We start from the raw sequence: 55,821 nt of genomic DNA on the forward strand, positions 1-55,821 counted from the left end.
GAATTTCTCGCGGATCTCGGCTTCGGGCAGCGCTGCGGTGACTTCCTTGTCGGCCAACAATTCCTCAAGGAAATCAGCGCCATGTCCCCATACCTTCATGGCGTTGCGCTGCACCAGGCGGTAGGCGTCCTCGCGGCTGACGCCGGCTTGCGTCAGCGCCAAAAGCACGCGCTGCGAATGCACAAGGCCACGGAACTTGTTCATGTTCTTCAGCATGTTGTCGGGATAGACCAGCAATTTGTCGATGACGCCGGTCAACCGCGACAGCGCGAAATCGAGTGTTATCGTGGCGTCCGGGCCGATCATGCGCTCGACCGAGGAATGCGAAATGTCGCGCTCGTGCCAGAGCGCGACATTCTCCATCGCCGGCAAGGCCATGGAGCGCACCATGCGGGCAAGGCCGGTGAGGTTTTCGGTCAGCACCGGGTTGCGCTTGTGCGGCATTGCCGACGAGCCCTTCTGGCCCGGCGAAAAATACTCTTCCGCTTCCAGCACCTCGGTGCGCTGCAGATGGCGGATCTCGGTCGCCAGCCGCTCGACCGACGAGGCGATGACGCCGAGCGTGGCAAAGAACATGGCATGGCGGTCGCGAGGGATGACCTGCGTCGACACCGGCTCCGGCTTCAGCCCAAGCTTTTTCGCCACATGTTCTTCCACATAGGGATCGATGTTGGCGAAGGTGCCGATCGCGCCCGATATGGCGCAGGTGGCAATATCCTCCCGTGCGTGCACCAGCCGCTCGCGGCAGCGTGAGAACTCGGCAAAGGCCTGCGCCAGCTTGACGCCGAACGTGGTCGGCTCGGCATGAATGCCGTGGCTGCGGCCGATGGTGACGGTGTCCTTGTGCTCGAAGGCCCGGCGCTTCAGCGCGGCGAGCAGGCCGTCGAGGTCGGCCAGCAGGATATCGCTGGCGCGGCCGAGCTGCACCGCAAGGCAGGTGTCGAGAACATCCGATGAGGTCATGCCCTGGTGGATGAAACGCGCATCCGGCCCGACGAATTCGGCGAGATGGGTGAGGAAGGCGATGACGTCGTGCTTGGTGACGGCCTCGATCTCGTCGATCTTGCCGACGTCGAATTGGGCGGCGCCGCCTTTTTCCCAGATGGTCTTGGCGGCTTCTCTGGGGATGACGCCGAGCTCGGCCAGCGCATCGCAGGCATGGGCCTCGATCTCGAACCAGATGCGGAAGCGGGTTTCCGGCGACCAGATGGCGACCATTTCCGGCCGGGAATAGCGAGGGATCATCCGTCAGTCCTGATGTGTCGGTGGTTAAGTGCGCCTCCTATCAGAGGCGGACCGAATGCTCAACGCTGCCGGCGTGCAAACCACACGCTGGCGGCGGCAAGCGCGATGAATCCGAGCGGAAAATAGAGCCTGATACCCAGCACCACGAACTGGTAGAGCGCCGTCAGCGAGGTGAAGACCAGTTCGAACGCCCACCGGGCGGTGAAGGCCTCCGCGTGCCATTCGGCATAGTAGGAGCGGTATTGCAGCGCAAACAACCCGCCGGTGAAGGCGAGCGTCGTGGCAAGCAGGCAGACGAAGGCGGCGGCGAACGCCACCTCCCAATGCCGGTCGAGCGAGACCAGCCGCGCCGCGAACAACCCGACGGGAAAGGCCAATGCCGCGCCGGTCGCAAACAGCAGGACGACGAAGCGGATCTTTTCCGGGGTCTCCCAATTGTCGAGCCAAAGACCGGTCAGCGCGCTGGCGCCCATGGCCATCGCCCACAGCAAGGCGCCGACAAGCGCCGCGCCCGTCGATGGTATGGCGCGGCTGACGCGATTTCCGGCGCGCTTGCGCCAACTGGATTGATCGAGCGATGTCACAGGCGTCCGGTCACGGCGATCCAGCGAAAATCCGGTCCTTCGAAGCCGTATTGGCGCACTGCGATCAGCACCGCATAGGCGCTGATGCTGTCCATCGAGAACGTCTGCACCGCGCCGATCCTGTAGCCGTTCGGGCAGCCACGGCTTTTCGGGATCGATTTATCCTCATGCAGCAGATGGGTCTGGCCGCCATCCCTGGCCTCGATCCGCAGCAGGCGAAAACCGTTGACCTCGCCCTGGCTCTGGCAGCTTTCGGTGTCATTCATGCCGATCTCGTCCAGCCGGAATTCCAGCGGCGGGTCGACCGGCGAAAAGATCGGCCGTGGGTTCACCACCATGCGGAACGGGTCGGCCGACAATTCGGTCACCGGGTTGAAGCCGGCGGTGATGCCGCGGTTTGCGGTGAGTTCGGCCTGCACAACGACGGCTTCGCCCTTCTGCCTGGCCTGCTGACGGGCCGTATCGAGCGAGGCGGTCTCATCCTCCAGCCGGACCCGGATTGGCGTGCCCTTCAGGAACGTGTCGTCGGCGGTGTTGATGTAGTAGCGATTGGCATAGGGAAAGCCCGAACCGTCTGCCACACCATATTCCTCGAAGGCGAAGACGCTGCCATCCTTGCTGAAGCCGAGGATTTCAAGCTCGGCGACATCGCCCGCTCGGGCGGCCATGGCGGATGCCAGATGGACCAGCAGGCAAACGCCAATCAGGACGAGATTTCGCATCGGGGTTCCGCTCCGCCTGCCGTGGTTCGATCGTTCCATATCACGAGACAGTCAAAACATCGTGCTATTCGAAAGGCGATGCATCCAATTTCGCCTCTGTTTGTTATCGTCGATCGTTTTCAAAAGGAGAACACCCCATGACTGAGGCCAGCAAGATTCGCGAGCATATGGAAGTGGTCGGCGCCGACGGCGTTCACATCGGCACCGTCGACAGGGTCGATGGCGAGCGGATCAAGTTGACCAAGGCCGACAGCGGCGAGGGCGCCCATCAGGGGCATCACCACTACATTCCCTTGAGCCTGCTTGCCGAGGTCGAGGGCCAGAAAGTCTGGCTGTCGGCAAATTCGGATGTCGCGGTCAGCTTCGAGGAAGAAGAGTCCGACCCGACCTGACTGAAAATCAGCGCGACGACCACACCGCAAACAGGTCGCCTTCGGCCGGCGTCGCGGCATGGATGCCGCGGCTGATTGCGCGCGCCATGGTGGCGCCGGCAGTGGCAAAGAAATCGACGGCATCGTCGGCGCTGAGTTCTATGCCGCTCTTCCCCGTCGCCAGCGCGAACACCAGATCGCCGTCGGCCGGCGTGTGCACCGGCCAGATGGCGCGCACGAAGCCGTCATGCGCTGAAATGGCCAGCCGCTTGGCTGCCGCCTTGGTCAGCACAGCATCGGTGGCGATGACGGCGATGGTGGTGTTGCCACCGGCCTCCACTTGTCCACCGACACGCTTGTCGCGGTATTTCAACAGGATCCGCCTGGCGTCGTCCGGCATCGGCGAGGGATAGCCGAGGCCTCCGAACTCATCGCCGATCTCGAAGGGTGCCGCCCAGAAATAGCGTGTACGCGCAATCGTCACCGAGCCGGTCGGGTTGGCGGCGGCGAGCGCGCCGATGGTGATGCCGCTGTCGAGCGCGGTCGAGGCCGAGCCGAGGCCGCCCTTCAGCCCGGAGCTTAGCGCGCCGGTGCCGGCGCCGATTGTGCCGAGCGGAAAGTCGACTGTTGCCGCCTGGGCGGCTTCGTAGCCGAGGTCGCGGTAGGGAGGATAACGGCCCCAATCCTTGTCGCCGCCATTGCGCAGGTCAAACAGGATCGCCGCCGGCACGATCGGCACCCGAAAGCCGCCGACATCGACGCCAATGCCTTTTTCACGCAACGCCGCCTGCACGCCCGACGCGGCGTCGAGGCCGAAGGCCGAACCGCCCGAAAGCACGACGGCATGAACCGCCTCGATGGAATGGTGCGGTTCGAGCAAATCGGTCTCGCGCGTGCCCGGCGCGCCGCCGAGGATCTGCACGCCACCGACCGCCGGTTCGTCGCACAATACGGTGGTGACGCCCGATTTCAGCGTGGCATCCGACGCGTTGCCGACGCGCAAGCCGGCGACATCGGTGATCAGATTGCGCGGCCCGGTGCGAAACATCAGTTCGTCTCCGCCGGCACGAAACGCGTCCCGTCGAAGCGGAAGGCGCGATAGAGGTTTTGGCTCAGATCGCCTTTGTCGTCGAACCGCAGCGGGCCGATCGCGGTGGTGAAATCATGCCCGGTTAGCGCGTCGGCCAGCCCCTTGCCCGAGGTCTCGGGCGCGGCCGAGGCCGCCTTGGCAATCTCCACCGCCGCGTAGGCCGGCAAGGCATAGCCATCCGGCGCGATGTTTTTGGCCGTAAACGCCGCCAGCACCTTGGGATCGGCGACATCGGCCCATTCCGGCGGCGCGATCATCAGCGTGCCGATGGCGTAAGGCACATCGCCGGGTGGCGTGCGCAAATTCTCGCCGCCGGCAAAGACGATGCCGGCCTCGAGCTGGCCGGCGTCGCGGCCCATAATGGCGATGTCGTCGCCGTCGCCACCGGCAAAGACATGCGTCGCGCCTGATTTCTTCAGCCGGCCGATCAGCCCGATCTGGTTGTCGAGCTGGGGCCGGAACGTGTCTGTGAAGACCGGCTTCAGCGCCGCCTGTTCGGCCGCTGCGCGCAGCGTCTCGGCGATTTCGCGGCCATAGATGGTCCCGTCATCGACGATGGCGAACAATTCGCTCTGCCACAGCCGGGTCAGGATGCCGGCCACCGCATTGCGCTCGTCGTCGCCGCGTGGCCCCAGCCGGTAGACCGGCCAGCCGGTTTTGGCGCGGCGATCGGTCAGGCTTTCGGTGCGCACGCCAACGGTGATGACCGGTATGTTGGCGTCCTTGAGGATCGGCAGCGCCGCCTGGATCGCCTCGGTGCAGAGGAAGCCGACGACGATATCGACCTTCGCAGCGGCGAATTCCCTGGCGGCGGCAGCCCCGCCATCGGCGGTGCAGGCATCGTCGACCGTCCTGATCTCGGCGCCGCTGGCTTCTGCTGCCAGGGCAGCACCCGCCTCGATCTGCTTGCCCAGGATCGCCGACGGACCGGACAGGGGTGCGGCGACGCCGACAAGCAAAGTCTGCGCGCCGGCGCTTGCCGGCAGCAGCCAGAGCAGTGCCGCTATTACAGCTGTTAGGGGTCGCATTCTGACGACGAATTCCTCCGTGCCGGTCGCATGCTTCCAGCGTCTCTTCCGCCAAGACCTAAAGGCTGCCCGCCCCAGGCGCAACACGGGAATTTGCGGATTGGCGTCAACCACTTCGCTTGTGGCCTATTGTGTGCCGCCATATATAACGCTTGGATTCCCGCTTATGGAAAATCATCGGTGTTGAAGTTGAACGACATAGGGCCTCAGGCCTATCGCGACGCGATGGCGCATTTTGCCGGCCACGTCCATGTGGTGACCACCGACGGGCCCGCCGGCAAACGCGGCACCACGGTGATTGCCGCCTGTTCGGTGTCGGACACGCCGCCGACGGTTCTCGTCTGTCTCAACCGCGAGAATGCCAAGAACGAGCTGTTCGTGCAAAACGGCCGGTTTGCGCTGAACACGCTGGCTTCGCACCAGCAGCCGCTATCGGTGGCGTTTTCAGGCCTAACCGGGCTGTCGGCCGATGAGCGTTTCGCGCTTGGCGAGTGGGATGTCATATCGACGGGCGCGCCTACCCTGAAGGGCGCTCTTGCGGTTTTCGACTGCGCTTTGATGGACACCAAGGATCTCGCCACCCATCGTGTGCTTTTTGGCAAGGTGACAGGCCTGCGCATGGGCGATAATTTGCGGCCGCTGATCTACCACGCCCGCGACTACCACGTGCTGCAGAGCGGAGCAGAGGCGGCAACGGAGAAAGAATGACCGAGCTGAAACCGCGCCCCGCGCCGCGGACGATCGACGAAACGCTCGATCTCCTGACCGGCGCGGACTATGTCGCGGACCGCTCGCTCGCAACGGTGCTGTTCCTGTCCCTGCGCATGCAGCGGCCGCTCTTCCTCGAGGGCGAGGCCGGCGTCGGCAAGACCGAGATCGCCAAGGTGCTGGCGCAGGCACTCGGCCGCCGGCTGATCCGCCTGCAATGCTATGAAGGGCTCGACGTCTCGTCCGCTGTCTATGAGTGGAATTACGCCGCGCAGATGATAGAGATCCGCATGGAGGAGGCGGCAGGCTCGGTCGACCGCTCCGACATGGAGCGCAATGTCTTTTCCGAAAAATACCTGATCCGCCGGCCGGTGCTCGATGCGCTGACCGGCAAGGCGGGTGCGGCCCCGGTGTTCCTGATCGACGAGCTCGACCGCACCGACGAAGCCTTCGAGGCGTTCCTGCTCGAAATCCTGTCCGATTTCCAGGTGACGGTGCCCGAGCTTGGCACGATCAAGGCGGAGGAGCCGCCGATCGTCATCATCACCACCAACCGCACCCGCGAAATCCACGACGCGCTGAAGCGGCGCTGCCTCTATCACTGGGTCGACTATCCCAATGCCGAGCGCGAGCTGGAGATCGTGCGCCGCAAGGTGCCGCAGGCCAACAGCCGACTTTCCGCGGAAGTGGTGTCGTTCATCCAGAAGCTGCGCCGGGTCGAGCTGTTCAAGGCGCCGGGTGTCGCCGAAACCATCGACTGGGCCGGCGCGCTGACCGAACTCGACAAGGTGGCGCTCGATCCCGAAACCGTCTCCGACACGATCGGCGTTTTGTTGAAATACCAGGACGACATTGCCCGCATCGGCGCGGGCGAGGGCCGGCGCATCCTCGATGAGGTCAAGGCCGAACTGGCGGCGGCGGAGTAGGGCAGTGAAGGCGCCGGGTGCTTACCCCAAAGAGACCGACCCCAGAGAGGCGACGGAAGACGGGCGCATCGCCGACAACATCGTCTATTTCGCCCGCACCTTGCGCAAATCCGGCATGCGGGTCGGGCCGGCTTCGGTCAAGGATGGGATCGAGGCGGTCCTGGCAGCCGGCATCGGTTCGCGCGACGATTTCTACTGGACGCTGCATGCCGTGCTGGTGTCGCGGCACGAGGATCACCCTGTTTTCGACGAAGCCTTCCGGCTGTTCTGGAAATCGCGCGAGCTGATCGAGAAACTTCTGGCGATGTTCTCGCCGGTGGCGCCCGACACCAGGGAGAAGCAAAAGCCGCGCACGGCAGAAAACCGCGTCAGCCAGGCCATGTTCGAAGGCCACGAGAAGAATCGGCCGGTCAGGGAAATCCCGGAGATTGAAGTCGACGCCCGGCTAACCTTCTCTGGGAATGAAGTGCTGCGCGGCAAGGACTTTGCCCAGATGAATGCCGACGAGATGGCAGACGCCAAGAAGGCGATTGCCCGGCTGCGGCTGCCGTTCGACATGGTCCGTACCCGACGCTTCAAGGCAGACCTGCATGGCCGCCGTATCGATCCACGCGCCATGATGCGCTCGGCCGCGCGCACCGGCGGCGAACTGATCCTGCCGAAATTCCGCTCAGCCCGCGAAGTGCATCCGCCGCTGGTGGTTCTCGCCGATATCTCCGGTTCGATGAGCCAGTACACGCGCATCTTCCTGCACTTTCTGCATGCGCTGACCGAAAAACGGCGGCGCGTGCACACCTTCGTCTTCGGCACGCGGCTGACCAATCTCACGCGGCAGATGCGCCATCGCGACCCCGATGCCGCCCTTGCCGACTGCTCGGCGGCGGTGAAGGACTGGTCGGGCGGCACCCGCATCGGCGATACGCTGGCGGAGTTCAACAAGCACTGGTCACGCCGCGTGCTCGGGCAGGGTGCGGTGGTGCTGCTGATCACCGACGGGCTGGAGCGCGACGATGTCGCCGGCCTGTCGGAGGAGATGGATCGCCTGCACAAATCCTGCCGGCGGCTGATCTGGCTGAATCCCCTATTGCGCTTCGACGGTTTCGAGGCCCGCGCCCGCGGCGTCAGAGCGATGCTGCCTCATGTCGACGAGTTCCGCTCGGTACACAATCTCGATGCGCTGGCCGACCTCTGCGCCTCGCTGGACAAGAAATCCGCCGCTTCGGTCGATCCGCGTCGCTGGCTGGACGCTGGTGTCAGGCGCGCCGCATAGCCATATTGGATTCCGAAAACAGGCTCCAGAGAAAAACAGACTTTGAGGCAAGCGATCATGGACAACAGCATCTATCTCGATGAGGCCCGCGACCCCTTGATCATCGCGGAAGGCTGGATGAAGGACGGCAAGGATGTCGCCATCGCCACTGTGGTCGAGACCTGGGGTTCGGCGCCGAGGCCGGTCGGCAGTCATCTGGTCATCGACGCCGAAGGCAATTTCCACGGCTCGGTCTCGGGCGGCTGCGTCGAGGGCGCCGTGGTAAGCGAGGCGATCGACGTCATCGATAGCGGCAAGGCCAAAATGCTGGAGTTCGGCGTTGCCGACGAAACCGCCTGGCAGGTCGGCCTGTCCTGCGGCGGCCGCATCAAGGTCTATGTGGAGCGGCTTGGTTAGGCATGGATCCCTACGCTCTCAAAACGCTCAATGCCGAACGCCGGGCCCGCCGCGCCGCGATCCTGGTCACCGATCTCGGCGACGGCCGCGACCGCATCGTGCGCGAAGGCGACCAGGTTGCCGGCGATCTCGGGCAAGCGATCGCCAAGGCATTTCGCACCGGCAATTCCGGTGCGGTCGAGGCTGAAGGGCGCACCTTCTTCCTCAACGCGCATTTGCCGCAGCCGCGCCTGGTGGTAGTCGGCGCCGTCCATATCAGTCAGGCGCTGGCGCCGATGGCCAGGATCGCCGGCTATCCCCTGGAGATCGTCGATCCGCGCACCGCCTTCGCCACCCCGGACCGTTTTCCCGATGTAGCACTCCATGCCGAATGGCCGGAGGATGTGCTGAAACGCCAGCCGCTCGACAGCTATACGGCGCTCGCCGCCGTAACCCATGATCCGAAGATCGACGATTTCGCACTGAAGGCCGCGCTCGACGCCAACTGTTTCTATGTCGGCGCACTCGGCAGCCGCAAAACACACGCCAGGCGCGTCGAGCGCCTGCTGGCGCTCGGCGCGACCGCCGACCAGATCTCTCGCATCCACGCCCCGATCGGCCTCGACATTGGCGCGGCGAGCCCGGCCGAGATCGCCGTCGCCGTCCTGGCGCAGACGATCCACGCCTTCCGCTCGCGCGGGCTGGAATCGAAAGGCGCTGCGGCGTGAGATTCGGTCCGGTTCCAATCGACCAGGCGCAAGGCGCGGTGCTGGCGCATGCCACGACGGCCGGCGAGCGGCGTTTCCGCAAGGCGCACAGGCTAAGCACGCAGGACGTGGCCGTGCTGAAGGCGGCCGGCATTACCGAGATCGTCGTGGCGGTGCTTGCCGCCGATGACCTCAGCGAGGATGCGGCGGCCGAAAAGATTGCTGCCAGCATGGCCCACCGCAACATCGAGGCAAAACCTGCCGCGACCGGCCGCGTCAACCTCCATGCCAAGGCCGCCGGTCTCTTCACCGTCGATGCCGCCATGATCGACGCCATCAATGCGGTCGACCCGACCATCACCATCGCCACGCTGGCGCAGCACGCGCCGGTCGAGACGGGGCAAATGGTGGCGACGGTCAAGATCATCCCCTTCGCCGTCGCCTCAGCTTTGGTCGACAAGGTGGTGAAAATCTGCGCCGGTGGCGAGATCTTCGCCGTCAACGCTTATCAGCCGGTGCGCATCGGCGTCATCCAGACGATGCTGCCCGGCATCAAGGCCAGCGTACTCGACAAGACGCTGCGCGTCACCGAGGCCCGGCTGGCACGCTCCGGCGGCCGGCTGACGACGGAGCGCCGCACGCCGCACGAGATCGCGCCTGTAGCCGAGGCAGCGGCCGCGCTGGCGCGCGACAACGACATGGTGGTGATCTTCGGCGCCTCGGCGATGAGCGATTTCAACGATGTCGTTCCGGCGGCGATCGAGGCAGCAGGTGGCACGGTGATCCGCGCGGGCATGCCCGTCGATCCCGGCAATCTGCTGGTGCTGGGCACGCTCGACGGCAAGCGCGTCATCGGCGCGCCCGGTTGCGCCCGCAGCCCCAAGGAGAACGGTTTCGATTGGGTGCTCGACAGGCTGATCGCCGGCCTCGACGTCACAGCCAAGGACATTGCCGGCATGGGAGTTGGCGGCCTCTTGATGGAAATCCCGACCCGGCCGCAGCCGCGCGAGCCGCTGCCGGCGAGAGCCGGGCTGAAGGTCGAGATCGTGCTTCTGGCCGCCGGTCGCTCCAGCCGCATGGGCGGGCCGAACAAGCTTCTGGCGCTGTTCGACGGCAAACCGCTGGTGCGCCGCACCGCTGAACGGGCGCTCGATTCCAAGGCTTCTGCCACCGTTGTCGTCACCGGCCATCAGCGCGAGCGGGTGCACGCCGCGCTCTCGGGCCTCGACGTGATCTTTGCCGACAACCCGGATTTTGCCGACGGCCTGTCCTCGTCTCTAAAAGCCGGCATTGCCCGCGTTGGAGCCGAGGCGGCCGGCGCCATGATCGTCCTCGGCGACATGCCGGGTATCTCATCGGCCGATCTCGACCGGTTGATCGAGGCCTTCCGTAGGGACGGCGGCCGCTTAGTGGTGCGTGCCGCCCATGACGGCCGCCGCGGCAATCCGGTGCTGCTGCCACGCGCGCTGTTTGGAGGCATCGCCCACCTCGAGGGCGACACCGGCGCCCGCCATCTGGTCGAGGCCGAGGGACTGGATGTCATCGACGTCGAGATCGGTGACGGCGCGTCGATCGATGTCGACACCCGCGAGGCGCTCGAAGACGCCGGCGGCATGCTGCAGGATTGACAAACCGAAGCTGAAAAACGCATGCCATGCAGTATGGCTAATCGTACCGCCGCACCCCCCTCTGGCCTGCCGGCCATCTCCCCCTCAAGGGGGGAGATCAGCAGTTTCGATGGCGGCGCTCATCTCGCAGTTTTTCCTGCAGCTTTGAAGATTGGCGGAAGGCGGCGTGATATCCAATCTCCCCCCTTGAGGGGGAGATGGCCGGCAGGCCAGAGGGGGGCGGCCGCGCTCCATAGCCTTCTGATTTCGCTCTTTTTCCTGTTCTCTGCCGCCCACGCCGACGCGCTCGAACTAAAACCCTACAAGGATGACCTCTTCGCCTATCCGGCGACGCTCTCGTCCACGGACAAAGGCGCCTACACCGTCATCGACTATCGCGAGATGCGCGACATCAACGACCGCGACGAGGTGCCGGAAAAGCGCGTGCAGGCTAAGTATACCGACACCGGCGTGCGCAAGGTGCAGCGGGATTTGATGCTGAAAACCGATGCCGGCGATGTCAGGCATGTCGCCGTCGGCAAGACCGAAGGCGCCGGCATCATCGTGCTTTACCTGCACGGGCAGGGCGGCAGCCGCAAGCAGGGCGTCGACGACTTCACCTTCGGCGGCAATTTCAACCGCATCAAGAACCTGATGGCCGGCAATGGCGGCCTCTATCTCTCACCCGATTTCACCGATTTCGGCGACAAGGGCGCGGCCCAGGTCGCGGCGCTGATCGGCCACTATGCCGAGGCCTCGCCGGACGCGAAAATCTTCGTCGCCTGCGGCTCGATGGGTGGTGCGCTGTGCTGGAAGCTGGCCGGCCGCAACGATACGGGACGGCGCATCAACGGGCTGCTGCTGCTCGGCTCGCTATGGGATGACAGTTTCCTGTCGAGCCCGGCCTACAGGCGCCATGTGCCGGTGTTCTTCGGCCAGGGCAGCAAGGACCCGGTCTTTCCCGTGGAGAAGCAGGAGGCCTTCTTCCGCTCCATCATTGCGAACTCGAAAGCCTATCCGACCCGGTTCGTCCGGTTCGAGACCGGCACCCATGGCACGCCGATCCGCATGGTCGACTGGCGCCAAACGCTGAACTGGATGCTGTCGAAGGCGCCCTGAGGCATATCGCCCAGAGGTGCCCCTTGGTTTTGGCAATCATGGTTCGGCCGATATCCTCTTAGGTGTAGGCTGATATGATCCAACAGATCGGAAGCACAGCGATGGACGCCCACCCCTTCAAGATCCAAATTCCGAACGAACAACTTGAAGATCTCCAGCGCCGGCTTAGCGCAACAAGATGGCCAATTCCGCTAAGCGAAGCGGGCTGGAGCGATGGGGCCGAGCTGCCGTTCATCAAGCGCCTTGCGGATTACTGGCGAGACCGCTTCGACTGGAGAGTGCAAGAGGCGCGGCTGAACCGGCTGCCGCAATATCTGACGAGGCTGAACAACCTAGATGTCCACTTTGTCCACCAGCCAGGCAACGGACCGGCGCCGCTGCCGCTGATCATAACGCATGGCTGGCCCGGCTCGTTCATCGAAATGGAACACGTCATTCCATTGCTGGCAGACCCAGCTGCCCATGGTGGTGACCCGGCCGACGCTTTCCACGTGGTAGTTCCCTCCTTGCCCGGATACGGCTTTTCCCAGGCGCCGACGGAACCAGGCTTCCATTCCGGCCGCATCGCGGAATTATGGGTACAGTTGATGCGCGGGCTCGGCTACGACCGCTTCGCTTCCCAAGGAGGCGACATCGGCGCGGGCGTTTCCGCCTGGATGGCACGGCTCCATTCCGAAAGCGTGCTTGGCGTCCACGTCAATTACATTCCCGGGAGCTATCGGCCACCCTTGGGTGCAGGTCTGCCACCTGTCACCGTTGAGGAGCAGGCCTTTCTGGAAAAGGCCGCGGCCTGGACGGCAACGGAGGGCGCCTATGCCCATCTGCAGGGCACGAAGCCTCAGACGCTTGCTTATGCTCTGACAGACTCGCCGATCGGTCTCGCAGCCTGGATGATCGAGAAGTTCCGTAGCTGGAGCGATTGCGACGGTGACGTGGAGCGCACCTTCGGCATGGACACGCTCCTTACGGATGTTTCGCTCTATTGGTTCAGCAACGCGCTCACCTCGTCCTTGCGGCTCTACAAGGAGAATCGACTGTTCCCTCTTGCGTTCGAGACGCTGGAACGCGTTTCGCCGCCATTTGGGGTAGCGCTTTTCCCTCGCGAGTTGCCGATGCCGCCTCGATCCTGGGTGGCGCGGGTCTTTGACGTTCAGCGATGGACATCGATGCCGCGAGGGGGCCATTTCGCTGCGCTGGAGGAACCGAGTCTTCTGGTCGAGGACATTCGCGCCTTCTTCCGGCCGATGCGTTCGCGGCCTGAAACGAGAAGGCGAATGTGAAGGACTGCTTGAGCGCGGCGGTTCCTGATAAGATCCCTACGGCGCGGTGTTGTAGTCGACCACCGTCTGCGGGTTCTCCTCGCCATCGTAAGACGCGTCCACATCATATTGGACGAGGGAAAAATCGCCGTTACGGAACAGGTATATCCCCTTGTCCGAGGCGTCGCCGATGCCGCGCCATTTGTTGAACGTGGTCAGCGTCTTGGCGTCTTCGTCATATTCGGAATTGGCCGCCCAGCCGGATGTGCGGAAGCCGATGATATCCATGCCCAGCAGTTTGCCGTCGCTGTCATTGTTCTCGTAACGGATATCCATTTCGGGCTCGGTGAACTGCAACTGCCGCACGCCCGATACTTCGTCGGTCATGTAGTAGACCGAACTTGCGTTATAGGCTGCCGCTTGGCAGTAGAACTCGAAAAGCCGCGTTTCCTTGTCGGGATCGCTGGCAGCCGCGTCCTTTGCCTTGTATTTGATCGAAAAGATGTTCGGCTCCTCGCCGAGAAATTGCTTGTCACACTGATCGCCATAATCGGCGGCGAACAGTTTCTTCACCTGCTCGAGTGCGGTGTCCTTCTTCGGCGGCGGCGGCCCGTCACCACAGCTTGGCGGCAGCGCCTCCTCGAAATCGGCCTTGGACGGCTTCAGCGCGCCCTTGTCGATAAAGATCGGGCGGAATGGCGGGGCCTGGATCTGAGCGCTGACCTGGCGCAGCGTGTAGCAGCCGGCGAAGACTGCTTCCTTGCCGTCCTTGTCGGTGGCGCGGATGGCGACAGGAACGCTGTAATAGATGCTGCCGGCCGCACCTTCATCGGAAATGGCGCCGGTTTCGACGTCGACCTTGTCGGTGCCGTCATAGCCCTTGACGAAGGTATCAAAATCCTTTGCCGGCTTGGTATCGCCGTAGTAAGCCCAGGCGCGGGCGAATTCGTGCCGGTTGATGGCGCTGTAGAGCGAGCGGATGACGGCTGCGGCATCCGACCTGTCATCGACGTAAGGGGCTTGGTCATCGGCTGCCGGTTCATCGTCGGCGAACACAGCCTGGCCGGATGCGGCAAGGGAGCAAAAGGCGGCCGCTGCCAGAAAGACGCGTCTCATCGGAGAATCTCCACCACGAAAGGAGCCTATCATAGAGATTGCGGCGACGTGGTGACGCTTGAAGAATCGCCCGGGAAGGCGCTACGTCCCGCGGTCGGCGCTTCAGCCGCAATGGAGATTTGACGTGACACTATCGATGTATGAAGCCTCGGTGCCGGTGTTTTCGGCCAGGCTGAAGGCGCTGTCCGGCGTGCTGTCGGCAGCCGAACAGAATGCAACTGAACGCAAGATCGACCCGCAGGTGTTTTTGACCGCGAGGCTGGCGCCCGACATGTACGCACTGGTCAGGCAGGTGCAGGTTGCCACCGACCACGCCAAGGGCGCGCCATCACGGCTGGCCCGTCGCGAAGTGCCGAAATACGAAGACAATGAAGCGACCTTCGCCGAGTTGCAGGCGCGCCTGACCAAGACGCTCGATCTGCTGGCGTCATTCTCGGCCGCCGAATTCGAGGGTTCGGATGAAAGGGTGGTCGAACTGAAGTTTGGCCAGCGCGAAGCTTCGATGCCAGGCATGCAGTATCTGCTGCATGTCGCCATGCCCAACTTCTATTTCCACGTGACCACCGCCTACGACATCCTGCGCCACAATGGCGTGCCGCTGACCAAGGGCGCCTATCTCGGTAATCGTTGACGAATTGCGCGTTGCGAGGTTTCCCGGCCGCTGCCGGGAAACCTCGTATGACGCTGGTTCAGCGCCAAGGCTTACTCAACGCAGTGACATTTGGCGCGCGATGCGTGGGAAATCGGCCGGCTTGACGCCGATGTCGGCGCGATCGGCATTGCTCATCGAGTGCAGCAGTGCCAGGGCGGAACGATAACGCTGATGCTTCTGCGGACGCGGACGGGCAAACATTTCAGTGAAGAACCCCATGATTCGGCCCCTTGTTGATCCTCCACGGCGCCGAGTATAGGAAAATTGTGAAGATTGTGCAGTGCAGCATTTGCATGGCAGCCATGCCAAGCGATTTTTTTTCGGCACAATTGCCGCGTGCGCTGAAACTTGTGGCGCATCCCCACCGTATGCATAGACGCTGGCACATGGCCGGCTTTTCCTCGCCACTCCTGGCGAATTTCCGGACTGCATGCAAATGCAGTCCGGCTTTTTGTTGGGTCTTGCGCATCGCCAACCGGGCCCGCCCAAACCGCAAACGCCTAAACTGGTTAAGATCAGCGGCATTCATTTTTAACGAGCCGGTTCTATGCTGCGACCGGCTCTGTTCGCACGCTTAAACGAGGGGAGGCTGACATCGGCGCCAAGCGGGATTTCGCTTCCTTGCTCGACGATCTGTTCGTTGCCTCCGACAAGGATGAGGCGGCGGAAGAGACGAGCGCCCGGCCGTCGATCCCGTTCGACTATCTCTCCGTGGCCGACGAGCTTCATTCCGGCCGCATCAAGGTCTCCGGCGAAACTTTTGCCGCCGAATATCGCGAGGCGGGAGCCGATCTGGCCGCCGAATTCGCGGCCCTTCTCGATCATGCCAAGCTGGCGCTGGCCGGCGAAGAGACAATGCCCGAGGAGAAGCTGCCGCCGATCGATCCTGACGCGATCGCCATCGAGCTCGGCCTCGATCATCCCGTCAAGAGCGCTGACCTTGGCCGCATGCGCCGCAGCTTCGCCTTCGCCAACCACCCCGACCGCGTCGCGCCGCATCTGCGCCAGCGCGCAATGATCCGCATGCAGGTGGCCAACATGCTGATCGACGAGGCCAAGCGGCGCGCTTTGGCTGGCGTCCGGCGCTGACTTCCAGGGTTCACGCAAAAGTCGGTCCGCTAAGGGTTGGAGAGCGGCGCCGCTTTCCCTATAGATGCGGCTTCCTTCCCGCGTAGCCGCGCAATTCCCGCCGGAGAAAATTCGATGCATAAACGCCGTCTCGGTCGGACCGATCTTCTTGTGACCCAGATCTGCCTGGGGTCGATGACCTGGGGCGAGCAGAACACCGAGGCCGATGGCCATGCGCAGATGGATCTGGCTTTTGAACGTGGCGTGAATTTCATCGACACCGCCGAGCTCTACCCGATCCCGCCCAAGGCCGAGACGCAGGGGCGCACGGAAAAGATCATCGGCAGCTGGATGAAGGCCAAGGGCAACCGCGACAAGGTGATCCTGGCCTCGAAAGTGGTCGGCCGTACCGCCAGCAGCTGGTTTCGTGGCGACCGTCCGTCGAAATTGGTGCGCGCCGACATCTTTGACGCCATCGACAAATCGCTGTCCAAGCTCGGCACCGACTATCTCGATCTCTATCAGATCCATTGGCCGGAGCGCGACATCCCCTGGGGCGCCAACCCGACCCGCGTGGGTGCTGTGCCGCGCCGTGCCGATGCCGTTGGCGCGCCGGCCGGCGAGACGCCGATGGCCGAGACACTCGCAGTCTTCGAGGAACTGGTGAAGGCGGGAAAGATCCGCCATCTCGGCCTGTCGAACGAAAGCTCCTGGGGCGTTATGCGCTTCATCGCCGAGGCCGACAAGGGCGTCGGCCCGCGCATCGTTTCGCTGCAGAACGCCTACAATCTGGTCAACCGTACCTTTGAGGTGAACCTGGCCGAAGTCTGCGGGCGCGAGGATGTCGGCTTCCTCGCCTATTCGCCGCTGGCGCAGGGCTATCTCACCGGCAAATACGACCATGGCGCACGGCCGCAGGGTTCGCGCTCGCAGTTGTTCAACCGCGGCCAGCGCTACGAGACGCCAAATGCGGCGGAGGCGCAGCTCGCATACAACAAACTGGCGCGCTCCTTCGGCCTCGAACCGGCGCTGTTCGCCAACGCCTATGTCGCCAGCCGACCCTTTGTTACCTCCAGCATCATCGGCGCGACGACGATTGCCCAGCTCGAGATGGCGCTGTCCTCAGTCGACGTGACCTGGACCGACGAGATGCAGAAGGCCGTCGACGCGATCCACCAGCGCGTCGGCAATCCGTGCCCATAAGCAGACCGTTTGGCCGGGATTGCCGAGCAAAGACAAGGGGAAGGGGACAGCCATGGATTTTCCGATCGAGACCGTCAGGGGAAAATTTCCGGCGCTGGACCTGACCGACAAGGGCCGCCGGCGCATCTATCTCGACAATCCGGCCGGCACGCAGGTGCCGCAAGCGGTTGCCGACGCGGTGGCGCGCTGCCTCCTCACCACCAACGCCAATCTCGGCGGCTATTTCGAAACCACGCTTGCCGCGCAAAAGGTGTTCGACGACGCCCATGCGGCGATGGCCGATTTCCTGGGTGCAGCGAGCGCGGAGGAAATAATCATCGGCGCCAACATGACGACGCTGACCTATCACATGTCGCGCACGCTCGGCCGCGGCTTCAAGCCGGGCGACGAGATCATCGTCACCCGCATGGATCATGAGGGCAACGTCTCGCCCTGGCTGCAACTGGCCGAAGACCTCGGCCTCGTCGTGCGCTTCCTGCCCTTCGACGAGAAGAGCTGGCAGGTCGAGGAGGCGGCGCTCAGCGCTCTGCTCACCGACAAGACGCGGCTCGTTGCGCTGAACTATGCTTCGAACCTCACCGGCTCGATCAATCGGGTGAAAGCGCTGACGGCCATCGCCAAACAGGCCGGCGCGGTGGTCTATGTCGACGCCGTGCAGTTCGCGCCGCATGGGCTGGTCGACGTGCAGGACCTCGGCTGCGACTTCCTGGTTTGCTCTGCCTACAAGTTCTTCGGCCCGCACATGGGCATTCTTTGGGGCCGCCGCGACATCATCGATGCGCTGAAACCCTACAAATGCCGTTGCTCGTCCAATGGCCTGCCGGAGCGCTTCGAACTCGGTACGCCGCAGATCGAACTGATGGCCGGACTTACCGCAGCGGTCGATTACTTCGCCGAACTCGGTGCTGCGGCCGGCGAGGGCGGTTCGCGAAGGCAAAAGATCGCAAAGGCATACGAAGTGTCGATCGCCTACGAGAACCCGCTGGCGCTAAGGCTGATTGAATGCCTGTCGGATATCGAGGGCCTGACCATCCGCGGCATCACCGATCCGGAGCGCGTCAGCGAACGCGTGCCGACGGTTTCCTTCACGGTCGACGGCATCGTGCCAGAGACGATCGTGCGCCAGATGAATGCCGAAAACATCTTCCTGTGGTCGGGCCACAACTACGCCTGGGAGATCGTCCACCAGCTCGGCATTCCGGCCGAGCAAGGCGTCGTGCGCATCGGCATCGCGCATTACAACACGGCAGCCGAGATCGATGAGACGCTTGAGAGCGTGCACCGGGTCATCGCCATGCTGAGGCAACAGCGGGCCTGAATCAGCGCTGTTTGCCTCCGAAACCGGTGAGGAAGGCAGTGAGATTGTCGCCGAGTTCGTCGCAGAGATAGCCGCCTTCCTGGACGATCACCGTCGGCAGCCCGAGTTTGGCAATCGCCTCGCCGATGCGTGCGAAGCCGGGCGTGGTCACCGAAAGCCCGCCGAACGGATCGCCCTCGAACGCATCGAGACCGAGCGCCACGACCAGCGCGTCCGGCGAAAAGGCGTGGATACGCTGGAACGCCACTTCGAGGGCCTCCAGAAACGCCGCGTCCGCTGATTTGCGCGGCAATGGCAGGTTGAAATTATAGCCGAGGCCCGGACCTTCGCCGCGCTCATCGGCATGGCCCCAGAAGAACGGATAGAAGCGCACCGGATCGGCGTGCAGCGACACCGTCAGGACGTCGGAACGCGTATAAAAGATGCCTTGCGTGCCGTTGCCGTGATGCAGGTCGACATCGAGGATCGCCACCCGCGCCGCCTGCTTGCGCAACACCTGGGCTGCGACCGCCGAATTGTTGATGAAGCAGAAGCCACCGGCGACATCGGCAAAGGCGTGGTGGCCGGGCGGCCGGCAGAGCGCATAAGCGGCAGGCGCGCCTGCCATGACAGCTTCCGCCGCTTCGACTGCACTCCAGGCGCTCCACAGCGCGCTGTGCCAGGTTTCGGCCGAGATCGGGCAAGCGGTGTCGGCCATGTGGTAGCCGGCCTGGCCGACCGCCGAGGCCGGATAGGACCCTGTGCGGGCCAGTGGATGGATGTTGGGGATGACTTCCGCGGATGCGCCCTCGATGCGCTGCCAGCGCGCAAAAATGTGTTCGAGGAAGGCGAGATACTCCGGCGTATGCACGGCCGCCACCGGGCCTAGGCCATGTTCCCTGGGCCGCTCGATCATCAATCCGGCGGATTTTGCGCCGGCTAACAATCGCTCTACCCGCTCCGGCTGTTCGGGATTGGGCTGCGGGGCGCCGCTCGACAGAAAGGCCTTCGGGTCGTGGCGTTTCTGCTCCTCGGCAAAGAAGGTTTTCATTCCGCGTCCCCATCCTGCGCTGCATCGGCAAAGGCGAAAAAGGCATCGCCAACAATCTTATGCGTCTGCTCGTAGCTCGACCAGGCGATGCCCAGCCTCTCATAAAAAGCCTTGGCGCCGTCATTGTCGGTATCGACGGACAGCCTGAGATAGGCGCCGCCATCCCGGCGGCAGTCGCGCGCGACCCGGCGCAGCAGTCTTTCGCCGACCTTGCGGCCGCGAAACCGGTCCTCGACATAGAGGTCCTGGATATAGACGCCGGGCCGCCCCATCCATGTCGAGAAGATCGGGAAATGCAGGCAGAGCCCCGCAAAATCGCCGCCGATCTCGGCGATCAGGGTGGAGAAGGCGGGTTTGTCGCCAAAGCCGTAGCGGCGGAGATCGTCGGCAGTGGACGTGATCTCCTGATGCGCGCCGATATGGGTGCCGAGCTTGAGCAGCGCGGCATGGATGGTGTCGACGTCGTCGATGGTGCCGGGGCGGAGGGTGACTGTACTCACCATAGGCAAGGCGCCCAGGCACCCCCCTCTGTCCTGCCGGACATCTCCCCCTCAAGGGGGGAGATTGGACGTCGCCACGGCCTTCGCAAACTTCCAACGTTGCAGGATGGACGGCAGCGCAGAAACTGCTGATCTCCCCCCTTGAGGGGGAGATGTCCGGCAGGACAGAGAGGGGTGCGACTGAGCGCCGCCATCTCACTCATCTCAAAACGCCACCCTATCGCCACCCTTCAGCGCCAGCATCTCGCGCGCTTCGGTCGGCGTTGCGACTTCCAGCGACAACCCGTCGAGAATAGCGCGTATCCTGCGCACCTGGTCGGCATTGGATTTCGCCAATTGCCTTCCATCGTAGAGACTGTCCTCCAGCCCGACGCGGACATTGCCGCCCATCGCCGCCGCGATCGAGATCAGGGGCATCTGATGGCGGCCGGCGGCAAGCACCGAGAACTGGTAGCTGTCGCCGAACAGCTTGTCGGCGATGCGCTTCATATGGATGAGATTGTCGGGATCGGCGCCGATGCCGCCGAGAATGCCGAGCACGAACTGGATGAACAGCGGCCCCGACACCAGCCCGCGGTCGCGAAAATGCGCCAGCGAATAGAGATGGCCGACATCGTAGCATTCGAACTCAAAGCGCGTGCCGCAGCCCTTGCCGAGCTTTTCGAGCACGCCTTCCATATCGGCAAAGGTGTTCTTGAAGATGGTGTCGCGCGTGGCTTCGAGCAGCTTTGGTTCCCACTCGTGCTGCCACTCCCTTGGCTTGTCGAGCATCGGGAACAGCGCGAAATTCATCGAGCCCATGTTGAGCGAGCACATTTCCGGCTCGGCCCGCAGTGGTGCCGCCAGCCGCTGGTCGAGCGTCATCAGAGACGAACCGCCGGTGGTGATGTTGATCACCGCATCGGTCGCTTGCTTGATGCGCGGCAGGAACTGCATGAACACCTCAGGATCGGCGGTCGGCCGGCCGTCTTTGGGATCGCGGGCGTGGAGATGCAGGATTGAGGCGCCAGCCTCGGCCGCCGCGATGGCGTCGGTCGCGATCTGGTCCGGCGTCACCGGCAGATAGGGCGACATGGACGGGGTGTGCACCGAGCCAGTGACCGCGCAGGTGATGATGACTTTCCTCGGCGCCATTCTTTAGCCCTCAGCCTTCGACCGGCAGGTCGAGTTCGGCGGCCAGAACTTCCAGCGAATCGCCGATGATGGAAATGATCTCGCCGACCTCTTCAGCCGTGACGATCATCGGCGGCGCCACCATGAAATTGTCGCCGTCGACACCGCCCTTGACCCTGCGGCCGTAGATGATCAGCCCGCGCTCGTAGGCGAGGTCGAGCAGGCGCTGCGTGGCTTTCTTGCCCTGTTCGATCGGCCGTAGAGTTTCGGGATCGGCAACCATCTCGGCGCCGGTGAGCAGGCCTTTGCCTCGGACATCGGCGATGAACGGAAAACGCTTCGCCAGCCCTTTCAGCCCGTCCATCAGCACATCGCCCATCGCGGCGGAGTTGGCGATCAGGTCGAGGCGGTCCATCTCGCCGAGCACGGCAAGCCCGGCGGCGCAGGCGAGCGGATTGCCGGCATAGGTGTGGCCGTGCTGGAATCCGCCCGACGCCAGCAGCGGCTCGACCAGCCGCATCGGGGCGGCCAGCGCGCCGAGCGGCGCATAGCCGGAGCCAAGCCCCTTCGACAGCGCGACGATGTCGGGCTTGCAGTTCCAATGGTCGCCGCCAAGGAATTTTCCGGTGCGGCCGGCGCCGCTCATCACTTCGTCATGGATGAGCAGGATGCCGCAGCGGTCGCAGATCTCGCGTATACGCGGATAATAGCTGTCCGGTGCGACGAGGGCCGAAGTCGCCGCACCGCCGATCGGCTCCATGATGAAGGCGAGCACGCTGTCCGGGCCCTCGGCCTGGATCTTCTCCTCCAGCATGTCGGCATAGCGGACGCCGCGCTGCTCCATCGAAAGATTGTCGCGGTCGCGCCATGCCGTCGGCGCCGGCACGGTCGGCATCACCCGCATCATCGGTGTGAACGTTTCGGCCAGCGCATCGTCGCCGGTTATCGAAAGCGAACCCAGCGTGCCGCCATGATAGGAGGGAAAACGCGTGATAACCTTCCAGCGCTTCGGCTGGCCGGTCGCGACCGCCCATTGCCGCGCCAGCTTGATGCAGGATTCCGTCGCCTCCGAACCGCCGGAGACGAAGAAGATTCGGTCCATGCCCTCCGGCAGTTTGCCGGCGAGCTCCCGCGCCAGTTCTTCCGCCGGCTCGTTCTCGAAATGCAGGCGGTAGGCGAAGGTGGCGCGGTCCATCTGCCGCTTCATGGCGTCCAGCACATTGCGGTTGGAATGGCCGATATTGGCGACCATCGGCCCGCTCGATCCGTCGATGAAGCGGCGGCCGTCCTGCGTCCACATATAGATGCCTTCGGCGCGGTCGATCAGCGGCCGGCGCAGGCTGGAGAGGTAGAACAGGTGCGATGGCGCGCGCGTTTCTGAACCAGTTGATGAGGGCTTCTGCATGTCAGGTCTTTCCGAGATAGCGGTCGATTACATTCCTGGTCACGCGCTCGACCATCGGATCCTGCCTGAGCAGGCCGGCCACCCATTCGCAGCTTCCGGCGTGGAAAACCTCGCCCTTGCCGCGCGGGAAATTGACGATCATGCCGTTGCCGCGTTTGACCTTTTCCAGATTGGCGTCGGTCGCCTCGCCAAACAGCGTTTCGGCCGTAAAGCGGCCATCCTCGTCGGTGAGAAACTGGTCCTCGATCGGGATGTCGGCGCTTTCCTCGACCTGGCTCGCCATGCCGACGGCCAGCACCTGCAGCCCGTCAGGCGCACCGCTGTCCGGTGTCGGATAGGGCAGGCCGCCGCGGATCTCGAAATCGAGCCCGTCGACCTCATAGCCATAGACATGGCTGTCGGCGCCAAGCAGGTCGCCATAATAGATTCCGGTGCCGGCAAAGGCCCAATGCTCGGGCCGATAGACCGGAAAGCCGCGCACGCCGCGTGGCGCGCAGCCGCCCCAGCCGGCATAGACGCCCCTCGTTGCGTTAAGGCCGAAGGTCAGAGCGCCGGGACGGCCGATCTCCGGCGCTTCCCAGGAGTTGGTGGCGCGGGTGACGTCGCCGCCATAGGCCGGGTCTTCGGCCCGCGCGCGGTATTTGTAACAGACCTGCCGGCGGCCTTCGTCCTCCAGCCTTGTCTGCCACATGAAATTGCCGGCAAAGCGCGCCGCATGGCCGCCGCGCTCGACGTAGTTGTCGACGGCGTCCCGCATTTCCCAGGTCCAGTACTCGTCATGGCCGACGAAGACCACGCAGTCATAGCCATCGAGGATTTCGGGCGAGAAGTGCAAATCGTGCTGGCTGGCGAGATCGACGCCGTAGCCGGCGCGCTCGGCAAAGCGGAAGAAGTGGCAGTCATAGCTCGCCCAGCCGGAGGAGGTGTATTTCTTCGAATGTCCGGTGGCGTACGCCCATTCCATGTGCGGATAGCGCGGCACGGCTTTCGGCGGCACCGCGACCTCCAGGGGCACGCGCGGCGCGTCCTTGGGCAGCACGACAAAGCCGCGGCACCACGGCCGCTGCGTCGACACCATGCGCGCATATTGGTCGCGGCCAGGTCCGGTGATACCCTGATAGGCGTTGGAGCCGCCCCAGGTGTTGTAGGACAGCCAGGTGCCCGTCGCCGCCACCTGCAGCACGCGACCGGGCTTTTTGCCGGGCAGGGGCGCGACGATGATGAGGTGGTGGCAGTGGATCGGCTTGCCGTCGCCGCCGTCCGCCGTCAGCGTTAGCCGGTAGGCGCCGGACGGCCAATCCTTGCCGATGCTGAATTGAAACGACGCCTCCCAGCCGCAGCCTTCGACCGAGCACTGGTCGGGCGTATCCTGCCAGCGCGCCGATAGCCCCGTTTGCTCGAAGACCTTTGTCTCGCTGCCGCCGTCGCGGACAATGACAATGCTGAAGCGCGGCGCCGTCGAGCTGACATGCAGCGTCACGGTCTCGCCGGCGCGGTAGGAAAATCGATCAGAATAGCACCAGATCTCGCCCCGCTCGCCGTCCATTCCCGGCCATTCATAGTAATGGCCGCGCACCGCCTCGCGGCGCTGCTCGGGCGTCAGTCCGAAATCGGGAAATTCGGTTGGCAGATGGGTCATGAACACCGGAAAAGTGACAGGCCGCCATTTCGGCCATCTGCCGGCCAAGCGTCAAATGGAAACGATCGGGCCAGCAATTGCATACGACACAATTGCTTGGCCGCTCTTGGCCGCACCCGGCAAACCGACTATCTCAGGCGAGGCGGCATTTTCCGCCTCGGGAGCCGGCATGCTGAGAGTGCAGAAGGTCAAGGTCGATGACATCTACGTGCCGACGGCGCGCAAGAAGACGCTGCATCCCGAAACGGTCCGGCACCTGGCCGAAGACATACTGGAAAACGGCATGAAGACGCCGATCCAGGTTCGCAATGACGGCAAGCGCCACATCCTGGTCGAGGGCCTGCACCGGCTGGAAGCCGCCAAATGGCTCGGCGAGACCGAGATCGACGCCTATCTGGTGCAGGCCAAGCGCCATTGAGGCGCGCGACCCGATCGAAAACAGCCAAACCGGTCATTCTTCCGCGGATTTTTTCGCAGGGCATGTCGGCATGCGGCGTGCTCGCTCGTCCTTGGGGCGGAACCCGAGGAGACCGACATGTCCAGACCAATCTATTTCGCCATTCTTGCCTCGGTCGCTGCCTTGTTTGCAGCGCCCGGCCCAGCCAATTCAGTGGAGACCAAGCCCGCCATGACCACCGGAGCAACAGCCATGCCGAAGCCGGAAAAGTCCGGCTTGCTGCCGATCGACGGCCTGAATTACTACTATGCCGTCTACGGCAAGGGCGAACCGCTGCTTCTGCTGCATGGCGGCCTTGGCACGTCGGACATGTTCGCGCCGCTGCTGCCGAAGCTGGCGGAAAACCGCACCATCATTGCCGTCGACCTGCAGGGCCATGGCCGCACCGCGCTCGGCGAGCGACCCTTCAGCCTGGAGGGGATGGGCGACGACATGGCTGGTATCGTCAAGGCGCTCGGCTATGACAAGGTCGACGTGCTTGGCTATTCGCTGGGCGGCGGCGTCGCCTTCCGCATGGCCGTTCAGCATCCCGAGACGGTGAGACGTCTGGTCCTGGTCTCGACCGGCTTCGCCGCCAATGGCTTCTATGACGAGATGCGCGGCCAGCAGGCGCAGGTCAGCGCGGCCGCCGCCGATTTCATGAAGGACACGCCGATGTACAAATCCTACGTCGCCGTCGCCCCACGTCCCGACGATTTCCCCAAACTGCTCGATGCGCTGGGCAATTTCATGCGCAAGGATTACGACTATTCCGCCGATGTGGCGAAGCTGAAGATGCCGGTCATGCTGGCCTATGGCGACAGCGACATGTACAAGCCCGAGCACGAGATCAGGTTCTACCAGATGCTCGGCGGCGGGCTGAAGGATGCCGGCTGGATGCGTGAGAACCTGTCGCAGAACCGGCTGGCCATCATTTCCAACCGCACCCATTACGACGTATTCTTCGCACCGGAACTGACGGCCGCGGCACTGCCCTTCCTCAATGGCGAAACCAAGGTGAAGACCTGGGACGAAGTCCTCAGCGAAACGAAATAGCTTGCCTGAAATACATGCCGGCCGTCTCGAAGAGGCGGCCGGCTTTTTTGTGCCTGCGAAACCCCGAAACCTTGGCGCAGCCATTGGTCGTATCAGCGCAATCGATGGCGCCATCAGGGCTTTTCAATTGACCGAAAGGTACCTGTCGATATCTTCAAGAGACATTCAGTGCGATGGGTTCGAATGATGACGAAATACCAGGGCGGATGCCATTGCGGGGCAGTGCGCTACGGCACCGAGGCGGCGCCGCTCAACCAGCGCGTCTGCCACTGCCGACGCTGCCAGAAGGTCATAGGCGCGGCGTTCAACGCCCGCCTTTTGTTTCGCATCGACGATGTCACCGTCGAGGGAGAGGTGGCGATGGTCAACACCTCTCCGGACCTCAAGCGCGGCTTTTGCGCCGCTTGCGGCACCACGCTGTTTTCCCGACGCGACTCCGCCGGCATCGTCGGCATCACCACCGGCTCGCTCGACGATCCCTCGCTGTTCAAGCCGGAAATGCATATGTGGACCGCCTCGAAGCAGCCCTGGCTGCAGCTCGATGACGGCCTGCCGCACCATGAAGGCGCGCCGCCTCCGAACTGACGCCGGCCTTACCGGAAATTAATCCCGAAACCACGACATAGCCGGCAAAGCGTCATTGGCGGGCCATGATTGCCTGCCTATCTATCGTCTGCGGGCCGGTATCGAGGAGACGACCGATGAGCGACAGAATCAGCACCCTGGACGAGCTTTTGAGCGATCCGATGGTCCTCCTCGTGATGGAGCGTGACCGCGTGCGCCCCGAACAGGTTCGCCTGCTGCTCGAACGTGCCCGCCGCCCGGCCGCCGACGAACCATCGGTGCCGCCGGCGCATGTGGTGGCCAAGACTTGTTTGCAGCAATGGCTGGGAAGGTAAGTTTATGATCCTTCGTCGTCCTCGGGCTTGACCCGAGGATCCACGCCGTGACGTCGGCCGAAGTATGTCGCGGTCGAGAATGGCTTCCTTGCTCGACCCGTTTCGCCCAAACTCAATCTTGAACCGTCTTCATGCCATGGATGCAACGGCATGGATTCCAGGGTCTGCCCGACGTCGCTTCGCGACTGCTTCGCCCTAGAATGACGAAGGTAGGTTATGGCCGCCGAACATACCCCGGCCAATTCCTAACAACTTGATTCAAACTTTATTGGTAATTTCTCGTTAGTAATCGAGGCCGGTTTGTCCGGCGGCGTCTGTTTGCCTTCGGTCTGTTGTGTTTTGCGTACAGGTCCAGATGCGGATTTCAGGCGTCGTCAGTTTCATGTTGGCATCGCTGTGGCTTGCCGGCTGTTCGTCCACAGCGGGCGTCGATGGCTTGCAGCCGTCGAACGAGACGACCAGTTCGGTCGTGCGTCCGAGCGCGCCGGTCACAGCGGCTCCGGCGGAGACCGCCGACCTCGCGCCGATGCGGTCCGACATGGTGGCCGACAACGCTGTGGCCGACAATGCGCCGCCCTTCTCCATGGTCGAGGAAGAAGAGGCCATCGTCGCGGGCACGCCGCAGGGGAGCACCAGACCACAGCTCGAGCCCACCGCTCTGATGTCTGCGCCGAAGCGGTTGACGCGCGCTGCGCCGGCCATGCTGGCCTCGCCGGTCACCCGCTACGGTTTTCGCGACGCCAAGCCGATCAATTTCGGCAAGGCTTCGCCACGCTACCTTGCCGTCCACGGCGTCGACGTCTCGCGCTGGCAGGGCAATGTCAACTGGGGCAAGCTGCGCGCCCAGGGCGCCAACTTCGCCTACATCAAGGCGACCGATGGCGGCGACCATCTCGACCCGATGTTCATGAAGAACTGGCGCAATGCCGATGCCGCCGGGCTAAAGCGCGGCGCCTATCACTTCTTCTACTGGTGCCGCACCGCGGGCGAGCAGGCCGACTGGTTCATCCGCAATGTGCCGAGGGTCGAAGGCGCGCTGCCACCGGTAATCGATGTCGAGTGGAACGGCGAATCTTCCTGCAAGCGGCGGCCGTCGCGGGCCACTGTGCTGGAAAAGATGAAGGTGTTCATGGACAAGCTGGAGCGCCATTACGGCCAGCGGCCCATCATCTACACCGCACCGGATTTCTATCGCGACAATCTCAAGGGTGCGTTTCTCGATTATCCGTTCTGGCTGCGCGCCGTGGCGCGGCATCCCTCAAAAGTCTATCCCGGCCGCAAATGGCTATTCTGGCAGTACTCCGGCTCCGGCCTGTCGCACGGCGTGACCGGCCGCATCGACCTCAACGTCTTCCATGGCGACGAGCGCGCCTGGCGGGCATGGGCAGGCGGGCAGACGACCGTCGCCGACGCCGATTGAACTCAGGCCGGTGTCGGTGCGCCTGCGCCGCCTGCCGCTGCGCCTTGGGTTGAATTTTCAGCGTCTCGCTAACGATCCGCTCACTCTGTCCTTTAGCGGTATGGCAACAGCCTTCCAGTAACGTGCCCGTGATCGGGTTTCGGAGGGGTCCATGCGCAATCCAGTTGTGGCTGTCGCTGTTGCCGCCGCTGTCGGCTACGGGTTTTTCAGTTCGCTCGGCCACATGCCGGGCGGAAGTGGCACTTCGCTGGCCGAGTCGAAGCAGAACGTCGTGTCCTATTCCACGGAGGACAAGGCGATGCAGGCCGCCAAGGACAGCGGCCGCTCGACCCTCAAGCGCTTCCACGAACTGATGGACGCTGGCACGCCCGGCACCTACACGGTGAAATTCCCGCTGACCCAGAACGGCGCCACCGAGCATATCTGGCTGCAGCTGGTCGGCTACAGCGACGGCTCCTATATCGGCCTGCTTGCTGACGTGCCGGTCAATGGCAACAAGTACAAGATGGGCGACAGGATGACGGTGACCGAGGCCGACGTCGAGGACTGGATGGTCAAGAACGGCAAGGTGATCTACGGCGGCTACACCACGCGCCAGGCGCTTGCGGATATGCCGAAGGAACAGGTTGCAAAATACGGGTTGACCTTCAAGGACTGAGGGTTGAGGCGGGGGCGAGTTTTATCGCGGTGCCTAGAGGGCTGTCGCGCTTTTCGCGTTCGCGTATCTCAGCCGTCTGCGCCAGCACCCAGTCGCGAAACACCTTGATTTTGGGCGCGTTGCGGCGGCTCTCCAGATGCACCAGCCAATAGCCGTCGCCGTCCGATCCAAGCACGTCGAATGGCTGTATCAACTGGCCCTTTTCCAACAGGGCGCTGTAAAGGTTTTTGGTCAGGATCGCGGCGCCCTTGTCAGTCAGCGCCGCCATCGCATCATAGGCCTGCGTACCCAGTTTCGGGCCAGCGATGACGCGATCGGGCTCGAACGGCACGCCGGCAGCCTTGAACCAGATTTCCCACCAGGGATCGTCGGAACAGCATAGCGGCACTTGGTAGAGATCCTCGGGGCGGTGGATGCCGCCGACGCTTTCGGCGAGTCTCGGGCTGAGCATCGGCGTATAGTCCGCCTTGAACAGATAGTGAGCCGTCAGGCCCGGCCAATTTCCACTGCCGGTGCGAATGCCGACATCCATGTCGCCGCGCGTGAAATCGACCAGCCCGTGCGATGTATTCACCTTCACGGCAAGGTCGGGATGCATCAGCTGGAATGTTCCAAGCCATACGGCCAGCCAGTTCGATGCGAAGGTTTCCATGGTCGTCACCGACAGCACGCCGGTCGCTCCACCCTTGGTCGCGACCCATGCGTCGGCCAGGGTCGAGAACGCGCCTGTTGCGTGCGGCGCCAGCTGCTGTCCGGCCTCGGTCAGCGCGATCTGCCTTGTTTTTCTTATGAAAAGCGGCGTTCCGGCACGTTCTTCCAGCACCTTTATCTGATAGCTGGCAGCTGATTGGGTCATGCCGAGTTCTTCGGCTGCCTTGGTGAAACTGCCCAGCCGGGCCGCGGCTTCAAAGACCCTGATGGCTCCTAATGGTGGTAGTTCCCAGCTCATGACGCATCAATCCCGCTGATGCATACTACGCGACGTTCGATTGGAAACCAAGCCCGGAAAACGGCATGCTGCATTCATCGGATCAAAAACCTGAGGATACGGCAATGACCACCACCATCGCTCTCTACAACACGCTTCGCCGCCCGGTGCTCGACCTCTTCACCGCGCCGTTCAGGCCTCGCAAGCGCGGCCTGCTCGACCGCCGCTCGCTGTCGGATCATTTCCTCAGGGATATCGGTATGCTTGACGGACGCGTGCCTCCCGGCACCATTGGCTAAGCAAGCTCTTTGACCAGGGGAGGGAAAGATGACTGTGCCATCCGAGGATCTGGCGAAGAGCCGCGAAACGATCAACGCCTATGAGGACTATGCCGAACGCTACGACGCTCTGGTGCGGCACGTTCCGAACCAAAGAGAACAGAAATGGCTGAAGCGCCTGGTGAAGATCGCCGGCAAAGGTGGCCGGATTCTGGAAGTCGGTTCGGGACCCGGATACGATGCGGACTTCGTCGAAGGGCTCGGTGTCCAGGTTCGGCGCACAGACGCAACGAAGCGGTTTCTCGAGTTGCAGGCCGCACGCGGCAAGCATGGTGAGTTTCTCGATCTCATCACCGACGATCTCGGCGGCCCCTACGACGCGGTGCTCGCATTGTGCGTCCTGATCCACGTGCCGCGCGAGCAGGCCGACCAGGTGCTTGCCAAGATTGCCGGGTCGCTGCGGCCGGGCGGCGCCTTACTCGTCTCGATGCGCATTGGCGATGGCGAGAAGAGCGGCCAATATCATACGGTCTACTGGCGCAGGGACGACTTCGCGGCCCGACTCGAAAACGCCGGGCTGGTCCTTGTCGGAGACGAATTCAACGTCGGCCGCGATCGCGAAGAGTGGACCACCTTTCTGGCTGTGAGGCCGTCATGACGCGCCGCGGACTGTTTTTGTTCGTGCTGCTCAGCCTCCTGTGGGGCATTCCCTATTTGTTGATCAAGCTGGCGGTTGCCGAGGTGTCGGTGCCCTTCCTGGTCTTTGTCCGAACAGCCGTCGGCGCCCTGGCGCTGCTGCCCTTCGTCCTTGTCCAGCGCAGTTTCGGATGGCTGAAGACACATTGGCGGGCGGTCGCCGCATTCTGTCTGGTTGAGATGATCCTGCCATGGGGGCTGATCACCCATGGCGAAGTCAGCATCGACAGTTCCACCGCCGGACTGCTGATTGCCATGACGCCGGCCGTAACCGTCGCGCTCTCAAAGCTGATGGGCTCGGATGAGCGGCTGGGGATACGCCGCTGGACCGGCCTTTTCCTCGGTTTTGCCGGTGTTTTCGTGCTGGCGCTGCCGACCTTGGGTGGCGGATTTCTCGCGGTCGTCGAGATTCTCATGGCCGCGGCCTGCTATGCCTCGGGTTCGATCATCGCGTCGCGCTGGCTGAACGATGTGCCGGCAACCTCGCTGACGGCAGTCTGTCTGGCAGGGGCCGCGCTGATCTACGCTGTGCCGGCGGCGTTGGCCTGGCCGGCGGCCATGCCGTCGACAACGGTGGTTGGCGCAATCCTCGGTCTTGGCGTGTTTTGCACGGCGATTGCCTTCGCCACCTACTTCCTGCTGGTGCGGGAGATCGGCCCCGAACGGGCGGTCGTCATCACCTATGTGGCGCCCGCCGTCTCCGTGGCAGCCGGCGTGCTCGTCCTTTCGGAGCCGCTCGATATCGGCATTGTCGCGGCCTTCGCGCTCATCCTGTGCGGATCATATCTCGGCACGTGGCGCGCTCCGCCAGAACCGTCCGCGTCCGCGACCTCGGCAAGTTGACCGGCGGCCGCCAGCCGCCGTCAGAAATAAGGTCGCAGGTTCTCGCGAATGCGGTCCAGCACCGTCTTTCCCGAGATATCGGCGGTGAAGGTCTTGCCGGTGATGGTCTCAAAGGCCTGCGTGTAAACCCGCGATGTCTGCTCGATGAGCTCGGCGGGGATTTTCGGAATACGATCCTTGTAGGGATCGCAGCGCGCGGTCACCCAGGCGCGAATAAAGTCCTTGTCGAAACTTTGCGGCCGCTCGCCCGCCTTGAAACGCTCTTCATAGCTTGCCGCAAGCCAGTAGCGGCTTGAGTCGGGCGTATGGATTTCATCGGCAAGGATGATGGCGCCATCCTTGTCCGTGCCGAACTCGTATTTGGTGTCGACCAGGATCAGGCCGCGCTTGGCGGCCAACGCTTTGCCGCGCGCAAACAGCGCCAGCGCATAGCGCGAGACTGTGTCCCATTGCTCTTCCGATAACAGGCCGCGCGTCAGGATCTCGTCGCGCGTCAAGGGCTCGTCATGACCGCCATCGAGCGCCTTGCTGGTCGGCGTGATGATGGCCTGCGGCAGCTTCTCATTGTCGCGCAGTCCGTCCGGCAGGCGGATGCCGTACATATCGCGTTCGCCGTTCTTGTATTTCGTCAGCACCGAAGTGCTGGTGGTGCCGGCGAGATAGTCGCGAACGACGATTTCCACCGGCAGAATGTCGAGCCTGGTGCCGACGACGACATTGGGGTCGGGATAATCGAGCACATGGTTGGGGCAGATGTCCGCCGTTTCCTCGAACCAGTAGCGCGCCGTCTGCGTCAGCAGCTCTCCCTTGAGCGGTATTGCGGTCAGGATCACATCGAAGGCGCTCAGCCGGTCGGTGGCGATGATGATGCGGCGGCCATCCGGCAGATCGTAATTCTCGCGGACCTTGCCTTTGTAGTGGTTCGGGAGTTCCGGAATGAAGGCATCCGAGAGAACGCGCAGTGCTGTCATCCTGGTCTCATGGCTCCTAACAGTTTGGGCGACTCTTAACAAAGTTGAGGGGGCTTCGATACCCGAGGAAGGGCGGTTCGTCCTTTGCGAATAATCAAGACATTGCCTTCGCCGTGCTATCTATTTGCAGCTTCCGGCACTCCTGGGGGACGCGGTGGACGTAGAGCTCAAATTTCTGATTGTCGGATTTGCCTGCGCGATCGCGGGCGGTCTGTCGTTCATCACCTTCGTCAAATGGCGCGAGGTGCAGGCGATGAGCCACTGGCTGCCGGCGCCGGGCAAGATCATCTCGTCGCGCGTCGAGGCGCGCGAAGTCAGAAGGTCGGGCGTCGGCTCGGACAGCAGCGACACCACCGAGATGCGCAATTTTCCGGCGGTCACCTTCGAATACAAGGTCGGTAAAAAGAAATTTCAAAGCTCGCGCTACAGCGTGAAGGAGAATCTGGGGAATTTCGAAGTCACCGAAACCTTGGCGCAGTTTCCCACCGGCGCTGAAGTGACCGTCTTCTACAATCCGGCCGATCCGGGCAAGGCCGTGATCGAACGCACCCTGCCGGACGGCGCCTTCAAGTTCATGGTCAAGCTCTCGGCCGGGCTGGTGATCGGCACGGTGGTGCTGGTGTTTTCGCTCGGTGGCGTGCTGGAGGCGATCCGGCCGCACCTGCCCAAGCCGCAGAACCTCGGCGCCGGAGCGCTGCTGCTGTTCATGGGCCTGATGATCCTGCGCATGGCCTTCGTCCAGAAGTCGCTTGCCGAGCAGGCGGCAAAATGGCCGGTCGCCCCCGGCCGCATTGACTCCTCGGGCCTGCAGACGCTGCGAAACTACAGCAGCCATCGACGCTGGAGCACCGTCTTCAAATCCCGCATCGTGTACAGCTACGGCGTCGCAGGCCAGCACTACACCTCAGACCGCGTCACCTTCGGCGCCACGGTCACCGCTTCAATGCCCGGCCTCGTCAGCGGCCAGGCGCGCAGCTATGCCGAGGGCGGCAAGGTCGACGTGCATTACGACCCAGCCAACCCCGCCTCGGCAGTGCTCGAATGCAGGGTGCGCGGGCTTTGGCTGCTGTGGGTCTGTTCGGCCGCGTTTTTGGGCGGCGCGGCTTGGCTGGTCGGTTTTATCTGAGGCGCCACTTTCATGACGAGACATCCAATGATCGTTCGCAGGCTGGCCGTCGTTTGCCTGGCTCTGCTCGGCGCCGTGCAGGCAGCGAGCGCAAGAGAGTGTCTGCTAAGCCACGCCACCTATCGCGAGCCGCGTTCGGGCGCGGTGTTGCAATTCCGGCCGCTCGACAATGAACCGGCGGCACTGACGGCCGAAGTGTTTTCGGTGACCGTCCCCAACACCGACACGCGCTTGCCGGCCGACATCACCTGGACCAATGGCAAAAATTCGTTTCCGCTCGGCACCATCCGCCATGCCTGCACCGACGACGACCGCGAAGCGGGGCTGGAGGACGGCAGCGGGATGTGCCGGATATGGATGGGCCAGGTCTATGCCTTGACCGGAGGCGGCGCCGAGCAGCTGAATTCGCGCGAAGCGACACCGGCGCCGAAAGGGCTGTTGCTGCCCGATTTCGGCGCGGGCTTCACCGAATTTGCCGTTTTCGCCAATGCCAATCCGGACGGCTCGGCGTGGGACGCCTTCACATTGACAGGATGCAGCGATGAATAGCGCCATGAGATCGATTGTCTGGATTTGCGTGCTGTTTGCCGCCGCGGCGATATCAGCCGCTGCTTATGCGGACGAGCCGTCGCCGTCGCGCCCGCCGATCGACAAATGCGTCTGGGAAAAACTGGCCGACAAGACGGTTGGGCTGGCCGCTTGGGCGCAGCGCTGCGATTTCGGCTTCCGCCAGATCCATTTCGAGTTCGCCGGCAATGCGCTCGCCATCAAATACAGCGATGGCGGCACGCCCGATCCGCTGGTCGAGGTGTTCGACATTCAATCCGGCGAAACCGCAGAGGCCGCAGTGCTGCGACTGTTGCTGGAAAAGACCGACAAATCAGTCAGCGCCCGCTGCGTGCTGACGCCCTACACCGAGGGCACCGTGCCCACCGGCGTCAAACGCTACACATTCAGCCCCGACGCCGCCTACGCGAAGGAGTTGAAGGCGCTCGCCAATGACGAGGTTCCCGAACCGCCCTGCGGCAACTGGGGCGAAATGCCTGACGGCATCCAGTATTTCGAGGTGCCGGCGGGGCGGAGGGTGCTGTTCGTTCGGGCGGGGCAGGACGAGCCGCTGTTTGATGAGCAGACGCTAAGGGTGTTGTAGGAGGTTGTCCTCAAGGTTACCGCTTATGCCTCTACGTATTCCGCGAGACTGATTCCTTTGGGCACCTCCAGCCCATCGGCACGCAAGCCCTCGATGTGAAAGCGTATAGCGTCGCGAATTTGAATTTCTACTTCTGGCACGGTAGCACCAGTTGCGATGCAGCCGGGTAGGTCCGGCACATAGGCAGAGAAATTGTTGCCTGCTTTTTCAATCACCACCGCGTAACGCATATAGTCACTCCTTCAAACCGGACTGCTTGAGGCGCCTGGCGCAATTTCCTCAAACGGCTTGCCGGCCGCGGTGACGCGGCCGGCAAACTTCGCCTATCAATGTTACTTCTTGCGCGGCGGTTCGTTCTTGGTGTCCCCGTAGCCGGGCTTGGGGACACGCTCGACTGTGGTCGTGTTCGGGCGGCGCTCGGCTTCTTTCACAGAAATGAATTGGCCGCTCTTTGAGCTTCGTCCAATGTCGAAAGTCTTACGTTCATTGGTGGGCATTTGGGTATCTTTCCTCTGTGTTGCCAGAGCTACCTCGACTCCGAGAACCGACTCCCCATATGATAACCTTGCTAGAGGAGATGGGATTTCGATCTCGTCGCCCCGCGTAGGCTCCGGCCTGTTCGCGGTATCCAAAGCCGGCTCTAACGAGCCGGCTTTGGTATTTCTGCGGCTTTGCTTTGCATTCCTGTAATTGCCGTCTTGACCTGATGCGGAATTATATGTGGCTCTGAGATGCCAAGATTTTGGAGGCGTTTCTCGGCGGCTGTCCTACTCACAGCAAAGAACGGCATGATTTCCAGAACGTCGGTGAAGTCACGAATTAGAGTCTCCGGCATAAGAAAACCGGCGGCAAACGCGTTAGCTTGCCATTCTGCGCTCGCGTACGCAGGCAACTCTTTCATCTGAGAATATCGCCTAGGGGCTCGATCAAGGGGAACGGCCGATTTGTGAAGAACCAAATGCCCTAGCTCATGGGCCACAGTCCACCTGCCGCGGCCTTCAAAGTTCGCCGCGGATTGATACGTTGTGGCTGACAAGACAACGCAAGGCGGATCAAATTCGGTATACCCTTCCGCTCCGTCCATCAGGTGGTCATCTTTGACAACTAGTGCGAAATCGCCAAAAAGCCGGGGCATTTCATTTTCAAGGACACTAACCATATCAGGTGCTTGGCAAGTAGTGCCTATGCGAAGTGCTTGGCGCCATGCCGCTGCTAATATCTCGATCTCAGCGCGACTCTTGGCGGATACGCAATAGTCATGACTCATCTGTCATCTCCTGGGAGTTCTGCGTCCAGTTTTCGTATCTCGTCTGGGGACATCTTGTTGATCTTCCTAAATAACCTTCTAGCAAGAGCTGCGCGTTCTTTGTTTATTGGCGTAAAGCGAATAACGTTAATGCGGGCATCTGCGAGGGCCTGTAGGTGCTTTCTCGTAACGATGTCCAATTTCAACCAGTTTCCAAAGTTTTCTACGTACCCCTCTGGAACTTGTTTTCCCCCAGTCTCGACAGCGGAGATAAATGACGGCGAACACTTGAACTCCTTTGCTTGATCAATCATCCGCAACCTTCGTGCCATTCTGATTTCCCGGCATGCGGACCCAAATGCCGTCAGAGTTTTTTCGACCATCTTTATGTTTCCCTATCTTTTTCACCTGTAGGTGAAACTCTCCCTCAAAAAAAACCTCTCTGCCGCGTTGGCGGCAGAGAGGTTCGTTCGTGTCAGCTGCACCCGCTCGTCGAACCACAAGTATCGCACTTCTCGCAGGTGCCGTTCCGCACCATGGTGAAGTTGTGGCATTCCGAGCATTCGTTGCCGGTGTAGCCTTGCATCAAGGATTGCTGACGCCGCGTGGAGGCAAGCGCCTTTGCCTCGGCCGCTTCTTTCGCTGCTTCGTCGGTGAACAAACCGGTGGGGTCGGCTGCCTCCTCGGAAACAATATCTTCGACCAATTCCTTGGCTCGCTCCTCATAGTCGCGCTTGTAGGCGATGGCTTCGTCGCTTGCTGGTTTAAGCGCCAACACGTTGGAGCCTGAGAACGCAGTTGGAGTGACCCGGGCAGGGGCCGCGGCAGGCGATCCGGCAAAACCCTTGGGTTCGCCACCTAAGCCAGACACCAACTTGACCGGCGAGGCGCCGCGGGTAAGGCCCTTCGAGAACGGCGTCGCCTTGCCTTCGTTGATGCCGCGTCCGAGCGCCGTCTTGTCGAAATCCGACTGGTCGACATGGGCGAGGTCGTGGCGGCCCAGGTAGGACACAGCGAGCTCGCGGAACACATAGTCTAGGATCGACGTCGCATTCTTGATCGCGTCGTTGCCCTGCACCATGCCGGCCGGCTCGAACTTGGTGAAGGTGAAGGCCTCGACGAATTCCTCGAGCGGCACGCCGTATTGCAAGCCGAGCGAAATGGCGATGGCGAAGTTGTTCATCATCGCCCGGAAAGCAGCGCCTTCCTTGTGCATGTCGATGAAGATCTCGCCGATGCGGCCGTCATCGAATTCGCCGGTGCGTAGGTAGACCTTGTGGCCGCCGACGACTGCCTTCTGGGTGTATCCCTTGCGGCGGTTCGGCAGTTTTTCACGATCGCGGTAGAGGCGTTCGATGACGCGTTCGACGATCTTCTCGGTCACTTGCACGGCGCGCTGTGAAGCGGGCGCCGCGATCAGCTGCTCGACCGCGTCGTCCTCGTCGTCCTCGCTGTCGGCGAGCAGCGACGAATTCAGCGGCTGCGACAGCTTCGAGCCGTCGCGGTAGAGCGCGTTGGCCTTCAGCGCCAGCTTCCACGACAGCATGTAAGCGCCCTTGGCGTCTTCCACCGTCGCATCGTTGGGCATGTTGATGGTCTTGGAGATGGCGCCGGAGATGAAGGGCTGTGCCGCCGCCATCATCTGGATGTGGCTGTTGATGGACAGCGAGCGCTTGCCGATCTTGCCGCACGGGCTGGCGCAGTCGAACACCGCGAGATGCTCGGCCTTGAGGAAGGGCGCGCCTTCCAGCGTCATCGCACCGCAGACATGGATGTTGGCGGCTTCGATGTCCTTCCTGGAGAAGCCGAGCGCCGGCAGCATCTCGAACGAGAAGTCGTTGAGCTGCTCATCGGTGAAGCCGAACGTCTCCTTCACCCAGTCGGCGCCGAGCGTCCACTGGTTGAAGACGAACTTGATGTCGAAGGCCGACTTCAGTGCTGCATTGAGCGCCGCGATCTTGTCGTCAGTAAAACCCTTCGCCTTGAGCGAGCCGGGGTTGACCGCCGGCGCCTGGTTCATGTTGCCGTGACCGACCGCATAGGCCTCGATCTCGGCGATCTGGCTTTCTGAATAGCCCAGCGTGCGCAGCGCTTCCGGCACGGCGCGGTTGATGATCTTGAAATAGCCGCCGCCGGCGAGCTTCTTGAACTTCACCAAGGCGAAGTCGGGCTCGATGCCGGTGGTATCGCAATCCATGACGAGACCGATCGTGCCGGTCGGCGCAATCACGGTCGCCTGCGCGTTGCGGTAGCCATGCTCCTCGCCGAGTTCGATGGCGCGGTCCCAGGCAGCCTTGGCGTGCGTGGCCAATTCCTGCTGCTTCAGGTCGGACGCGACCAGCGGCACCGGATTGACGGCGAGCTTCTCGTAGCCCTGTTTCTCGCCATAGGCGGCACGGCGATGGTTGCGCATGACGCGCAGCATGTTCTGCGCATTGCGGTCGTAATCGGCGAAGGCGCCGAGCTCGCCGGCCATCTCGGCCGAAGTGGCATAGGCAATGCCGGTCATGATGGCGGTGAGTGCGGCGCAGATGGCGCGGCCCTCGTCGGAATCATAGGGAATGCCAGACGTCATCAGCAGGCCTCCAATGTTGGCATAGCCGAGGCCGAGCGTGCGGTACTCGTAGGACTGCTTGGCGATCTCCTTCGACGGGAACTGCGCCATCATCACCGAGATTTCGAGGACGACGGTCCACAGCCGCACCGTGTGCTCATAGGCGGCGATGTCGATCGTGCCATCGGCATTGCGGTAGGGCAAAAGGTTGATCGAGGCGAGGTTGCAGGCCGTGTCGTCGAGGAACATGTATTCCGAGCACGGGTTGGAGGCCCGGATCGCACCGGCCGAAGCGCAGGTATGCCAGTCGTTCATCGTCGTGTTGAAATGCAGGCCCGGGTCGGCCGACGCCCAGGCGGCGTAGCCGATCTTTTCCCAGAGGTCGCGAGCCTTGAGCGTCTTCAAGACCTTGCCGTCCTTGCGGGCGGTGAGGTGCCAATCGGCGTCGTCCTCGACGGCGCGCAGGAAATTGTCCTTCAGCGACACCGAATTGTTGGAGTTCTGGCCGGAGACGGTGAGGTAGGCGTCCGAATCCCAGTCGGTGTCGTAGGTCTTGAACGACATCGAGGTGTAGCCCTGCTTGGCGAACTGGATGACGCGGTAGATGTAGTTCTCCGGCACCGCCGACTTCTTGGCCGCCTTGATCTCGCGCTTCAGCGCGGTGTTGATCGACGGGTCGAAGCAGTCGTCATCATGGCCTTCGCAGTTGATGCAGGCCTTCATGATCGCTTCGAGATGTTTTTTCACGATCTTGGAGCCGGTGACCAGCGACGCCACCTTCTGCTCTTCATTGACCTTCCAGTCGATGAATTCCTCGATATCGGGATGGTCGGCGTCGACAATGACCATCTTGGCCGCACGACGCGTGGTGCCGCCCGACTTGATGGCGCCCGCCGCGCGGTCGCCGATCTTGAGGAAGCTCATCAGGCCGGACGAACGGCCGCCGCCCGACAGCTTTTCGCCTTCGCCGCGCAGCATCGAGAAATTGGAGCCGGTGCCCGAGCCATATTTGAACAGACGCGCTTCACGCACCCACAGGTCCATGATGCCGCCTTCGTTGACGAGATCGTCCTGCACGCCCTGGATGAAGCAGGCATGCGGCTGCGGATGCTCGTAGGAGGACTTCGACTTGGTCAGCTTGCCGGTAAACGGGTCGACATAATAGTGGCCCTGGCTCGGACCATCGATGCCGTAGGCCCAGTGCAGGCCGGTATTGAACCATTGCGGCGAGTTCGGCGCAACGCGCTGGGTGGCGAGCATATAGGCGAGTTCGTCGCGGAAGGCGCTCGCGTCTTCTTCCGACTTGAAGTAGCCGCCCTTGTAGCCCCAATAGGTCCAGGTGCCGGCCAGCCGGTCGAAGACCTGGCGGGCGTCGATTTCGGAACCGTAGCGCTCGGCTTCCGGCAGCTTGGCAAGCTCGGCCTCGTCGGCGACGGAGCGCCACAGGAAGGAGGGGACGTCGTTCTCCTCGACCTTCTTCAGGCGCGCGGGCACGCCGGCCTTGCGGAAATACTTCTGCGCCAGGATGTCGGCGGCAACCTGCGAGAACTGCGCCGGCACATCGATATTGTCCAAGCGGAACACCACCGAGCCGTCCGGATTCTTGATCTCCGAAAGCGCCTTGCGGAATTCGATCTCCGCGTAAGCTGATTGGCCTGGCTTGGTGAAACGACGCTCGATGCGCATTGGTCCGGTCCCTTTTGTCTATATATAGCGCTTTTCCCCGGGGATTTCTGCCCCCAATGCGAAACGCGCATGTCTGCCGTCTGCCGGCGTTCGAAAACACCGGCTCTCCTTGTGGCAGTCTTCGTCGCCTTGCTGGTCGAGCTTCTTACGAAGCCGCTGTTCCAACTCTGCGCCGAACCCTGCGGGTCCCTCAAAACTGAATTTTTCCTCGATTCCCTCGACCGAGGGAAATTCACACTATCTAGCGTCGAACCTGCCTGCAAACACTAAATATAGTGTTAACAGACAATTTATTCCAGTCCGACAAATCTCCCTTTTCGCTCCCGAAGCCCCCACGATCCAACGCTTCCGCCAGCCTCGTAAACAGGCGGAAATCATGGCCAAAACGCACAAATCCGGGGAAATGACCGGGCTCGAAACTCTCCGGTCGCGCCCTCAACAAGAGCACATGGCACATAAAAGGCGACTCGGTTTGCGTCGTCAAGGATTCGTTTGCGTAGCTTTTGTGACCCCAACATCTTGTGTGTCACATATGTGGATAACGGGGACAAAAAGCGGCTGAGGAAAGCCCGATTCTGCCGGCGTGGACCGCTGGTGAGCGGTTCACCCGAGACAGGCCCGGCCGGATTCTGGCTCACAGCCTTTTCATTTTAGCTAGCGTGCATTATGTCTTTGGCGTCGCGCGGGGGCGCGTCTTGTCAATTCCAAGAGCATCCGTTACGCCCCGCCCATGACAGTTACCGTCCGTTTTGCCCCCTCACCAACCGGCCGCATTCATATCGGCAATGCCCGCACCGCCTTGTTCAACTGGCTGTTTGCCATGAACAACAAGGGCCGTTTCATCCAGCGCTTCGACGACACAGACATTGCCCGCTCGAGGCAGGAATTTTCCGACGCCATCCTCTACGACCTGCACTGGCTGGGGATTTTTCCCGACGCCACCGAATACCAGTCGCGGCGCTTCGAAACTTACGACGCGGCGGTGGAGCGGCTGCAGAGAGCCGGCGTTGTCTATCCCTGCTACGAGACCCCCGAAGAACTGGACCTGCGCCGCAAGGTGCGCCGCACGCGCGGCCTGCCGCCGGTCTATGGCCGCGAGGCGCTGGCGCTTTCGCAGCAGCAGATCGCCGAATACCGCTCCGATGGCCGCCGGCCGCACTGGCGCTTTCTGCTGCCCAACTTCACCAGCGATCCGCTGCAGCCCGAACGCACCGAAGTGCACTGGAACGATCTGGTGCGCGGCGAGGAAACCGTCGATCTGGCCTCACTGTCCGATCCGGTGCTGCGGCGCGAGGACGGCACTTATCTCTACACGCTGCCATCGGTCGTCGACGACGTCGAGATGGGGGTCAGTCATGTTATCCGCGGCGACGACCACGTCACCAACACCGGCGTGCAGATCGCGTTGTTCAAAGCGCTAGGCGCCGAGCCGCCTGTCTTCGGCCACCACAATCTCTTGACCACGGCCTCGGGCGAGGGCCTGTCGAAGCGCAGCGGTGCGCTGTCGATCGAAAGCCTGCGCGAGGAGGGCATCGAGCCGATGGCTGTGGCTTCGCTGGCCGTCCTTGTCGGCACCTCGGAAAATGTCGCGGCGGTGCATGACATGCCGGCACTGGCCGCGCGCTTCGATCCCGCCGCCACGTCGAAATCGGCGGCCAAATTCGACCCGGACGAGCTGTTCGTGCTAAATCGTGCGCTCATGCACCACATGCCTTTTTCCGAGGCGCGGGACCGGCTGATCGTGCTCGGCATCTCCGGCGACAAGGCCGAGCCGTTCTGGCTGGCGGTGCGCGGCAATCTCGACCGGCTGAGCGACGCGGTCGGCTGGTGGCGTATCCTTGCCGACGGCCCGCAGCCGGCGCCGGAATTTTCCGACGAGGATCGCGACTTCCTGCAGCAGGCCTTCGACCTGCTGCCGGAAGAGCCGTGGACCGGCGCGGTCTGGAAAGACTGGACGGCCAGGATCAGGGAAGCCAGCGGCCGCAAGGGCAAGGCGCTGTTCATGCCGCTCAGGTTGGCCCTTACCGGACTTGCTTCCGGGCCGGAGCTTGCAGATCTATTGCCGCTGCTGGGTCGGGAAGGAACGCTGGCCCGACGACCCTGACCTTGCGCTGGTCCGGCGGGATCAGCGACACCGGCGACACCACCGGCTTGACGGCAAGGCGCTTGATGGCGGCGCGGTCGAGCCCGCCTTGTACGTTCGCCAGCGTCTCCGGATCCGCGCCCGGATCGGGTTTGGCCGCCGGCACCGGAATGAATGGCGTTGTCTCGGTATCAGGCTGCGATTGCTCGGGCGGTGGCGGGTTGCCGCCGATGATCTCGAAATTTCCGGCCTGCGCATTGCAGCCACAAGCCAGCGGCCGCGACATGTTGGGCTGTTTGTAGAGATAGGCGGTCGGCAACTCGCTGTAGGGCCTGCCGGTCACCGACGACGTCATGTTGGCCGAATCGTCTTCCATGCCGCGCGAATAGAACACCTGCATTTCGGTGCCGGGGCAGCTCGATTCGCAGTTCTTCTGGTCGCGCTCGAAATCGCCGAGCGAAGCCGAGTTCGACATCGGGAAGAAATAGCCGTCGCAGGTGCGCACGCAGCTCGTATGGAACTCGCCGCCGACCGTCGGGAAATCCGGCACGCCGGGCTGATTGAGCACCCGGCGCACATTGCGCTCCTCGCCGGGATCGTCGGGCTGGTCGAGCGTGTCAATCTGCCGGCTGCCGCCGAAAAGCTGGTCGAACAAATTGCCGTCATCCGGTTCGCGGCTGGCTTCTTGCAGCGGCTCCCGCAGGCGCGGCGCGGGCTCGTCGCGGCAGCCATTGGCGTCGAGCGCGGCCAGGATGCGGCCGTGGTCGCGCCGCGAGCCGCCGCCGGCAAGCTGGGCGCGCTTGGCTTGCAACGCATCGAGATTGGCGTTCATGCGATCGATGCTGCTGTTCAGCGCGGCACATTGGCTGACATTGCGCGAAAACAGCGAAAACCCGCAATTCGCATCGCTCGCACGACCGCGCACCTTTGATAGCTGTTCGAACTGGCGGGAGATGGCCTTGTCATACTTCCGCACCATGCTGGAATTGCCGCCGCCATTCGATGAAGAAGCAAGCTCGGCTTCCAGTTGACGGCAAACGCGGGAGGCGGCCTGCGGTTCAGTGGTGGCGACGGCCGCAAGCACAAGCGCTCCGAGCAGCGCAGCCAGGTGCTTCAGCCTCCATCGTCCGCCCGTCATTGCCCGAACCCCGCTTGCCTGCCTGTCTACCGGATTCGCCGTTAACCGTTCCCTCAATCTACAACCAAAGATGGTCTTAGCCCATAGACGCGTTGCAGGAGGCGTTTGGATAGGGCGGCAACTGTGCGATCTCACCGCTGCATGAAAAAGGCGCAATCGCCCCGGAATTATCCCACGATCCAGCAATGCCCCGGGGAGCTGGCATGATCGCGATTACCCGTCGAACCGCGCTGCAGTTCGGTCTGTTGTGCCTGGCGGCGCCCGCCGTCCGGGCGCAGGAAAATCCAGCCGCTCCGGACTGGCGCAGCAAATTGGTCGAAGCCGGGCGTGAGCAGATCGGCGTCACCACCTTCTACGACCCGGCCTATGTCCGCCTCGGCTATCCCGGCGGCGACGTCGCGCCGGATAGGGGCGTGTGCACGGATGTCATCGTGCGCGCCTATCGCCGCGCCTTCAATCTCGACCTGCAGAAACTGGTGCATGAGGATATGGCCGCCAATTTCGCCGCCTATCCCAAGACCTGGGGTCTGAAAGCGACCGACCGCAACATCGATCACCGACGGGTCGGCAACCTTGCCGCCTTTTTCGGGCGCAAGGGTGCTTCCTTGGCCGTAAGCGAGGATCCTGCCGACTTTCAGCCGGGCGATCTTGTCACCCAGATGCTGCCCGGCAACCTGCCGCACATCGTCATTGTCTCATCCGAACGCTCGGCGGACGTGCCGGGAAGGCCGCTGGTCATCCACAATATCGGGTCGGGCGCCCGCGAGGAGGACACGCTGTTCGCCTTCAAGCAGACCGGGCATTACCGTTTCGTGCCTGCCTGACGGCGTCAGTTGAAATGAACCACCGCCTGTGCCTTGTGCGCCGCCTCGACCACCGCAAGCGCCGTCATGTTGACGACGCCGCGCGAGGTCACCGACGGCGTCAAAATATGCGCCGGCTTGTCGGTGCCAAGCAGGATCGGCCCGACATGCAGCGCGTCCATCATCGTGCGCAGCGCGGTCAGCGTGATGTTGGCGGAGTCGAGGTTGGGGAACACCAGGAGATTGGCTTCGCCCTTCAGCCGCGAATGCGGATAGACGCGCTGGCGCAGATGCTCCGACAGGGCTGAATCGGCATGCATCTCGCCGTCGCATTGCAGGTCGGGCGCAACGCGCGCCAGGATCGCCGCCGCCTGCCGCATCTTCAGCGCGCTGGGGGAATCGCGCGAGCCGAAATCCGAATGCGACAGCAGCGCTGCCTTCGGCTCGATGCCGAACCGCTGGATTTCCTCCGCCGCCAGAATGGTCATTTCGGCGATCTCCTCGGCCGTCGGGTCGACCGAGACATGGGTGTCGGTGAGGAAGATGATGCCGCGTTGCGAGATCAGCATCGACAGCGTCGACAGGTCGCGGTCCTTGACGCCTGCGCGTGGTCCGATGACCAGCGTCACATTGCGCAGATGCCGCTCGAAACGGCCCTCGAGGCCGCAGATCATGGCGTCGGCATCGCCGCGCTTCAGCGCCAGCGCGGCAATCACCGTATTGTCGGTGCGCACCATCGTGCGCGCGGCCTCCGTCGTCACGCCGCGCCGGCCGGCAAGCTCGATCAACAGGTCGACATAATGGCGGTAGCGCGGATCGTCTTCCGGGTTGATCAGGCCGAAATCGACGCCCGGCTTGATACGCAGGCCGTAGCGCTTCAGCCTGACCTCGATGACATGCGGGCGGCCGATCAGGATCGGCTCGGCAATGCCTTCCTCCAGCACCACCTGGGCTGCGCGCAGCACGCGCTCGTCCTCGCCGTCGGCATAGATGACGCGCTTGGCGGTCGACGCCTTGGCCGACGAAAACACCGGCTTCATCACCAGGCCGGAGCGGAAGACGAAGCGGTTGAGCTGGTCGATATAGGCGGCGAAGTCGGTGATCGGCCGGGTCGCGACGCCGGTGTCGCAGGCAGCCTTGGCCACCGCCGGCGCGATGCGCAGGATTAGGCGGGGATCGAAGGGCGAGGGGATAAGGAAGTCGGGTCCGAAGATCGGCGTCTCGCCGGAATAGGCGCGGGCGGCGACGTCGGATGGTTCTTCGCGGGCCAGCGCGGCGATCGCCCGGACCGCGGCCATCTTCATCTCCTCGTTGATGGCGCTGGCGCCGCAATCCAGCGCACCGCGGAAGATGTAAGGAAAACAAAGCACGTTGTTGACCTGATTGGGGAAATCGGAACGGCCGGTGCAGATCATCGCGTCGGGACGAGCGGCGCGCGCGACCTCCGGCATGATCTCGGGATTGGGGTTGGCCAGCGCCAGGATCAACGGCTTAGGCGCCATATGATCAAGCAATTCCGGCTTCAGCACGCCGGCGGCCGACAGGCCGAGAAAAACGTCGGCGCCAGGGATCACATCGGCCAGCGTGCGCGCCTCGGTGTCCTTCACATATGGGTCTTTCCAGCGATCCATCTCGTCGGTGCGGCCCTTGTAGGCGACGCCGAAGCGGTCGGTGACCCAGATATTCTCTACCTTGGCGCCAAGCGAGACCAACAGGTTGAGGCAGGCGAGCGCTGCCGCACCGGCGCCTGAGGTGACGATCTTGATGTCGGAAATGGTCTTGCCGGCGAATTCCAGCCCGTTGAGCACGGCGGCGGCGACGATGATGGCGGTGCCATGCTGGTCGTCATGGAAGACGGGAATGCCCATGCGGGCCTTCAACTGCGCCTCGACCTCGAAGCATTCGGGCGCCTTGATGTCCTCGAGATTGATGCCGCCGAAAGTCGGCTCCAGCGCCGAGATCGTCTCGACCATGCGCTCTATGCCCGGCGCGTCGATCTCGATGTCGAAGACGTCGATGCCGGCGAATTTCTTGAACAGCACCGCCTTGCCTTCCATCACCGGCTTGGAGGCGAGCGGGCCGATATTGCCGAGCCCGAGCACGGCCGAGCCGTTGGAGACGACGCCGACCAGATTGGCGCGCGCTGTATAATCGGCCGCGGTTGCCGGATTGTCGCGGATTTCGAGGCAGGGCGCGGCAACACCCGGCGAATAGGCCAACGCCAGGTCGCGCTGGTTGCCGAGCGGCTTGGTCGCCTGGATCTCGAGCTTTCCCGGCCTTGGATGCTTATGGAAGTAGAGGGCGGCTTCGTCGAGGTCCGAACGTGCCGTTTTCTTGTTCTCGCCTTCCATGCGGCCGCTCCCTCAAACCTGCTTTGCAGCCTTTTAGCACGCAAAAATGGTTTTTCGCGACGCCAAATAACGCAAGGGCGGCTAAAACAACCGGGGCCGGAAATATCGACCTATTTCAAATAATTGCGCTGAAATCCTGCCGATTATCCATCGAGCCTTTTAGAACGCGCTGACATAGAGGCCGCCATCGACCGGGATGTTCTGACCGGTGAGATAGCCGGCATGGACCGAGCACAGAAAGGCGCAGATCTGGCCGAACTCTTCCGGCGTGCCGAGCCGCTTGGCCGGAACGTCGGCGCTGATGCGGGTCTTGCGCGCTGCGGCCGCTGCCGGGTCTTCCATCGTGCCGGCCTCATGCGGGCCGCGCAGCCGGTCGGTGTCGAGCTTGCCCGGCAGCAGGCTGTTGATGGTGACGTTGCGGTCGATCACCGTGCGCGCCACGCCGGCCAGGAACGAAGTCAGCCCGGCGCGCGCGCCGGACGACAGATCGAGGCCGGGGATCGGGACGTAGACCGACAGCGAGGTGATGTTGACGATGCGGCCGAAGCCGCGCTTGGCCATGCCGTCGATCACGGCCTGCACCAGTTCGATCGGCGTCACCATGTTCTGCGTCACGCCCTCGAGAATCTTTGCGCGGTCGAGCTCGCGGAAATCGCGCAAGGGCGGGCCGCCATTGTTGTTGACCAGGATATCCGGGTCGGGGCAGGCGGCAAGGAGCGCGTGCTGCACGTCGGGTTTCGAGACGTCGCCGACGATCTCGGTCACCTTCACGCCGTAGCGTTCGCGCAGTTCGGCTGCGGTTTTTGCCAGCAGCTCGGCATTGCGGCCGTTGACGACGAGATCGCAGCCGGCCTCGGCCAGCGCCATGGCGCAGCCGCGGCCCAGCCCTTTGCTCGATGCGCAGACGATGGCTTTCTTGCCCTTGATGCCAAGATCCATGACGATTTTCTCCTGTGAATGGCGCGGCACGCTAGCCCTTTGGCTGGCCCAATCGCAACCGTCATACGGTTGTTGCATGAATCGGGGCATAGCCTGCGCGAAAGCAACGGTGACGATCTGATGTCCGGTACAGAAACCCGCACTTTCCGCAGCATGTTCATATCCGACCTGCATCTCGGATCGAAGGCGGCCAAGGCCGAGTTCCTGATCGATTTCCTGCGGTATCACGACGCCGATATCATCTACCTCGTCGGTGACATCGTCGACGGCTGGCGTCTGCGGCGCAGCTGGCATTGGCCGCAGAGCCACAATGACGTCGTCCAGAAACTGCTTCGCAAGGCGCGCAAGGGCACCTCGATCACCTATATCGCCGGCAATCACGACGAATTCGCGCGCCAGTTCCAAGGCGTGCATTTCGGCGGCATCGTCGTTGCCGACCGCGCCATCCACGAAACCGCCGATGGCAGGCGCCTGCTGGTCATCCACGGCGACCAGTTCGACACCGTCGTCCACAATGCACGCTGGCTGGCCTATCTCGGCGACTACGCCTATGACGCGGCGATGCTGGTCAACCGCGCGGTGACGAGGCTGCGCCACCTGCTTGGGCTTCCCTACTGGTCGTTCTCGTCCTGGGCCAAGGTCAAGGTCAAGAAGGCGGTCAACTTCATCGGCTCGTTCCAGACCGTGCTGACTGAGGAGGCCCGCCGCTCGCATGTCGACGGCGTCATCTGCGGCCACATCCATCACGCCGCGATCGAGACTTATGAGGATGTGCAGTACATCAACACCGGCGACTGGGTGGAGAGCTGCACGGCGGTGGTCGAACATTTCGACGGCAAGATGGAGATCATCCACTGGGCGCTGGTGCTGCCCGAAGCACCGGACGAGCCGTTCATCCCGCTGCTCATCGAAGACAGGGTCGTCGAAGCGGCATAACCCTCCTGTTAATCGACTGGTCCAGGCAGTTTCGGACCGCTTTCGCGCATGTTAAGGGATCGATCTGCGTTGCAGCCCTTTGTGCAGCGTAATTGGATCGATTCATGTCGCTGCCGCCGCTCTCGCCCGAACTACTCGTCAAGCCGCGCCATTTCGAACTGCGCATGAGTCTGATCTTCGCGACATTGTTCGTGTCGCTGGGAACGCATGTGCCTTATTTCCCGCTGTGGCTGCATGCCCAGGGTTTCCACGCCGAGCAGATCGCCATCATCCTGGCGGCGCCGATGTTCCTGCGCGTGGTGACAACACCCCTGCTGACCGCGCTGGCCGACCGGGCGAAGGACAGGGCGGATGTCTATATTGCGCTGGTGGCCGCGACGATGGTGCTTTCCGCCGGCTATTTCCTCACTCCCACCTATGCGGCGGTGCTTGCCGTATCGCTGGCGCTGACGGTGGTGTGGACGCCGCATTCGCCGATCGCCGATTCGCTCGCGCTGTCGGGCGTGCGCCGCTTCGGCTCGAACTACACCGCGATGCGCAAATGGGGCTCGATCTCCTATCTCTGCGCCAACGTCGCAGGCGGCTTTATCCTGGCCTGGACGAGCCCGCAGGCCGTGCCGGTAATCATCTTTGCGGCATTGTCTGCCGCGCTCGTCGCCGGATTGCTGGCGCCGCGGCTTGGCCGCCCGCGCCGGGCTTCGCCGCTATCTGCCGCCGACATCCAGCATCAGGCGCCGAGCCTTCTCAATCCGTATTTCCTGTATTTCACCCTCGGCGTCGGCATCATCACCGCCAGCCATGCCTTCCTCTACGGCTTTGTCTCAATCTACTGGAAATCGGTCGGCATCAGCGATTCCGTCGTTGGCCTGCTGTGGGCCTGGGGCGTGGTGGCCGAGGTCTGCATGTTCGTGTTTTTCAACCGTATTTTTGCCTCCGTCTCAGTCGTCAAGGTGATGCTGATCGCCGGCGTCGGCTCCATCGTGCGCTGGATCGCCTTTCCGTTGATCTGGCCACTCGGGCTTGGCGTTGCCGGTTTCTTCGGCGTCCAGACCCTGCATTCGGTGTCGGTGGCGATGGTGTTGATCGGCCTGCAGAAGATGATCGGCGAAACGGTTTCGGAAGAACGCACGGGTGCGGCGCAAGGCATTGCCTATTTCTTCAACGGCTTCTTCATGGCGGCGGTGACGCTGGCGTCCGGCCCGCTTTATGAGCGCTACGGCGTCGACGGCTTCCTGGCGATGATCCCGATCGCCATCATCGGCCTGGCGCTGATCGGGCTCGCCGCGCGTTCAGCCCCACAGCATCCTGTCAGGCGGTAACACCAGCGACCCCTGGTACACGAGGCCGGGCTGGCGGTCGCGGGCAAGCAGCAGCGGACCGTCGAGGTCGACGAAGTCGGCGCCTTGCGCCAAAAGCACTGCCGGCGCCATCGCCAGCGACGTGCCGACCATGCAGCCGACCATCACGCCGAATCCCAGCTCCCGGGCGCGGTCGCGAAGGGTAAGGGCGGCGGTCAGGCCGCCGGATTTGTCGAGCTTGATGTTGACGGCGTCATAGAGGCCGACAAGCGCTTCGAGGTCCTTCGCCTCGTGGAGGCTTTCGTCTGCGCAGATCGGCACCGGATGAGCGATGTGGCGCAGGATGGCATCATGGCCAGCGGGAAGCGGCTGTTCGATCAGGGCTATGCCATGTTCGGCGGCGAAAGCGAGATTCTCGATGATGTTGGCATCGGTCCAGCCTTCATTGGCGTCGAGGATGATGCGGCTGTCGGGCGCCGCTTCGGTCACGGCGCGGATGCGGGCCAAGTCGTTGTCGCCGCCGATCTTGACCTTGAGCAGCGGCCGTCCGGCATTGGCGCGGGCTTGCGCCGCCATCGCCTCCGGCTCGCCCAGCGACAGCGTGTAGGCCGTCACCAGCGCCGACAAGGGCACAGCGTGGATGGCGTCTGCGACCGCAACGCCGCTGATCTTCGCCTCCAGGTCCCACAAGGCGCAATCGATGGCGTTGCGGGCAGCACCCGCCGGCATCGCATCGAGCAGGTCCTTGCGGCTGATGCCGCCTTCTATCTGCCGGCGCATGGCCTCGGTGGCGTCGCGCACCCCCTCCATGGTCTCGCCATAGCGCTTGTAGGGGACGCATTCGCCCCATCCGCGATTGTCCCCATCGCTGATCGTGCAGGTAATGACTTCGGCTTCGGTCTTCGACCCGCGCGAGATGGTGAAGGTGCCGGCAATGGGAAAACGCTCGGCCTCAACCGAAATGACACGCGCCATAATTTTCTGCTCCGGCTATGCGACAACGCGTCGTCGGCAAATCGACAGGTACGACCCGTCAGGCTAAACAGGACGCCATGTTGACCATCGGCAAACGCGACGCAAGCGGCAACGCCGCCAAGGAGGCCGACCACCAGCCCCGCGTTGCGGTCGGCGAGGAGGGCGCCGTCCTCGGCTGCGCTTTCTCCGGCATCTGGACGACGACGACAGTGGCGCTGATCGACGCCGAGATGCGCAAGATCGAGCAGCGCAAAGGCTACCAGACGCTCGCTTTGGATCTTTCCCACATCGAGAAGATGGACACCGCCGGCGCCTGGCTGATCGATCGCCTGGTCAGTGTCTTCGAAAAGAAGGGTATCGAGATCAAGATGCAGGGGCAAAGCGATGTCGCCTCGATCCTGCTCGGCGCCGTTGGCGAAGCTGTCCGGCGCGAGCCCGAATCGCGCGGCGTCCGGCGCCCCAACATCATCCTCCGCGGGCTGGAGGCGGTCGGCCGCCGCATCTATGAGATGCGCGACGATTTCCTCGCCTCGATGAACATCCTCGGCGCCACCATCGGCGGCGCCCAGATGAAGCTCGGGCGCGGCCATGCCATCAATCCGGCGGCGATCTTCAACCAGATCGATCGCATGGGGGTCGGCGCCATCCCCGTGGTGGTGCTGATGTCGGCGATCGTCGGCGCCATCGTCGCCCAGCAGGGCGCCTACCAGCTCAATTATTTCGGCGCCAACATTTTCGTTGTCGATCTGGTCGGCGTGCTGATCCTGCGCGAACTCGGCGTGCTGATGACCGCCATCATGATCGCCGGCCGCTCCGGCAGCGCCATCACCGCCGAGATCGGCTCGATGAAGATGCGCGAGGAGGTCGACGCGCTGAAGGTCATCGGCCTCAACCCGATCGGCGTGCTGGTGTTTCCGCGCCTGGTGGCGCTGGTGATCGCGCTGCCCTGTCTCACCATCGTCGCCAATTTTGCCGCTCTTGGCGGCGGCATCCTAGCCGCCTGGCTTTATTCCGGTATTGCGCCGACGGCCTTCATCGACCGGCTGCGCGGCGCGATCGATATCAGCACCATCTTCGCCGGGCTGATCAAGGCGCCGTTCATGGCCATGATCATCGGCACCATTGCTTCCGTTGAAGGCATGAAGGTCGGCGGCAGCGCCGAATCGCTGGGTCTGCACGTCACCGCCTCGGTGGTGAAGTCGATCTTCGTCGTCATCATCCTCGATGGCCTTTTCGCCATCTTCTACGCATCGATCGAGTTCTGACATGATGCGCAGAAACTCAAAGGCGACCAAGGCTATGCAGGGAACGGGCGAAAGCGATATCGTGCTGTCGGTGCGCGACATCACCGTTGCCCTGGACGACAAGCTGATCCTCGACAAACTGGCGCTCGACATCAAGCGCGGCGAAATCCTCGGTTTCGTCGGCGCCTCGGGCGCCGGCAAATCGGTGCTGCTGCGCACGATTCTCGGCCTGCTGCACAAGCAGTCCGGCACGATCAAGCTGTTTGGTCTCGACCTCGAAAAGGCCAGCGACATCGAGCGGTTGCGCATCGACATGCGCCTTGGCGTGCTTTTCCAGCACGGCGCCCTGTTTTCGGCGTTGACCGTGCAGGAAAACGTGCAGGTGCCGATGCGCGAATATCTCGATCTGCCGAAGAAACTGATGGACGAGCTGGCCTTGCTCAAGATCGAACTGGTCGGCCTGCCGCCGGACGCCGCGCAAAAATTTCCCTCGGAGCTTTCGGGCGGCATGATCAAGCGCGCCGCCCTGGCGCGGGCGCTGGCGCTCGACCCCGACATCGTCTTCCTCGACGAGCCGACGTCCGGCCTCGACCCGATCAGCGCGTCCGAATTCGACGAATTGGTGGTGAAGTTGCGCGATACGATGGATCTGACGGTCTATATGGTGACGCACGATCTCGACACGCTGTTTACCGCTTGCGACCGCGTGGCGGTGCTCGGCAACAAGAAAATCCTGGTCGAAGGCACGATCGACGACATGCTGAAAAGCGAAGAACCGTGGGTCAAATCCTATTTCCGCGGAAAACGCGCTCGGCAACTTGATCTTGCCGCGCGCGCATAGACATAAGTGGGGCAATGGAAACCAGAGCCAACTACGTAATTGTCGGCATTTTCACCCTGGCTGCGATCCTGGCGGCGTTCGGGTTCGTCTATTGGACCGCCCAGATCGGTGATCGCGGCGAGACGGCGGAGCTGCGCGTGCGCATTCAGGGTTCGGCCTCCGGCCTCGGCCCCGGCAGTCTGGTGCTGTTCAACGGCGTCAAGGTCGGGGTGGTCAAGCGCGTCTATTTCGACCGCAATGACCCCAATGCCGCCATTGCTACGACCGAGATCGACCAGACAACGCCGCTCACCAAATCGACGCAGGCCGATATCGGCATCGCCAGCCTTGCCGGCCAGGTCAACATCGAATTGAAGGGCGCCGATCCCAAGGAACCGAACCTGCTGGAAGAGGCGGCAAAGGAAGGCAGGACGGCCGAGATCATCGCCAATCCGTCAGCGGTCACCAACCTGCTGCAGACGGCGCAGAACATCTTCACCCGCGCCGACAAGGTGCTTTCCGACCTAGAAGGGTTCACCAGGGATGTGCGCGGGCCGCTGACCCAGACCGTCAAGAACGCCCAGACATTTTCCGATGCGCTGGCCAGGAATGCCGACGGCATCGACAAGTTCCTGACCGCCGTCAGCGCGCTGTCGGACGAGTTGAAGGGTGTTTCCGGCAAGCTCGACGGCACACTGAAGGCTGCCGAAGGCCTGCTCAATGCCGTCGACAAGGACAAGATCAAGAGCATCGTCGCCAATGTGGACGCCGTCACCGCCAATCTGAAGGAGACCAGCGGACAGCTCGACGGCGTGATCAAGAACGTCGATACCGCGGTCGGCTCGGTCAACGATTTCGCCAAGCGCACGCAAGGCACGCTGGCAAAGGTCGACAATGTGCTCGACGGCATCGATCCGGCGCAGGTGCGCGTGGCGCTCGCCAACATTCAGAAGGCCAGCGAAAACGCCAACAAGGCCGCCGCCGACATCGCCAAGGTGACCGACAAGTTCGCCGACCGGGCCGACGACATCGACGAGACGATCAAGGACGCCAAACAGCTTGCGTCGCGCCTCAACGATGCCTCGGTGCGCGTCGACGGCATCCTGAAAAGGGTCGATACGCTGCTCGGTTCGGGCCAGGCCGACGGCGTCATGGCCGATGCCAGGGACACGCTGAAGTCGTTCAAGCAGGTCGCCGACACGCTGAACGCCCGGCTTGGCACGATCACCGACAATATTGCGCGCTTCTCGGGCCAGGGCCTGTCGAATGTCGAGGCGCTGGTCCAGGACAGCCGGCGTTCGATCAGCCGCATCGAAGAGGCGGTGACCGATCTCAGCCGCAACCCGCAGCGCATCCTGTCGGGCGGCGACGGCGAGGTCCGGCAGTTCGATGGCAGGGCACGGCGTTGACTTCCGTGCCCGCCCGCAGCAATTACATGGACCGCGGATGCGGATTCATCATACGATCCGGGGACAGTGGGGATCACGCGTGACGTTCGGGTTGGGTGGGTATAGATCGGCAGTCGTTTTGCTTGGCTTGACGCTGGCTGGTTGCGCGGCATTGGGAGGCAAGCCGGCGCCGCTCGATACGTTCGAGCTGTCCGCCCCGTCGATCGACGCCCATGGCCACAGCCGCCGCCAGATCCTGATCGCCCAGCCCTCCGCGCTCAAGGCGCTGGACAGCCAGAACATCGTCATCAAGCCGTCAGATCGCTCGATCCAGTATCTCAAGGGCGCGCAATGGGCCGACCGGCTGCCGCTGATCGTGCAGGCGAGGCTCGCCGAAACCTTCCAGCGCTCCGGAAGCTTTGCCGGCGTCGGCAAGCCGGGCGAGGGGCTGGCGATCGACTACCAGGTGATCGTCGAGATCCGCTCCTTCGAAGTCCGCGTCAATGGTGGCGAGCATGCCGAGGTCAATCTCTTCGTGCGCATCCTGAACGACCGCAACGGCGAGGTGCGCGCCTCGAAGAGCTTCACCGCATCCGCTCCCGTCTCGGGCAGCGGCAATCCGGCCTATGTCAGCGCGCTCGACAGCGCCTTCGGCGAGGCGGCGAAGGATATTGTGGGCTGGACGGATTCGGTGATCTGAGCCGGTCGAGGCTTCGAACGATCGTTCGTCGCGTTAAACCAGCACTCGACCAAATATCGCAGGTTCGCGCTGCCCCTCATTGCGCTGCCGGGCATTTCTCCCCGTATAGTGAGAAAGAACGCCATCGCCAATGATTTCGCCAATTGTCACCGTCGCAGTATGGGCGGCGAGGCTGATGCCATCTCCCTTCACCCCGTCGCTATACGGGAGAAGGTGCCGGCAGGCGGATGAGGGACAGCGCAGACCGACGATTTTGCACAAAGAAAAAGGCGGGAACTTCCCGCCTTTTCTGTGTCTGTGGTGTCGCCTCAATCAGTGCAAACGGCCGCTCGCATGGGCCAGCATGGTGTAGACCTTGCCGGTGTCCGACGTCAGGTAGGTCTGCGCCATGATGTTGTCGCGGTCGTTGCGCGAGACGTCCTTGAGCAGCTTCTCGAAATCGTCGCAGTAGCGGTCGACGGCGGCGCGGAACTCCGCCTCGGCCTGATATTTGCGGCGGATTTCGTCAAAGGTCTGCTGGCCCTTGAGCGTGTAGAGGCGGCGCGTGAACACGTCACGCTCGCCGCGCCGGTAGCGGTTCCACAGCTCGATCGAGGCGTCGTGGTCGATCGCCCGGGCAATATCGACCGAGAGCGAGTTGAGCGACTCCATGACATGCAGCGGCGAGCGCTGGGCGGGAGTTGCGCGCGGTGCTTCCGCGGGCGCAGCCGGCCTGGCGACTTCCTCCTCGCGCGATGCTCCGGTCAGGAGATCGCGCACCCAGCCGCCTTGCGGCGTGCGGGCGTTGGCGTCGCGCTGGCGCGGTGCTTCGGCGGGGCGTTCGATATCGAGCGTGCCACGCAGGCCGCCGAGCGGCGCCTGCGGAGCAGGGCGTTCCGGCTGTGGCGCCGGCGGCGGGCGGCGTACCGGCTCGGCCGGGCGCTGCATTGGCGCCTGAGGCGCCGGGCGCAGGGCGCGCGGTTCGGCATTGTCGCCGCCACGTCCCGATTTCGCAACGATATCCGAAAGTTCCTTGAGCGCGTTGATCTGCTCGGCAACGGCACGGCGGATCGCCGAGGTCGATTCCTTGGCCTCTTCCGGCATTTCGATGACGCCCTTCTTGAGCTCGGCGCGGGTGAGGTCGAGCTCGCTCTTGATCGAGCTT

Annotated in this window: 57 protein-coding genes (1 of these 57 only partly in view); 33 read left to right on the forward strand and 24 right to left on the reverse strand. The window is 63.0% G+C overall.

What is annotated here, in order from left to right; translation table 11 throughout:
- The 3 genes from purB to NKI35_RS16010 all read right to left on the reverse strand — a co-directional run.
- The coding region (gene purB, locus NKI35_RS16000; RefSeq protein ID WP_352740814.1) for an adenylosuccinate lyase at positions 1-1,245 on the reverse strand (1,245 nt) is incomplete at its 3' end.
- A 59-nt stretch (positions 1,246-1,304) separates the two neighbouring features.
- On the reverse strand, positions 1,305-1,769 hold the full coding sequence (locus NKI35_RS16005) for a hypothetical protein (protein WP_352518884.1): 465 nt from the start codon (positions 1,767-1,769) through the stop codon (positions 1,305-1,307).
- Between the two features lie 56 nt (positions 1,770-1,825).
- On the reverse strand, positions 1,826-2,551 hold the full coding sequence (locus NKI35_RS16010) for a DUF2259 domain-containing protein (RefSeq protein ID WP_352518838.1): 726 nt from the start codon (positions 2,549-2,551) through the stop codon (positions 1,826-1,828).
- 137 nt (positions 2,552-2,688) lie between these two features.
- On the opposite strand from NKI35_RS16010, the gene NKI35_RS16015 reads away from it, so the two are divergent.
- The gene (locus tag NKI35_RS16015) at positions 2,689-2,943 is read left to right on the forward strand and encodes a DUF2171 domain-containing protein (protein ID WP_023669083.1); all 255 of its coding nucleotides are present in this window, start codon (positions 2,689-2,691) and stop codon (positions 2,941-2,943) included.
- A gap of 7 nt (positions 2,944-2,950) precedes the next feature.
- Here the strand turns inward: NKI35_RS16015 and NKI35_RS16020 are convergent, their stop codons facing one another.
- Positions 2,951-3,970 carry a P1 family peptidase gene (locus NKI35_RS16020; protein ID WP_352459423.1) on the reverse strand — a complete coding sequence of 340 codons (1,020 nt, stop codon included), beginning with the start codon at positions 3,968-3,970 and terminating at the stop codon, positions 2,951-2,953.
- The gene (locus tag NKI35_RS16025; RefSeq protein WP_352740816.1) at positions 3,970-5,040 is read right to left on the reverse strand and encodes a branched-chain amino acid ABC transporter substrate-binding protein; all 1,071 of its coding nucleotides are present in this window, start codon (positions 5,038-5,040) and stop codon (positions 3,970-3,972) included. The genes NKI35_RS16020 and NKI35_RS16025 overlap by 1 nt, the downstream gene beginning before the upstream one ends.
- Before the next feature lie 180 nt (positions 5,041-5,220).
- Between NKI35_RS16025 and NKI35_RS16030 the strand changes: the two genes are divergently transcribed.
- The 8 genes from NKI35_RS16030 to NKI35_RS16065 all read left to right on the forward strand — a co-directional run bounded on the left by NKI35_RS16030 (position 5,221) and on the right by NKI35_RS16065 (position 13,032).
- Positions 5,221-5,748, forward strand: coding sequence for a flavin reductase (locus NKI35_RS16030; RefSeq protein WP_352740818.1), 528 nt, complete (start codon positions 5,221-5,223; stop codon positions 5,746-5,748).
- The gene (locus tag NKI35_RS16035; protein ID WP_023700847.1) at positions 5,745-6,674 is read left to right on the forward strand and encodes an AAA family ATPase; all 930 of its coding nucleotides are present in this window, start codon (positions 5,745-5,747) and stop codon (positions 6,672-6,674) included. Before NKI35_RS16030 ends, NKI35_RS16035 begins: the two co-directional genes overlap by 4 nt.
- 4 nt (positions 6,675-6,678) lie before the next feature.
- Positions 6,679-7,944: a vWA domain-containing protein gene (locus tag NKI35_RS16040; protein ID WP_023684901.1), complete on the forward strand. Its 1,266-nt coding sequence runs from the start codon at positions 6,679-6,681 to the stop codon at positions 7,942-7,944.
- A gap of 57 nt (positions 7,945-8,001) precedes the next feature.
- Complete coding sequence (locus tag NKI35_RS16045; protein ID WP_023734542.1) at positions 8,002-8,340, forward strand: XdhC family protein; 339 nt, start codon at positions 8,002-8,004, stop codon at positions 8,338-8,340.
- A gap of 2 nt (positions 8,341-8,342) precedes the next feature.
- Positions 8,343-9,047 carry an XdhC family protein gene (locus NKI35_RS16050; protein WP_352740820.1) on the forward strand — a complete coding sequence of 235 codons (705 nt, stop codon included), beginning with the start codon at positions 8,343-8,345 and terminating at the stop codon, positions 9,045-9,047.
- On the forward strand, positions 9,044-10,654 hold the full coding sequence (locus NKI35_RS16055) for an NTP transferase domain-containing protein (RefSeq protein ID WP_352740822.1): 1,611 nt from the start codon (positions 9,044-9,046) through the stop codon (positions 10,652-10,654). The genes NKI35_RS16050 and NKI35_RS16055 overlap by 4 nt, the downstream gene beginning before the upstream one ends.
- 240 nt (positions 10,655-10,894) lie before the next feature.
- The gene (locus tag NKI35_RS16060) at positions 10,895-11,752 is read left to right on the forward strand and encodes an alpha/beta hydrolase family protein (RefSeq protein WP_502897147.1); all 858 of its coding nucleotides are present in this window, start codon (positions 10,895-10,897) and stop codon (positions 11,750-11,752) included.
- Positions 11,753-11,826: 74 nt separating this feature from the next.
- Positions 11,827-13,032, forward strand: coding sequence for an epoxide hydrolase family protein (locus tag NKI35_RS16065; protein WP_245259855.1), 1,206 nt, complete (start codon positions 11,827-11,829; stop codon positions 13,030-13,032).
- 36 nt (positions 13,033-13,068) lie between these two features.
- On the opposite strand, the gene NKI35_RS16070 is transcribed toward NKI35_RS16065, so the two are convergent.
- A complete protein-coding gene (locus NKI35_RS16070; protein ID WP_352740826.1) occupies positions 13,069-14,127 on the reverse strand; it encodes a DUF1176 domain-containing protein in 1,059 nt (352 codons plus the stop codon).
- A 124-nt stretch (positions 14,128-14,251) separates the two neighbouring features.
- Between NKI35_RS16070 and NKI35_RS16075 the strand changes: the two genes are divergently transcribed.
- On the forward strand, positions 14,252-14,758 hold the full coding sequence (locus tag NKI35_RS16075; RefSeq protein ID WP_023690171.1) for a DUF1993 domain-containing protein: 507 nt from the start codon (positions 14,252-14,254) through the stop codon (positions 14,756-14,758).
- Positions 14,759-14,833: 75 nt separating this feature from the next.
- Here NKI35_RS16075 and NKI35_RS16080 read toward each other — a convergent pair whose 3' ends face one another.
- Entirely contained in the window at positions 14,834-14,998 is a 165-nt protein-coding gene (locus NKI35_RS16080; protein WP_352740828.1) for a hypothetical protein, read from the reverse strand.
- Positions 14,999-15,400: 402 nt separating this feature from the next.
- Here NKI35_RS16080 and NKI35_RS16085 point away from each other — a divergent pair, with 402 nt between their 5' ends.
- The 3 genes from NKI35_RS16085 to NKI35_RS16095 all read left to right on the forward strand — a co-directional run bounded on the left by NKI35_RS16085 (position 15,401) and on the right by NKI35_RS16095 (position 18,368).
- Positions 15,401-15,868, forward strand: a complete 468-nt coding sequence (locus tag NKI35_RS16085) for a hypothetical protein (protein WP_352740830.1) — start codon at positions 15,401-15,403, stop codon at positions 15,866-15,868.
- A 114-nt stretch (positions 15,869-15,982) separates the two neighbouring features.
- The gene (locus tag NKI35_RS16090; RefSeq protein ID WP_352740832.1) at positions 15,983-17,050 is read left to right on the forward strand and encodes an aldo/keto reductase; all 1,068 of its coding nucleotides are present in this window, start codon (positions 15,983-15,985) and stop codon (positions 17,048-17,050) included.
- Positions 17,051-17,102: 52 nt separating this feature from the next.
- On the forward strand, positions 17,103-18,368 hold the full coding sequence (locus NKI35_RS16095; RefSeq protein WP_352740834.1) for a cysteine desulfurase-like protein: 1,266 nt from the start codon (positions 17,103-17,105) through the stop codon (positions 18,366-18,368).
- A 1-nt stretch (position 18,369) separates the two neighbouring features.
- On the opposite strand, the gene NKI35_RS16100 is transcribed toward NKI35_RS16095, so the two are convergent.
- The 5 genes from NKI35_RS16100 to NKI35_RS16120 form a co-directional block, all read right to left on the reverse strand.
- Positions 18,370-19,398 (reverse strand): histone deacetylase family protein, encoded by a 1,029-nt coding sequence (locus NKI35_RS16100; RefSeq protein WP_352740836.1) that lies wholly within the window; start codon positions 19,396-19,398, stop codon positions 18,370-18,372.
- Entirely contained in the window at positions 19,395-19,901 is a 507-nt protein-coding gene (locus NKI35_RS16105; protein WP_352740838.1) for a GNAT family N-acetyltransferase, read from the reverse strand. Before NKI35_RS16105 ends, NKI35_RS16100 begins: the two co-directional genes overlap by 4 nt.
- 201 nt (positions 19,902-20,102) lie before the next feature.
- On the reverse strand, positions 20,103-21,032 hold the full coding sequence (gene kce / locus NKI35_RS16110; protein WP_023711469.1) for a 3,5-dioxohexanoate:acetyl-CoA acetone transferase: 930 nt from the start codon (positions 21,030-21,032) through the stop codon (positions 20,103-20,105).
- Positions 21,033-21,042: 10 nt separating this feature from the next.
- Positions 21,043-22,416: an aminotransferase family protein gene (locus NKI35_RS16115; RefSeq protein WP_352740840.1), complete on the reverse strand. Its 1,374-nt coding sequence runs from the start codon at positions 22,414-22,416 to the stop codon at positions 21,043-21,045.
- Between the two features lies 1 nt (position 22,417).
- Entirely contained in the window at positions 22,418-24,055 is a 1,638-nt protein-coding gene (locus tag NKI35_RS16120) for a N,N-dimethylformamidase beta subunit family domain-containing protein (protein ID WP_352740842.1), read from the reverse strand.
- A gap of 169 nt (positions 24,056-24,224) precedes the next feature.
- Here NKI35_RS16120 and NKI35_RS16125 point away from each other — a divergent pair, with 169 nt between their 5' ends.
- From NKI35_RS16125 to NKI35_RS16150, 6 genes are all read left to right on the forward strand, one after another.
- Positions 24,225-24,473, forward strand: a complete 249-nt coding sequence (locus NKI35_RS16125) for a ParB N-terminal domain-containing protein (protein ID WP_023694150.1) — start codon at positions 24,225-24,227, stop codon at positions 24,471-24,473.
- Between the two features lie 117 nt (positions 24,474-24,590).
- On the forward strand, positions 24,591-25,547 hold the full coding sequence (locus NKI35_RS16130) for an alpha/beta fold hydrolase (protein ID WP_352740844.1): 957 nt from the start codon (positions 24,591-24,593) through the stop codon (positions 25,545-25,547).
- A gap of 186 nt (positions 25,548-25,733) precedes the next feature.
- A complete protein-coding gene (locus NKI35_RS16135) occupies positions 25,734-26,132 on the forward strand; it encodes a GFA family protein (protein WP_023669059.1) in 399 nt (132 codons plus the stop codon).
- A gap of 116 nt (positions 26,133-26,248) precedes the next feature.
- Entirely contained in the window at positions 26,249-26,446 is a 198-nt protein-coding gene (locus NKI35_RS16140; RefSeq protein WP_023711466.1) for a hypothetical protein, read from the forward strand.
- 355 nt (positions 26,447-26,801) lie between these two features.
- A complete protein-coding gene (locus tag NKI35_RS16145; RefSeq protein ID WP_352740846.1) occupies positions 26,802-27,866 on the forward strand; it encodes a glycoside hydrolase family 25 protein in 1,065 nt (354 codons plus the stop codon).
- 151 nt (positions 27,867-28,017) lie between these two features.
- Positions 28,018-28,524, forward strand: a complete 507-nt coding sequence (locus NKI35_RS16150; RefSeq protein ID WP_352740848.1) for a DUF2314 domain-containing protein — start codon at positions 28,018-28,020, stop codon at positions 28,522-28,524.
- On the opposite strand, the gene NKI35_RS16155 is transcribed toward NKI35_RS16150, so the two are convergent.
- Positions 28,514-29,473, reverse strand: a complete 960-nt coding sequence (locus NKI35_RS16155; protein ID WP_352740850.1) for a LysR family transcriptional regulator — start codon at positions 29,471-29,473, stop codon at positions 28,514-28,516. The two genes, NKI35_RS16150 and NKI35_RS16155, sit on opposite strands and share 11 nt — an antisense overlap.
- 104 nt (positions 29,474-29,577) lie before the next feature.
- On the opposite strand from NKI35_RS16155, the gene NKI35_RS16160 reads away from it, so the two are divergent.
- The 3 genes from NKI35_RS16160 to NKI35_RS16170 are packed head-to-tail and all read left to right on the forward strand — an operon-like array spanning position 29,578 to position 31,269.
- Positions 29,578-29,751, forward strand: coding sequence for a hypothetical protein (locus tag NKI35_RS16160; protein WP_023669054.1), 174 nt, complete (start codon positions 29,578-29,580; stop codon positions 29,749-29,751).
- Positions 29,752-29,779: 28 nt separating this feature from the next.
- Complete coding sequence (locus NKI35_RS16165; protein WP_023700828.1) at positions 29,780-30,388, forward strand: class I SAM-dependent DNA methyltransferase; 609 nt, start codon at positions 29,780-29,782, stop codon at positions 30,386-30,388.
- The gene (locus NKI35_RS16170) at positions 30,385-31,269 is read left to right on the forward strand and encodes a DMT family transporter (RefSeq protein ID WP_352740853.1); all 885 of its coding nucleotides are present in this window, start codon (positions 30,385-30,387) and stop codon (positions 31,267-31,269) included. Before NKI35_RS16165 ends, NKI35_RS16170 begins: the two co-directional genes overlap by 4 nt.
- Before the next feature lie 20 nt (positions 31,270-31,289).
- Here NKI35_RS16170 and NKI35_RS16175 read toward each other — a convergent pair whose 3' ends face one another.
- Positions 31,290-32,231, reverse strand: coding sequence for a phosphoribosylaminoimidazolesuccinocarboxamide synthase (locus tag NKI35_RS16175; protein WP_023739359.1), 942 nt, complete (start codon positions 32,229-32,231; stop codon positions 31,290-31,292).
- Between the two features lie 163 nt (positions 32,232-32,394).
- On the opposite strand from NKI35_RS16175, the gene NKI35_RS16180 reads away from it, so the two are divergent.
- The 3 genes from NKI35_RS16180 to NKI35_RS16190 are packed head-to-tail and all read left to right on the forward strand — an operon-like array spanning position 32,395 to position 34,516.
- Entirely contained in the window at positions 32,395-33,366 is a 972-nt protein-coding gene (locus NKI35_RS16180; protein ID WP_023700825.1) for a DUF3592 domain-containing protein, read from the forward strand.
- Positions 33,367-33,393: 27 nt separating this feature from the next.
- Positions 33,394-33,915 (forward strand): hypothetical protein, encoded by a 522-nt coding sequence (locus NKI35_RS16185; RefSeq protein ID WP_352740855.1) that lies wholly within the window; start codon positions 33,394-33,396, stop codon positions 33,913-33,915.
- A 4-nt stretch (positions 33,916-33,919) separates the two neighbouring features.
- Positions 33,920-34,516 (forward strand): hypothetical protein, encoded by a 597-nt coding sequence (locus tag NKI35_RS16190; protein WP_352740857.1) that lies wholly within the window; start codon positions 33,920-33,922, stop codon positions 34,514-34,516.
- 23 nt (positions 34,517-34,539) lie between these two features.
- On the opposite strand, the gene NKI35_RS16195 is transcribed toward NKI35_RS16190, so the two are convergent.
- From NKI35_RS16195 to NKI35_RS16215, 5 genes are all read right to left on the reverse strand, one after another.
- Complete coding sequence (locus tag NKI35_RS16195) at positions 34,540-34,746, reverse strand: type II toxin-antitoxin system HicB family antitoxin (RefSeq protein WP_352740859.1); 207 nt, start codon at positions 34,744-34,746, stop codon at positions 34,540-34,542.
- A 102-nt stretch (positions 34,747-34,848) separates the two neighbouring features.
- Positions 34,849-35,013, reverse strand: a complete 165-nt coding sequence (locus tag NKI35_RS16200) for a hypothetical protein (protein ID WP_352520276.1) — start codon at positions 35,011-35,013, stop codon at positions 34,849-34,851.
- Positions 35,014-35,156: 143 nt separating this feature from the next.
- Complete coding sequence (locus NKI35_RS16205) at positions 35,157-35,783, reverse strand: ImmA/IrrE family metallo-endopeptidase (protein WP_352740861.1); 627 nt, start codon at positions 35,781-35,783, stop codon at positions 35,157-35,159.
- Positions 35,780-36,145, reverse strand: a complete 366-nt coding sequence (locus NKI35_RS16210) for a hypothetical protein (RefSeq protein WP_156951450.1) — start codon at positions 36,143-36,145, stop codon at positions 35,780-35,782. Before NKI35_RS16210 ends, NKI35_RS16205 begins: the two co-directional genes overlap by 4 nt.
- 92 nt (positions 36,146-36,237) lie before the next feature.
- On the reverse strand, positions 36,238-40,002 hold the full coding sequence (locus tag NKI35_RS16215) for a vitamin B12-dependent ribonucleotide reductase (protein WP_352740864.1): 3,765 nt from the start codon (positions 40,000-40,002) through the stop codon (positions 36,238-36,240).
- Between the two features lie 730 nt (positions 40,003-40,732).
- On the opposite strand from NKI35_RS16215, the gene gltX reads away from it, so the two are divergent.
- Positions 40,733-42,106, forward strand: coding sequence for a glutamate--tRNA ligase (gene gltX, locus NKI35_RS16220; protein ID WP_352740866.1), 1,374 nt, complete (start codon positions 40,733-40,735; stop codon positions 42,104-42,106).
- On the opposite strand, the gene NKI35_RS16225 is transcribed toward gltX, so the two are convergent.
- Positions 42,024-43,223 (reverse strand): DUF2865 domain-containing protein, encoded by a 1,200-nt coding sequence (locus NKI35_RS16225; protein WP_352740868.1) that lies wholly within the window; start codon positions 43,221-43,223, stop codon positions 42,024-42,026. The genes gltX and NKI35_RS16225 overlap by 83 nt on opposite strands.
- 203 nt (positions 43,224-43,426) lie before the next feature.
- Here NKI35_RS16225 and NKI35_RS16230 point away from each other — a divergent pair, with 203 nt between their 5' ends.
- Positions 43,427-44,047, forward strand: coding sequence for a DUF1287 domain-containing protein (locus NKI35_RS16230; RefSeq protein ID WP_023711449.1), 621 nt, complete (start codon positions 43,427-43,429; stop codon positions 44,045-44,047).
- 5 nt (positions 44,048-44,052) lie between these two features.
- Here the strand turns inward: NKI35_RS16230 and NKI35_RS16235 are convergent, their stop codons facing one another.
- The gene (locus tag NKI35_RS16235; RefSeq protein WP_023694169.1) at positions 44,053-46,377 is read right to left on the reverse strand and encodes an NADP-dependent malic enzyme; all 2,325 of its coding nucleotides are present in this window, start codon (positions 46,375-46,377) and stop codon (positions 44,053-44,055) included.
- Positions 46,378-46,536: 159 nt separating this feature from the next.
- Positions 46,537-47,316: an SDR family oxidoreductase gene (locus NKI35_RS16240; protein ID WP_023706506.1), complete on the reverse strand. Its 780-nt coding sequence runs from the start codon at positions 47,314-47,316 to the stop codon at positions 46,537-46,539.
- A gap of 120 nt (positions 47,317-47,436) precedes the next feature.
- On the opposite strand from NKI35_RS16240, the gene NKI35_RS16245 reads away from it, so the two are divergent.
- Positions 47,437-48,252: a UDP-2,3-diacylglucosamine diphosphatase gene (locus tag NKI35_RS16245; RefSeq protein ID WP_023715971.1), complete on the forward strand. Its 816-nt coding sequence runs from the start codon at positions 47,437-47,439 to the stop codon at positions 48,250-48,252.
- Between the two features lie 104 nt (positions 48,253-48,356).
- A complete protein-coding gene (locus tag NKI35_RS16250; RefSeq protein WP_352740870.1) occupies positions 48,357-49,571 on the forward strand; it encodes an MFS transporter in 1,215 nt (404 codons plus the stop codon).
- Here NKI35_RS16250 and dgcA read toward each other — a convergent pair.
- Positions 49,542-50,525, reverse strand: a complete 984-nt coding sequence (gene dgcA / locus NKI35_RS16255) for an N-acetyl-D-Glu racemase DgcA (RefSeq protein WP_023694173.1) — start codon at positions 50,523-50,525, stop codon at positions 49,542-49,544. The two genes, NKI35_RS16250 and dgcA, sit on opposite strands and share 30 nt — an antisense overlap.
- 77 nt (positions 50,526-50,602) lie before the next feature.
- Between dgcA and NKI35_RS16260 the strand changes: the two genes are divergently transcribed.
- From NKI35_RS16260 to NKI35_RS16275, 4 genes are read left to right on the forward strand one after another with little or no spacing between them, the layout of a single operon-like run.
- Positions 50,603-51,790: an MlaE family ABC transporter permease gene (locus tag NKI35_RS16260; protein ID WP_352518824.1), complete on the forward strand. Its 1,188-nt coding sequence runs from the start codon at positions 50,603-50,605 to the stop codon at positions 51,788-51,790.
- Between the two features lies 1 nt (position 51,791).
- Complete coding sequence (locus tag NKI35_RS16265; protein ID WP_023694175.1) at positions 51,792-52,610, forward strand: ABC transporter ATP-binding protein; 819 nt, start codon at positions 51,792-51,794, stop codon at positions 52,608-52,610.
- A 14-nt stretch (positions 52,611-52,624) separates the two neighbouring features.
- Positions 52,625-53,998, forward strand: a complete 1,374-nt coding sequence (locus NKI35_RS16270; protein ID WP_023715969.1) for an MlaD family protein — start codon at positions 52,625-52,627, stop codon at positions 53,996-53,998.
- A 37-nt stretch (positions 53,999-54,035) separates the two neighbouring features.
- The gene (locus NKI35_RS16275; RefSeq protein WP_502897145.1) at positions 54,036-54,677 is read left to right on the forward strand and encodes an ABC-type transport auxiliary lipoprotein family protein; all 642 of its coding nucleotides are present in this window, start codon (positions 54,036-54,038) and stop codon (positions 54,675-54,677) included.
- Between the two features lie 312 nt (positions 54,678-54,989).
- Here the strand turns inward: NKI35_RS16275 and NKI35_RS16280 are convergent, their stop codons facing one another.
- Positions 54,990-55,821, reverse strand: the 3' portion of a protein-coding gene (locus tag NKI35_RS16280) for a kinesin (protein WP_352740873.1). The gene runs 5,378 nt beyond the window's last position; the window shows 832 of its 6,210 coding nt (coding positions 5,379-6,210); the start codon falls outside the window, past its right edge; its stop codon occupies positions 54,990-54,992.

Source organism: Mesorhizobium sp. M0676, from assembly GCF_040320535.1.
Taxonomy (GTDB): Bacteria; Pseudomonadota; Alphaproteobacteria; order Rhizobiales; family Rhizobiaceae; genus Mesorhizobium.

Excerpts from the sequence above, each read along its gene's own strand:
- NKI35_RS16010 (WP_352518838.1), bottom strand. The coding sequence starts at position 2,551 with ATGCGAAATCTCGTCCTGATTGGCGTTTGCCTGCTGGTCCATCTGGCA.
- NKI35_RS16015 (WP_023669083.1), top strand. The coding sequence starts at position 2,689 with ATGACTGAGGCCAGCAAGATTCGCGAGCATATGGAAGTGGTCGGCGCC.
- NKI35_RS16020 (WP_352459423.1), bottom strand. The coding sequence starts at position 3,970 with ATGTTTCGCACCGGGCCGCGCAATCTGATCACCGATGTCGCCGGCTTG.
- NKI35_RS16025 (WP_352740816.1), bottom strand. The coding sequence starts at position 5,040 with ATGCGACCCCTAACAGCTGTAATAGCGGCACTGCTCTGGCTGCTGCCG.
- NKI35_RS16035 (WP_023700847.1), top strand. The coding sequence starts at position 5,745 with ATGACCGAGCTGAAACCGCGCCCCGCGCCGCGGACGATCGACGAAACG.
- NKI35_RS16045 (WP_023734542.1), top strand. The coding sequence starts at position 8,002 with ATGGACAACAGCATCTATCTCGATGAGGCCCGCGACCCCTTGATCATC.
- NKI35_RS16050 (WP_352740820.1), top strand. The coding sequence starts at position 8,343 with ATGGATCCCTACGCTCTCAAAACGCTCAATGCCGAACGCCGGGCCCGC.
- NKI35_RS16065 (WP_245259855.1), top strand. The coding sequence starts at position 11,827 with ATGATCCAACAGATCGGAAGCACAGCGATGGACGCCCACCCCTTCAAG.
- NKI35_RS16070 (WP_352740826.1), bottom strand. The coding sequence starts at position 14,127 with ATGAGACGCGTCTTTCTGGCAGCGGCCGCCTTTTGCTCCCTTGCCGCA.
- NKI35_RS16080 (WP_352740828.1), bottom strand. The coding sequence starts at position 14,998 with ATGGGGTTCTTCACTGAAATGTTTGCCCGTCCGCGTCCGCAGAAGCAT.
- NKI35_RS16090 (WP_352740832.1), top strand. The coding sequence starts at position 15,983 with ATGCATAAACGCCGTCTCGGTCGGACCGATCTTCTTGTGACCCAGATC.
- NKI35_RS16095 (WP_352740834.1), top strand. The coding sequence starts at position 17,103 with ATGGATTTTCCGATCGAGACCGTCAGGGGAAAATTTCCGGCGCTGGAC.
- NKI35_RS16100 (WP_352740836.1), bottom strand. The coding sequence starts at position 19,398 with ATGAAAACCTTCTTTGCCGAGGAGCAGAAACGCCACGACCCGAAGGCC.
- NKI35_RS16105 (WP_352740838.1), bottom strand. The coding sequence starts at position 19,901 with ATGGTGAGTACAGTCACCCTCCGCCCCGGCACCATCGACGACGTCGAC.
- kce (WP_023711469.1), bottom strand. The coding sequence starts at position 21,032 with ATGGCGCCGAGGAAAGTCATCATCACCTGCGCGGTCACTGGCTCGGTG.
- NKI35_RS16115 (WP_352740840.1), bottom strand. The coding sequence starts at position 22,416 with ATGCAGAAGCCCTCATCAACTGGTTCAGAAACGCGCGCGCCATCGCAC.
- NKI35_RS16120 (WP_352740842.1), bottom strand. The coding sequence starts at position 24,055 with ATGACCCATCTGCCAACCGAATTTCCCGATTTCGGACTGACGCCCGAG.
- NKI35_RS16125 (WP_023694150.1), top strand. The coding sequence starts at position 24,225 with ATGCTGAGAGTGCAGAAGGTCAAGGTCGATGACATCTACGTGCCGACG.
- NKI35_RS16130 (WP_352740844.1), top strand. The coding sequence starts at position 24,591 with ATGTCCAGACCAATCTATTTCGCCATTCTTGCCTCGGTCGCTGCCTTG.
- NKI35_RS16135 (WP_023669059.1), top strand. The coding sequence starts at position 25,734 with ATGACGAAATACCAGGGCGGATGCCATTGCGGGGCAGTGCGCTACGGC.
- NKI35_RS16140 (WP_023711466.1), top strand. The coding sequence starts at position 26,249 with ATGAGCGACAGAATCAGCACCCTGGACGAGCTTTTGAGCGATCCGATG.
- NKI35_RS16145 (WP_352740846.1), top strand. The coding sequence starts at position 26,802 with ATGCGGATTTCAGGCGTCGTCAGTTTCATGTTGGCATCGCTGTGGCTT.
- NKI35_RS16150 (WP_352740848.1), top strand. The coding sequence starts at position 28,018 with ATGCGCAATCCAGTTGTGGCTGTCGCTGTTGCCGCCGCTGTCGGCTAC.
- NKI35_RS16155 (WP_352740850.1), bottom strand. The coding sequence starts at position 29,473 with ATGAGCTGGGAACTACCACCATTAGGAGCCATCAGGGTCTTTGAAGCC.
- NKI35_RS16160 (WP_023669054.1), top strand. The coding sequence starts at position 29,578 with ATGACCACCACCATCGCTCTCTACAACACGCTTCGCCGCCCGGTGCTC.
- NKI35_RS16165 (WP_023700828.1), top strand. The coding sequence starts at position 29,780 with ATGACTGTGCCATCCGAGGATCTGGCGAAGAGCCGCGAAACGATCAAC.
- NKI35_RS16170 (WP_352740853.1), top strand. The coding sequence starts at position 30,385 with ATGACGCGCCGCGGACTGTTTTTGTTCGTGCTGCTCAGCCTCCTGTGG.
- NKI35_RS16185 (WP_352740855.1), top strand. The coding sequence starts at position 33,394 with ATGATCGTTCGCAGGCTGGCCGTCGTTTGCCTGGCTCTGCTCGGCGCC.
- NKI35_RS16190 (WP_352740857.1), top strand. The coding sequence starts at position 33,920 with ATGAGATCGATTGTCTGGATTTGCGTGCTGTTTGCCGCCGCGGCGATA.
- NKI35_RS16195 (WP_352740859.1), bottom strand. The coding sequence starts at position 34,746 with ATGCGTTACGCGGTGGTGATTGAAAAAGCAGGCAACAATTTCTCTGCC.
- NKI35_RS16200 (WP_352520276.1), bottom strand. The coding sequence starts at position 35,013 with ATGCCCACCAATGAACGTAAGACTTTCGACATTGGACGAAGCTCAAAG.
- NKI35_RS16205 (WP_352740861.1), bottom strand. The coding sequence starts at position 35,783 with ATGAGTCATGACTATTGCGTATCCGCCAAGAGTCGCGCTGAGATCGAG.
- NKI35_RS16210 (WP_156951450.1), bottom strand. The coding sequence starts at position 36,145 with ATGGTCGAAAAAACTCTGACGGCATTTGGGTCCGCATGCCGGGAAATC.
- NKI35_RS16215 (WP_352740864.1), bottom strand. The coding sequence starts at position 40,002 with ATGCGCATCGAGCGTCGTTTCACCAAGCCAGGCCAATCAGCTTACGCG.
- gltX (WP_352740866.1), top strand. The coding sequence starts at position 40,733 with ATGACAGTTACCGTCCGTTTTGCCCCCTCACCAACCGGCCGCATTCAT.
- NKI35_RS16225 (WP_352740868.1), bottom strand. The coding sequence starts at position 43,223 with ATGACGGGCGGACGATGGAGGCTGAAGCACCTGGCTGCGCTGCTCGGA.
- NKI35_RS16230 (WP_023711449.1), top strand. The coding sequence starts at position 43,427 with ATGATCGCGATTACCCGTCGAACCGCGCTGCAGTTCGGTCTGTTGTGC.
- NKI35_RS16235 (WP_023694169.1), bottom strand. The coding sequence starts at position 46,377 with ATGGAAGGCGAGAACAAGAAAACGGCACGTTCGGACCTCGACGAAGCC.
- NKI35_RS16240 (WP_023706506.1), bottom strand. The coding sequence starts at position 47,316 with ATGGATCTTGGCATCAAGGGCAAGAAAGCCATCGTCTGCGCATCGAGC.
- NKI35_RS16245 (WP_023715971.1), top strand. The coding sequence starts at position 47,437 with ATGTCCGGTACAGAAACCCGCACTTTCCGCAGCATGTTCATATCCGAC.
- NKI35_RS16250 (WP_352740870.1), top strand. The coding sequence starts at position 48,357 with ATGTCGCTGCCGCCGCTCTCGCCCGAACTACTCGTCAAGCCGCGCCAT.
- dgcA (WP_023694173.1), bottom strand. The coding sequence starts at position 50,525 with ATGGCGCGTGTCATTTCGGTTGAGGCCGAGCGTTTTCCCATTGCCGGC.
- NKI35_RS16260 (WP_352518824.1), top strand. The coding sequence starts at position 50,603 with ATGTTGACCATCGGCAAACGCGACGCAAGCGGCAACGCCGCCAAGGAG.
- NKI35_RS16265 (WP_023694175.1), top strand. The coding sequence starts at position 51,792 with ATGATGCGCAGAAACTCAAAGGCGACCAAGGCTATGCAGGGAACGGGC.
- NKI35_RS16270 (WP_023715969.1), top strand. The coding sequence starts at position 52,625 with ATGGAAACCAGAGCCAACTACGTAATTGTCGGCATTTTCACCCTGGCT.
- NKI35_RS16275 (WP_502897145.1), top strand. The coding sequence starts at position 54,036 with ATGCGGATTCATCATACGATCCGGGGACAGTGGGGATCACGCGTGACG.